This is a genomic window from Legionella lytica, from assembly GCF_023921225.1.
In the GTDB taxonomy this organism is placed as follows: Bacteria; Pseudomonadota; Gammaproteobacteria; order Legionellales; family Legionellaceae; genus Legionella; species Legionella lytica.
The window spans coordinates 2,177,041-2,234,711 of sequence record NZ_CP071527.1; the positions used below are offsets into that span (position 1 = coordinate 2,177,041).

Below are 57,671 nucleotides of genomic sequence, written 5' to 3' on the forward strand. Positions count from 1 at the left end.
CGAGCCAAAAGGTTTAACAATATAGCTGACAACATAAGCCAAAATAGTAAAGTTAATGGCATTAGTTCTTTGATAAGAAGAGAAAAAAATCTCAGATAATATAGGGATAAAAAAAGGAAAAACAGTAAAATCATATACCTCAATTAAGGTTCCTAAAAATGAAGCTACCAACACCTTTTTATTCATTTACATCCCAGTAAAAATTAAGTAGATTATTGTAACACTGGATGTATAGATGTAGCAGCATGGACGTAAGTAAACAACAAAGTAGTTATTTGCACAGCACTTTCCCTGAGCAATTTGAATTGCAGTTTTATAAAAATTTTCATTCCCTAAAAAGATTAGGCTGTGATTACTTCTATTTTTTGGGGTTCAATTCAGGCCAGTCTCACCGCTTCTGTACAGATAGTAACTGGATTGATTTTTATTATGATGAAAAATTCATTTTGGATGATCCCCTTAAGCGAATCGCAGAGGCAAGCTCTTTTATAGCGCTACCGTGGTCACAAATTACTTTCTCCAAAAAATCAGAGAAGAAAGCAATTGAGGGACGTCTATCATTTGGTCTCTATAATGGAATAACTATTACTAGAGAAAGAAACAATAAAAAATACATATTCGCTCTTTCAACAGAAGAAATGAGTCATGACTTAGCGAGATATCTTCTATTAGAGAAAAGCCTGATTTTAGAGGATTTTCTCACAAATTGTATGCAGCTATTCGATCAGTATTTATTTATGATTTCTAAAGACAGTAGTCTTACTCTAAATTAGTCAAGAAAAAAGTTTTCTTACTTCAGGGGGGGTAGTAGATATTACATTATTAGCAATATCTTTTTCCCAGAATTTATGAGAAGCGAGATATTGGGGTTGGTGTATGCAGTATCTATTATTCGTTTTAGTACAAATTGCCCTTCCTCTGTTTGCCATCGATTTCTTAAAACCGTTGTGTTTCAATATCAAAATTAAAGTCTTCAATTTTCACAGTCATTCCCTTTTCTGAAAGCTATTGAAAAATGTAACCTCGCTGTTTTTAAGAATAGTATTAAATTACAAGAAGGATTCAACTGTATTTGTTTTTATTAAACTATAATTAATTTGTACATTTGAGGTGGTTTCTTTAATTTTTGGTTTTTCATATAGAAATTTATAAAAGTAAGGATATTTTTTTATGTGTAAAATTGAATATGACAATAGAATATGCGTATATATCGATGTTCTTGGGTGGCAAGATGCAATAGATAAGCTATCAGCAGATAACATTTTTGAAATACTTAAACCTTTCTTAGAAAATCATTTTTATCATCAACAGCATCAGGGATTTATAAAGGATGTAAGAAAAAGTTCAAATAATAACGTTATCGAAAAGACAGGATTTATAAGGTCGATGATAGGAGGTAGGTGGGCTGAAGTGCCTACAATGTATGAGGAGGTACAACTAACTGTATTTTCAGATACATTAGTCTTCAGTATGCCATTGGATTTTGGAGGTCGTATTTATAATAAAATTCCTTCCATTATTATTGGTTTTTTAGAAAAAGAGTTTCTTATCCGAGGAGGTATTGCATTAGGTTCTTTATATCATAAAGATCACGTTATTTTTGGACCTGCTCTTGTGGAGTCTTATAAATTGGAGCTTAATGAAGCTAAATTTCCTCGAATTCTCATCAGTGATAAAGTAATTACAGAAATTGGAACTGAACCATATCTACCAATTATGAAAGATCAGTTAAACAATTGGGTTATTGATCCCTTTCCCAAGGTAATAGAAGCCGATTATAGTGACGAACAATGGCTCCTCCACCTTAACAATAATTATAAAGTTGGGAAACTAGTTGATATAATTGAACAAGCAATTACAAAATATTTAACAAATTACTCTATTAGAAATAAATGGACTTTTCAAGCAGAACTATGTGCTAAATCTTTAGAGAAATATGCTACTGCTACTGAGGATTTAGTTCATAAACTCAGACAATTCAACAAAATATAAATTATGGATTTTACCTATAGGCATATCTAATCTCTAATATTACCTTTATTATGAATATTAGATTATTTATATAAAAAAATTACCTGAAAGAAATGCTTTTAAGAAGGAACCAACTATGGCTCCTCAAATTGATGATCAATATCAATAACAACTACCAATCTATTGTATCACCATCAAAACGATGTAAAACATCTGCATGACTTTTAGAGATATTTTTTTCAACTTGCTCGAGCATTCCTGAGACACTTGCTTGTACTTCAATTAAGCTATTAGGGCCACCCATATCCGTTTTAACCCATCCTGGGTGAATTAACATCACATGAACCCCTGTTGATTGAACATCAATAGCAAAGCTACGCATTGCACAATTTAAAGCTGCCTTACTCGAGCGATAAGCATAAGAACGACCTTGTTCATTATCGGAGATACTACCCATTCGCGAACTAATAACTAAAATATTTTTTCCTTCACTACTCTGAATATTAGGTAACAAAGCATCACAAATTTTCACCACGCTAATGCAATTGACATTCAGCACATCAATAAAATTTTTACGGTTAACGTTTCCAACAGTTACTCCTTGTTCACCACTAGTACCCGCATTATTAATGAGTAAATCAATTGGACGATTATTAAGGGTTTCTACCATCGAAGTAATATCATTATCATTGGTTACATCTAATTTAATCACCTCATCAGCTAACTTATTAAGACTATCCGCCTTATCTGGATTACGGCAACATCCAATAATATAGTACCCTTTTTCTTTAAGTTGACGGCTAAATTCCAAGCCAATTCCTTTATTAGCACCAGTAATGAGAGCAGTTTTCATATTATTATCCTAATTTTGAGCGGTTAATATAGATTATTCGGGTTTGTTGAATTTCCAGCGGTGCCAAATGATGGGTGTGGCAACAAGGATCTTCTTTGAAAAAATTACTGGTTCTTCAACCTCTGTTTGAGCATTCAAACAAACTAATGCATATCCATTCTTTCTTTTTAGTAATCTTCGAAAAAAAGTACCTTCACTAGTTTCAATAATACAATCTAACCCAGAACATCTTTCTATATCCGGTTGAGCGATATATTGTGAACCACCAACAAAATCCCCCATGGCATAGGTCGGTTCCATCGTGTCATCTGAAACCATAATTACCACAGCGTTAGGATTATTCGCTTTAAAAAAGTCTATTTCTTTTTGAATTGTATTTTCACCCTGCAACAAAGAAGCAATATTTTCATCGCTTGTAGGATAGAGTGTAAAATCAGAATTCACTAAGGCAGGGCTTTTCCCATGGCCATTAAGTAACCACTGAATTGAGCAAATCACACCAGTTTCATGAAGCACTTCTACTAATTTTGATGCAGCCTTTTCCGGTAACGGATTTCTTCCTAACTCCCAAGACTGAAGCGTATGCATACTAATTCCGTATTTACTTTCTAAATCCTTTCTAGTTATGCCGGCCAAACTTCTAGCTGTTTTAAGCCGCCTACCAATATTTATTGGATTGTCTTGAGTGTTGTGTTCCATAGAACCCCAAAATATTTAATACCAACAACACGTAATAATATTTACATTATACGTGCGGAAGGTATAATGTTATTGATATAGGTATTACTTATACCTCTCATAGGTATATAAGTTCTCATTTATGAGCAACAAATACCTTAATTAAACGGAATTTAACAATGGATAGAGTATTACATGGATTTTTTACTTAATCAAAATGAGTTAGCAGCACTGGATGGATTACCTCATCTACAACAGTTAGCTTATTTAAGAGGGATACGACCTTATATGGACGTTAAAACAGGGCTAGTAGGTGTTAAAAGACGTATTAGTCATCAATCAATTTCTGAGCAGCTCTACATTGAGCCTCGTCCCGGAATAAAAAGCCAAAGCTTTTCTCGCGATCAGGTTCGCCGTGCTATTGCAGGTTTAGCACGAGCTGGTGCAATCATTGTCCACTCAGAAGATATGCACTTAATTTTAAAATGTGAATTAGCTACTATAGGTTATTCTGGCCAAAATAAAGCCGCCATAAACCCGCCACAGAAAGCCACCACAAAGCCACCCGCTACATACCAATTAGACCCGGTCTTTTCTGGGGTTGATGTCGAAAAAGGCGACATAGCCAACCCCTCAAAAGCCGCCATACCTCTATATAAAGATAATTATTATATTTATTTATTAGCGCAATTCGAGCAATTTTGGTCTTTGTACCCCGAGAAGAAATCCAAGAGCAATGCTCAAGCTGCCTTTGAGCAGCTAAATCCCAATACTGAGCTATTTCAACAACTCATGCAGGCACTACAGCAGCAGCTTCAACACAGAAACCAGCTTAAAGCACAAGGCACATGGGTGCCGCCTTGGAAATACCCAGCCAATTGGTTAGCCAATCGTTGCTGGGAGGATGAAGTATTTATGGACGCATTACAGGAGAGCACTCATGCACAGCATGAAAAAAGTATTAGGACAAATAACACTGGAGCAGACTTGTTCTGCCCTCCCTGTGATGAAGAAGAACCAAGAGCAGACAATGTCATCTCATTCCAGCGACACCAATAAGGAACAAAAACGGATTGATTTATTGTTCTCAAAATTTGCAGCCTTCTACGGGCATATTTGGCGAAGCCAATTTAAGGATGAGCAGTTTTTAAAGTTTGCTAAGAAAGAATGGCTTGAGGGCTTAACCGGATTTACTGATTCGGTCGTACATGAAGCCATTATTGGTTGTCGGGAGCACTATGAAATGCCCCCATCGTTACCGCAGATGATTGGTTACTGCAAACAAATTAAAAAGCGGAAGGAGTTTATAGTGGTTCCAGTTTATACCCGAGCCCAAGAGGATGTAGTAAACACGAACGTCAAACGCTGTATGGAACTTTTAGCCTAAAAAGGAGAGCAACATGTTGGTATTAACCAGAAAGGCAGGACAGCAGATTTTTATGGATAAAGGTCGCATTCAGATGAAGGTCATCAAAGTAGAAGATGATGTCATTAGCATTGGCATCGAGGCCCCACTACATATTGATATCGCCCGAGAAGAGGTCTTTTCTCAAAATCTGGCACAAGAAAAATTAGCTTCTTTAACTAGAGGTGCTCGATGAACAAACTCCAAAAGATACAAAATAAGTTATCACTCGCGTATTGGGGAATGATTTGCGGACTTCTCCCCGCAACAAGCCATGCCAAGAGCATTGAAAGCATTATCGATAGAACCGTCCGCTATTTGCAAGGCGGACTTGCTCGCTCTGTCGGAATACTGTGCATCATAGTCGCAGGTTACTTATGCTTGTATCGACAAAAGTTTCCCAAGGAATACTTCTCCATGATACTTGTGGGACTAGGTATCATTTTTGGTGGTTCTACCTTGTACAACACCTTTATTGGTTAGGAGGTGTGCATGAATACGCTAAAAAGTAGCCCTCTTTTTAATGCCTTAACAAGACCCGCGATGACACTTGGAGTAACCTTTGAGTACCACATCCTAAACCTAATGATTTCGATGTGTGCCTTTATAGGTCTATCCCCTCTTTACGGTCTTATTTTTATACCCCTGCATGTTTTTGGGTGGCTGGTGTGTCGCTACGACATTCATTTTTTTACGATTTGTGCCAAGTGTTATTTATTACCTCACGCTCCAAATAAAACTCTGTGGAAGGTGCGCGCTTATGAACCGTTTTAAAATAGTAAAACCCGTAACGCTTGAAGCGAAGATTTCAGATAATTTTCCGATAACCCATTTAAACTCACCCAGTATTTTTGAGTCTCAATCCGGTTTAGTTGGTTCGGTATTACGGGTAGACGGCGTTTCTTTTGAAGTGGCAGAGCCAGAACTATTAAATCACCAACTCTTTTTACTGCATCAAGCGCTAGTCGGTTTGGACTCACGTTTTATTGTCTATGTAACCACCCACAGGCATAAAGCATCCCGTGTGCTAACCGGTGAGTTTAAATCCGAGTTTGCCCAAGCACTCAATCAACGTTACCACCAACGTTTTGCCCATAACAAAGCCTATGAAAATAGCTTGTACCTCACTGTAGTATTAAAAGGCGATGACTCAAGTAAAACAGGTTCTTGGGTTGAATGGTTCAAAGGTATTGGTCAGGCGAGTGCAGAGCTTAAGCACATGCAGCGAGAGAAAAATTGCACCACGCTTAAGAATGCGGTTAGCCAATTGCAAGCGAATTTATCCTCATTTAGTACACGTCTTTTGGGTGATAAAGATGAAGAGAAAGGATGTAGCGAATTATTAGAATTTTTAAGCTTGGTGGTGAATGCAGGTCAATCCCTGCCCTATCCACTGTCACAGTGCAACCCACCTATAGCGAATACCATTCCCACTGCATTTAAGAAAGAAACTCAGTATCCAGAAGGTCATTTGGGACAGTATTTAAGCCGTTACCAACTACTATTTGGCGAGTACGTCCAATTCCAAGGAAACACCCTAAATGAATGTACCTTTGGTGCGCTCTTAGCTTTAAAGAAATACCCTACGGATACGGTGAGTATTTTATTGGATAATTTACTGTCGCTGGATTGCGAGTTTATTTCTACCCATACCTTTGCCCCAATTGGACGCGATAGTGCCTTAGATAAAATTACAAAAAAGCGTTCTAAGTTAATTAATGCAGAAGACAAAGCACTCAGTCAAATGAATGCATTAGCTGAATTAGAAGATGGTATTGCCAGTGAAACCGTTTTACTAGGCGCTCATCATCATACCCTAATGCTTCTTGCACCCAATAAAGAACAGTTGGATGAGCTGATATTGGAAGCAACCAAGCGTTACGCCAGCAGTGGCATTGTGGTGGTGAAAGAAACCCTAGGCCAAGAACCTGCGTTTTGGAGCCAAATCCCTTGTAACCCTCATTTTATTGCCCGAGCATCACTCATTACCTCGGAAAATTTTGCAGGGTTTTGCTCACTGCATAACACTCAATCAGGTTATTCCAACGAGAACTTTTTAGGTAGTGCCGTCACCCTACTGGAATCCCCCTCAAAAACACCGGTGTATTTTAATTACCATGCCCGTGGTTCACGCACCAACCCATCTAAAGGCCATGCGGCGGTATTTGGGGGAAACAATGCAGGGAAAACAACACTGGTTAATTTTTTAGATGCCCAAATGGGGCGTTTTGGTGGTCGTAGCTTTTTTCTGGATAGGGATGAATCCTCTAAGATTTACATCTTAGCCTCGGGGAACAGCAGCTACATTAAAATCGCACCATCCAATCCTGTCTCGATGAATCCATTACAACTACCCGATACACCGGAGAATCGCACATTTTTAAAATCATGGTTTGCCACCCTGCTTTTAGAAGAGCATGAGCAGATGATTCCCAGCCACATTGGTGAAACGATCAATGAGTGTATTGACTATGCCTACGAGCAATTAGCTCCCGAATACAGAACCTTAAGCATTGTCAGCCAGTATTTACCTGTTGATTTCCCGCGCTGGTCACACCTTAAGCGTTGGCTTAAACAAGATTCCACCCGCATTGATGGAGAGTATCACTGGTTATTCGATAATGAGTCCGATGCCTTAAATCTTGAGTTTGATAAGGTAGGATTTGATGTCACCTTCCTTATGGACAGCACACCGCAATTAATCGCAACACCCGTGTACTTGTATTTATTACACCGAATGCGCCAATGCCTTGATGGCCGGCTCACCTCATTTGTATTAGCCGAAGCATGGCAGTTACTGGCCTCCCCTTTTTGCCCTCTCAAATTATTTTAGATGGATCCACATTAAATGAAGTTTATAGATCAAACTATATCTCTCCCTTAATATTAGGAAAAAGCGAAATTGAAGTCGATTATCATTACAATCAACTCGATTCTGCATATTTATTTATTTTAGACATCAACAAACCACGAGACCTAATAGACTTTTGGAATTTGCGAGCCATCCATAAAAATGTACTTGCGATACCACTTCAGTACATGGATGATTTATCTTCATTTTGCAGGGAGTTTGTTCACGAAAGTTATCATCCTCTGTCTGGAAAATACAGTGGAAATACGATTGGAACTATTTGTATGTTTTCTCGATCTATTTCCGAATCAGATATGGAAAAGATTCATAAAGAATATCTTTTTGTGAATGAATCAGGCGCAAACTCAATCCAAGCCTGGTATCCACCTATTTGGAGAGATCAGCCTACGTACACATCTAGGAAAACACGGCCAACTTTGAACTCCAAAACTATCGACATAATGATTGAAACTCCAACCCCCAATATTTCTTTCAATCCATTATTACCAGATTTTACTACTCAACCGATTGGTAAATATGATGTAGCTAATGTTATAGAGCTTCGAGACTATACTAATAAAAATCAAATAGCCACTGTGTTCCCATGTAACTACAAAAGCTCATCATTACCTGATTTCTCTATTCATACAAAAAATATTCTATCCACCACTGAAGGATTTATATTTTTTCCACAGTTTCCAGACTTATCAGAATATTGGGATTTAATGGATTGTACTAGTGCTATTAACACTTGGTTTAATCACAACCATATTCAAGCTGTGGTTTCTGATGCAGGAAGAGCAACTCAACAAATAATTCAAGCTTTAGATGGATTCAACGGAGTTGGCTCAATAGCCCATAAAAAAATTATAGAATTACTTAATGAAATTTCAAAAAAGCCAATTACACGAAGTATGCAATATCAGGAATTTAAAAATAAAGTTCATAAAGCCATCCCAAACCCTTCACAGAAGGAAAGTGTCCTTAAGCTATTGATAAATAAAAAAGCTGTAGAGCTCGGTTTAGAGGTTAGATGTTGTAATTGTAAAACCTGGGGGTGGCACAAATTAAATCAAATCGACTATGAGTTGGTCTGTGAACTTTGTTTGCAACAATTTAAATTTCCAATCAATTGCCCATCAGATACTAACTACGCAAGATGGGCTTACAGAGTTATTGGGCCATTTGCATTGCCTGATTTCGCTCGAGGTGGATACGCAGCCTCTCTTTCTATTAGATTCTTTGCTAACCTAGGTTTTAATCGCTCTAAACTAACATGGTCCCCTGGCCAAGAGTTAGTACTCCAGAATAACTGTAAGATAGAGGCTGATTTTGTTCTGTGGTATCAGCGTCAAACTAGTTCAAGTCCCCATTATCCTACTGAAATTATTATTGGTGAAGCTAAAAGCTTTGGTAAAGAGATATTCAAAGAAGACGATGTAGATAAAATGAAGCTATTAGCAGAAACTTTCCCTGGTGCAATTTTAGTTTTCGCAACCATGAAGGAACCTGAAAGCCTTTCAAGTAAAGAAATAGTTAGATTAAAAAAATTGGCTGAATGGGGTCGTTCGTACGATAAAGAACGAAAAAAATCACGAGCTCCAGTAATAATCTTAACTAGTATAGAATTATTCTCAAGTAATTTTATTTTACAAGCATGGACCGAAAAACAAGGCCAGCATGAAAAATTAGCTAAAACATATACGCCTTATATCCGTAACTTAAGAGTTTTAGCTAACGTAACTCAACAACTATATCTTTCTTTGAACTCATTTGAAGAATGGCACGAAGAAAAATGGAAAAGAAAACTAACACATGAGAAATGATTATTAAAATATTAACAAGCGTGTCGCTACCTCGTTAAAAATTCTGAGACATCCGAGTCCCCAGAATTCACTCGCCAACGCGACAGATTAAGGGCCGCGACCGTCCTGTTTCCAGCACGATTGCTCTGAACGAGCAAGGCATATGCCTGCACCAATGACTCTACGGCTGAATAAAGATTTACTCCGCATCCCTTCGGGCTGTCTGCGTAAATCGCAGCCTATCGCGGTCTCCTCGCCTCGGCGGTCCGCCTTCCATGGCGAGCAGTAAAATTACTGTGGCAATATCTGACATTAGTGTAACAAAGCAAGATTGCATTAACCGATAATGATCGCGTTTACAAATCAAATAAGTGATAAAATTAGTCCAATATCAATATGTCTTCTGTCTTGTGCCAAGTCCACCGCATATAATCCCTACGTATTAACTTCCTAGTCTTAACATTAATTGTCGTATCTTTAGGGATCATATCCAAAGCAATTTCTCGCTTTGAACTATAAAGCTGAATATAGTTCTTTTTTAATTCTAACAATAACTTTTTATGTATCTTTAATTTTGCCTTATTGGGCTCGCATAAACTTAATGAATAGATTAGGGCTGCTGAAATTGGAGGATATGACGCGTCAATTAAATTATGTTCAATTTTTTCACAAAGCAATAAGTTAAGTCTAGGGCGTAGTACTTTTAAGAAATAAGATTTTTTTCCTAAAGAAAGTTTATAAATATTAACTATCAATAGACGTATATTTTCAAAATAGTTCTCTTGCCGAGATAACTGCTCCATGACATTAAATATACCTATTGCTATTGCGTCATAAATAGTCTTATCATTTTTGAAATAACTATAGTTTTTTACTGAAATTTGAGGGGCTATGGGCATTTTTATTTTAGAAGTTGCTAACATAGAAATTAACCTATTCATACCAAAACCACAGGCCTTTATAGTGCAATAAGCATCAGATAAAGAGTTATCTTCATCTGAAATATTAATTAAATGATTTATATTAGTAGTAATAACTTCCGTTATTACATCAAGCGCAGAGAAAAAAACATCTGGATTATCATCGTATCCACTTAAATATCGTTCTATGGTGAATTTTATTATTTCAAAATATTTATTTACTCCTTTTGAATTAAAAGAGGACTCTTTATTTAAAAATGGGGCTGATAGAGGACGATATTGGCTTTTTATAAAATTTACATTACCAAAAACTAATTCTTTAAAAACAGCAAATCGCCCTATTCCCCCACCATATTGCTCCTCTCGATTTAATTGGGATTCAGGCTTTGTAATCATTAAAGCAATAAGTTTATTTACTAAGTTGGTGCCGATTGGATATAAATTTTCATCAACTTTTGTTACCTTCTCAAAGATAATAGTTAAAGCTATAGGATTATGGTGAATTATATGGTTACAAAATAGCTCATCTGAGAACAACTCTAATAATTCGTAAGCATAAGATTGTGCTTTTGATGGTCTGCTTGCTGCAAGATCAAATATTTTAGGAATACTTGGAGCAACTTCTACTGTTAAGTTCCCTATCGCCTCTCTCACACCACTTGAAATGATCAAGTTCGATTGCTCAAAAAAGCTTTTTGAATTTCTTCGATTAAATTTTACAGGAGTTATAATTTTTGAAAGAAGAAAAAGACACAATCCTATTAAGGCAAAGCTCCATAACCATAAAGTTAAATCAATGAATAAGTTATAATTAACCTCACTTGTAAGCAAATTATAATGATTTGCGGTACTTTTGAGTATTGCGGCATTGTTAAAGAGAAAATATTTACATGGTAGGTAAAGTATCGCAATTAAACCAAGGAATGCTAATATCCAATAAAATCGCCGCATATTTAGCCAACTCATATTTAATCTAAATTGAATAGTTGGATTAATAAGAGCAAAAAAAGCTAGTAATAACGCGGCTAGTGTTATAAAAATTTCAATCATATTTGACTATTACTCCTAAAAGAGAAAATCTTGTAACGTACCACTTCCGAAACTCTCTGCAACACATCATTGGCGAGCTTTAGGAGGCATAGAATATTTTAATCAATCCAATTGATTTTATTCACTGCTTTGATTTTATGCTCTGGTGCTAAATGTGCATATCTTAACGTCATTTTTATGTCAGAATGGCCTAATAGCTCCCTTACCGTATTCAAATCAATACCAGCCATAACCAGTTTACTAGCAAAGTGATGTCGTAAATCATGCCATCGAAATTCGGTTATTTGTGCCTTTTTTAAAATAGTAGTCCACGACCGTTTAATATTATTAAAAGGCTTATTGTCTTTACTGAGAAATACCAGCCCTTTCTTTAAACCACTTTTTTCATAAAGTTGCTTTATTATTTTGTAAGCTTCGTTATTTAGAGGTATATAGCGCGAGCTACTATTTTTTGTAATCTGACCAGCAATAATAATGGAGCGCTCTTGTAAATTGATCATTTCCCAAGTTAGATGAAACAGTTCACCTTGCCTCAATCCTGTATTAATTGAAATTAAAACCATAGGTGCTAAATAATCACAAAACTTCTCCCCGTCCCGTTCAGGAAGCAGTTCATATCTACGAGTATGTCTCCACTCATTACCTCGTTTCCGATCGTGTATTAATTGCTCCTCTCGCTCTAATAAAGCTTGTCGTAAATTTTTTTCTTCATCAAAAGATAAATAACGCACTTTAGGTGCCCTATCTATTTTAGAAAGCTTTAAGTTTTTTAATGGGTTTTCTTTAATAAATCCCCATTCTACTGCCTTGGTAAATAAGGATTTTAATGTACCTATATCTCGATTTAGTGTGGCATTCGAAATGCCATCATTTAAACGCTTAATACGCCATTGCTCTATAGTAGGAGGTGTTATTTCTTCTAAAGGCTTTGAAAATAGTTTATCGAAACAACGTATAATTGTGGCAAGGGTTTTATTCCCTCTTTTATGATGAGTTAATACCCAAGATTTATATTCATTTTCAAAGAACTCTTCTAAAGTTTTAGGCTTGTTAGTTCCTCTTTTAGCTTTTGGATCAATGCCCTTATTAAAATCATTTAAGATCTCAACAGCTTTTTCCCGAGCCTGGGCTGGGGTAATTACTCCTACAGTACCAATATTTATCTTGCCACCTCTTTTATATTGGCAGACATAGCGCATTGTGCCAGAGGGAAAGACTCTAAGCAGAAAGCCTTTTAAATCGGTGTCATGTACCTCATACTCTTTATCTTCTGGAGCTAGCCTTTTTACCAGGGTATTATTAATTTTGGCTTTCATTATCTAACCCTAATTCAAACATGATTTTTTCTTCTAATTGATCAGCATTTGGTAAAGCATCTTTCAGTTTCTCTGGTACGTCCTTCGTCAATTGATAGCCTGCGACGCCAACGGGCTTATCAATGCCTCTTAAGGAATATTCCACATCGAACTTAGTATGCTCACCACATAAAATAATTCCAATAGATGGATTTTCATGAGGCTCTTTAACAAAGTCATCCAGTAAATTCAGATAGAAATTCATCTTTCCAGCATATTCCGGCTTGAATTTTGAGCGTTTAAGCTCTACTGCAACAAGGGCTTGAAGTTTGCGGTGATAAAAGAGCAAGTCAATAAAATACTCTGAATCTGGTGTCACAATACGATATTGATTACCTATGAAGCTAAAGCCATAACCTAATTCCAAAATAACATCTTTGATCTTTGCTACCATACGGTTTTCAATCTCAGTTTCAATCACAGGCTTGGTAATACCTAACATGTCAAACATATAGACATCTTTCATTGACTGATCAGCTTGCTCCGCCAATTCCTTAGGTAAAGTTGCATTGAAATTATGCTTCTTATCTGCTAGTTGGTGACGTTCATAAGCATTTGAATTAATTTGTGAGCTTAATGTATCTCTTGTCCAAGCTTGTTCTCTCGTCGCGGTGAGATAATATAAACGCTCCTCATTATTTTTAACTTTATTCATTATGAGTAGGTTTTGCCCCCATGGAATTTCTGCGACAAGCTGTCGCAGATTTGGCTCATCCTTGTACTCCAAATAAAAACGCCGCATATCCCATAAATTTCTAGGAGAAAAACCAAATTTTGCTTCTGAGAAGGTTTTTCTTAAATCTAGGGATAGTTTCTCTACAAAAGACTTACCCCAAGAGTGCTCATTTTGATGTTGAACTATATGCTCTCCGAGCCACCAATAAAGAGATATAGCCTCTTTATTAACTGATTTAGTAGCACGAATTCGGGCTTGACGAATTTCAGTAGTTACTCGATTAAGAAAGTTTTGATATTCTGGTAAATCTTGGGTTGATGGTTCATTCATAAACAGCTCTCTATCCATGGGGTATTATTTTATTGATAGGAATAGTATATCCTTTTACTACCAGGGTGCATATAGGGTGCAAATTAATTGCGTTTGATTGTATGATAATGCATTTCCATGTAATGAAAAATCAACAAAACCCTTTATTTACAAAGACATTAAATGCATAATCATACATGGAGATACATCAAGTCTTTTATTAAATCCCCCTCCTAAGGGGCAGGTCGGAGGTTCAAATCCTCTCCGGGACGCCAGCTAAATCAATGAGTTACTTGATACACCCTAGGGTGAATTTTGACTCCAAGTGCGACAATCATTTTTGTACTGCTGTATAAACAGTTCGTTGGGCGTTTTATAACCGATACATTTTCTTGGGCATCGGTTCATTTTCTCAGCTATGATTGTATAACTTAAGTACTTTCCCCGGATGAGGTTCGAGCATATTCAAGTGAGTTAGAAAGTTTAATACTAGTTCGTAGTAGATATTTGATTGCATAATTAAAAAATATACAAACCAATGTCGCCCCTAATAGAATATAACACTGTTGAGTAAAGACTTTACTATAATGAGTTTTAAGCTCTATTATCGACAAATCCCCTAAAGGAACAATTGTTAAATCTGCTAATTTACCTGATAAAAAAGCCCCTATACCAAGAGTTACAAAAAAGATTCCTATCATTGTGCTTACTTTTTTAGTGCTAGCAAGCAGACTTACGGCAGACAAACCTACAGGAGACAATAATATCTCTGCTAATGAAATCAATAGATAAACTGGAATAAAATACAGTGGTGACAATAAAGTATCAGAAGTACTCAAATGACAAATAACTGCAATCAGAAAATAAGCTACCATCATAAAGAACATTGATAGTAAAAATTTATTTGCAGTTTGCCTACCCCTCTGCTCCAAATTCAAATATCGCTTTTTTCTCGTAAGTAAATAACCAAAAATAATCAAACCTATACTTTGTATGCTGATATAATATGGCGGATAAAATTTAATGCCATATAACATAGGATCTACAACACGCAATATAAACAGGGTAAGAGACATAAACATTTGGAAATAGAAAGCCCAAAATAAAACTGAAATAAGGCACAATAATCCGATGACTACAGTCTTTCGTGCTTGCAATTCAGACTCATGTCTTATGGCGTGAAAAAAATAACCAATACACCATATTACAATCCCAACAACCATATAGTTAGCTAAAGCAGGATAATTCAAAATATAAAATACCCCCATCCAGAGCAGCATTATCGTGAAAATTACCTTTATAATTTTGGGGTACTGAAACTCATACGGATGATAATCCGCTATACGATAATGCTTAATACCAAAAGCAAATACAGCAATTGCGATAATCATAGCCATCCCAGCACTTGCAAATGACACAGACCATCCAAACTGCTGACTAAGTTGGCTAGGCAGAATAGTCCCCAAAATGATGCCCCCGGCAAGCCCCATATAAAATATAGTGAACCCGCTCTCCCGCACAGGTGAGCCATCAAGATATTCATTACCTAATAATGAAGAGATATTAGGTTTCAACAAACCTGTGCCTACTGTAATACCTGCTAAATATAAAGTAAGCCCATGATCTGAGGTCATTAGAGCTAAACTTACATAGCTAATTAGCAAGACAGTAGCTCCAACAAGGATCGCTCGTTTTTGACCCAATAAATGATCAGCTATCCATCCACCTATTAGTGGAGAAATATAATTTAATGCGGTAAATGAACTGACTAAAAAATAGATATTCTTATCAGGCCACTTAAAATGAAGTGCAAGAAACAATGCGAGTAGTGTCTGTACAACATAGAAACCATATCGCTCCCACATCTCTGTTACAACAAAAACACGTAATGAGGGGGGATGATTATTTACGTTTTGCACAATAGTCCTTAATTTACGTCACGCCCAATAATGCATAACATTTTAACAAACCATCATCTTTAATACCATAAAGTTTGATAGCGAGGAATAGATCGAATTGCTCCCTTATTAACTTGAGCAAGTTTTGAAAGTGCCTCTATATAATAGGGCTTTAATTCCCCCATGTTGGGCTTCGTTACACTCAGCGCCAACCTACATTTACAATGTGATGCTTGGAAGTATAAGTAAGGGTCTGGAGTGTAAATCATGTCCCTTGTGTATTGCATTCACCTGGCCCAAACAGGCATTGAGCCCAACTTTTAAGGATATTTTTCCTATATCGTTCTACCCAAGCCATAGGTTGCATGATAAAAGAAAAACCAGCGATTAAATTGCAAGCAACTAAATGGAAAATTAAATAATCCAATGGCCATTTAGCTCCTCCACGACAATCATTTTGACGACGAAATTTAAATCATAATGGTTCCCATGAGGACATCATACGTAGTATAAAGAACGGATATAAAATCTCAATTCCTATGCCAGGAGAACTCTCCACCAAAACAATAAGTAACGCCAGAATTACATGAGGCTGGATTTAAAGCTCAAAAAAACGAAAACTTCTTAGCTATTTTGCTCATAAATAATTATCACAATAAATATTATCCCGTATAAACACTGTATTTAACCAATTCAATATTAAGAAGTAGGTTTTTTGCTTTGTGTAATATGTTCTAAATCTTCACACAAGTTTGCTGCCAGCGGTTTAAAAAACTTAATACTTGTTCCATCGGTGTCATATAGCCTTTTTGCCACTAGCCCTAAAGTGCTCTTGAGTTTTAAAGGGATTTTTCCTATATCATTCCACCCAAGCAAAATAGGCTGAATGATATAGGAAAGATAAGGCATTCTAATTCAACAGTTATAAGTTCTACTTTCATCAATCATAGGAGTATCAAGAACTTCGGACAGCGCACTAGTTTCCTCTGGATTAACTGTTGTAGCGCGTTTACGTTCACTCAGTTTACGTAGTAGCTCTCGGTGTTGACGTAGAAACAAAACTTGTGAGCTTAATCTTCGTACATAGCCCTTTGGAGGTTCCTCAGCTGTTTGACTGGGTATATTCTCTTCTTGGGCTACATCACTATCAGTTACTGCACTTTGTTGTACTTCGTTTACTGGATTCTGAATATTTTCAGAGAAACATCCTCTAAGAAGATGAACTAAAGCGATAACAGGAGTAAGGAGTAATGTTAATCCTACCGCAGCACTAAAACGAGTAACCTCTAAGGGCACAGCTATAGACCAGGCTAATACATTAAAAATTGATACCCTGATGTTCGTCTCAAAATAAAAATCAGCGATTAGCTTACGAGCAACTAGAGGGAAAATCAAATAATCCAATGCTCCTTTAGACCCGCCACGACAATCATTTTGGCCATGAAAATATAAGTCATAATGATCACCCATGAGAATATCATAGGTGGCATAAAGAGCCTATTGAAAATCTAAATTACTATTCCAAGCTTTATATATATTTTCAGAAACGAGGGAATCAATCATTTCTTTTCCCTGACAAGGGTCATCGCTGCCACCAAAACGATAAGTAACTCCTGAATTACATGAGGCTGGATTTAGAGCCCTAAAAAACGAAAACTTCTTATGTGTAGTTATTTTTCTCATAATGAGTGCCTATAAAACCTTTATTTGATCTTTCACTGTTAAAGAGTAGGATTTGTGCTTTGTGTTATATGTTCTAAATCTTCACACAAGTTTGTTGATAGCGGTTTAAAAAAGTTAATACTGGTTCCACCTGAGTCATATAACCTTTTTGCCACTAACGCTAAAGTAGTAAATATGCCTACACCGATTAAAATAGCAATTACCGATAACAATTTTAAATTTTGCTCAGATGCTGATTGGTTATTTTTATTGAGAAGAGCCAAGGTAGAATGATTCTTCAGTTGAAATTCAACACTATTTACCGCTTCTTCATCATTTATGGAATCATTATTTAAAATATCGCTTAATTCCTGGACAGCAATCTCTTTAAGATAACTACTCAATCCAGATGTTAATTCATTTAAACGATAATTAAGACAGCTTAAAGCAAATTCTGACTTACAATTCGGCAATGGAGAAATAAAAGAAACTAATCCTCTTAATTGCTGTATTGTTTTATCTATTTTCAAAGAAAGGGGATCATCTTCTTGATAAGCATAATCACTATTCTGATAATTCCCATCTATTTTTAGAGTAACCCAATTAGGGTTATTGTTGCTCATAATAAGATCTACAAGTTGTACCAATAAGCTCAAATTATATAAAACTATAGCCGGATCATGCTGATCAAAAGTTTCCGCTTGATACATAGTAAATTTTAACTGCGGAAAACGCTGGGCCCTCTCTCCTTTTTCTTGCTTAATATATAATTCATCATGGATATACTCAGTAAAAGAATGATTATTAGAAAGTGAAAAAATATTATTCAAAATGGAATAATAATTACATCGAATCCAATCACTAAAACCGGGAGTGGGCTCTTTTTTGCCAATCGCATCTTGAAAAAAAATAACCTCCGGATAAACTGTACTTTCTGCAACTAATGCATTCAACTGCTCTTTTTTATGTCTGACATACCTTACACATGCTTGCTGAAGCATGTTTCTTGCTTGTTTATGGGTTATTGGTGACATCTCACTGACTCCTACAGAATGCTAATAAGCTTATTTTTCAATCAAATTAACAAATTTTGAACACAAGATCAAATAACACTACTCCTATAAACCTACCAACGATTTCAGTTAGCAGCAAAGCAACCAGAAACGGCAATTATGTTGTTTCTGACCGATTTATCGATTGGCTCTGCGGCAATAATTGCGCGAGATTGATGACGTTCAGCGCTTATCATGACCTCTTCTGGAACTACAACAGGCTGTTGTGGTAACGAATCCACATCAAGGAGCGATAAAATGGTTGAGGTGGAGCAATTAATCGAACACTCATTAATCGCAACGGCTCTAGAATCAGTCGTTTTTGAGGGAAGTACGGGAGCAGATGATAAGAGTTTTTCTTTAAAACGATACCAATCGTCTTGAAGCAGATGGGGAATACCTAAGAGCCCATAACAGCAATTTGCGTGTGCTCTAATACTTAATGTTACCAATGAAATCTTGTGCACGGTGAAACAAAAACGCTCCATAGTTAGGATCCATATATCTAATTTTTCCATCATCTTGAACACTTAAATAACATGCATGTCCTCCTATAACACGTTTTAGGCTCAAAAATAGCTCTTTGCCTTTATTTTTTTCAGCAATGTTTAAAATCTGTCGTGCTTGTTGTAGTGGAGCAGGGCAAAAATACTTTCGTGTAAGTCTCGTTCTTTTTATTGATTGTTGATCTTTTTGACGGTTGCTTTGAAATCTCTGATAATTATGAACGTCTTGGTTTAGATCAATTTCCATGTCTGGATTTTTATAGGGTGATAGCTTTGGATTAGCCATTGCATAAGTAAAACCATGACACTCACCGAATGACGTACCCATTTTTACTAATTTACCCTGCTCAAATGGCATAATGAGATATTCTGATGTTTGGAGTTTTTTATAATCATTCTCTGGCGAATCCGCATCAGCTCGAAACTCAGGCCGTAATGCCCCAGGTTTATTTACACCTATCCATCTCTCCATTGCTTTTAAGTCATCAAGTATCAACCTCAGGCAATTTTTAATTTGAGTATACTGATTTTCAGAAAGATAATTTTCGATTAATTTAATATCTGCCGAGAAAGTAGAGTAATTATCGTCTGTGATACGTTTCTTTAGTTGTTCTTTTAAATTGATGAGAAATTCATGATCTGCCACGGATTGTTCTTCTTCATTATTCAATTGATCAATTGATAATCTATTAGATCAATGCAAGCATAAAGGCTCATAAAGTGGGATTGTGTATAATCGAAGTGCTCAAAATTATAACGTATAGTCGGTAATTACTGTATAAAAATATTTCTTATTGCTGCTTGGTATCTCTTTGATAAATTATATTATTGCGATATTTATGGAAAAAACTCTGCGCCATTGAGTCCGGCTAATAATAGCGGCTATTTCAATAAAAAATGAACAAATATTATTCAAAAATACGGGCGACATCAACGTGCTCCCCCCTAGATTATCGACCATCAGCAAAGGAGAATTCACAATTTAAGTCAAAATGGATCCCTTAGAGTTCCATGCAGCCAATCTGATTACCCTCCAACGAATAAAGTAGAAAAATACATTAATACTCTAGCTCAATAGTTATATGTTCTTCTATCATCACTCACAGAGCCTCTAGATGGGAGCCTAAACAGTATACACTCAGGGTACGCCGTGCTTTTTGCTTATCATATTAGTAATATATTTCATAGTAAGTTTTCTAAATTTAAAAGCAAATAAGGCGTGCCCCTCTGAATTCTTTCTGAGCTGCCTATACGGCAGTGAACGCGGTGGGGCGACGGCTACCTCTACGGGTACATTTCTAAGCTGCCTATACGGCAGTGAACGTCCTCTGTGCTGGTGCTTTGGGAAGATAATTTTTCTAAGCTGCCTATACGGCAGTGAACAGCTTGCATGGGCCGAACTTGTTAATTCACTGTTTCTAAGCTGCCTATACGGCAGTGAACGCTCGTCTTGCTACTCCGTTGTTTCCGTTTATTTTCTAAGCTGCCTATACGGCAGTGAACTACGTAAGGTTCTACTCCCGCTGGATATTTCGTTTCTAAGCTGCCTATACGGCAGTGAACTCAGCCTCAAGCAGATAGTGACGACCCCGAATTTTCTAAGCTGCCTATACGGCAGTGAACATAGCCCCGGACTTAGATTGACGTTTGCGCTATTTCTAAGCTGCCTATACGGCAGTGAACAATGAGTGAAGCAAGCTTTTGTGCCTCATCCGTTTCTAAGCTGCCTATACGGCAGTGAACAATATGCGGTCGGTATCATGGACATGCTCAGTTTTCTAAGCTGCCTATACGGCAGTGAACAACATAACACCGCCTGTAACGGCAACTTTATACGTTTCTAAGCTGCCTATACGGCAGTGAACAATATGAATCAGTTATCATGGATGTTTACCAATTTCTAAGCTGCCTATACGGCAGTGAACCAACGCGAGATATACTAAATCAATCGGGTATCTTTCTAAGCTGCCTATACGGCAGTGAACAAACAGCAAAAACCGATACTTAAATATGTTTTTTTCTAAGCTGCCTATACGGCAGTGAACGACGATGGGATGAAACAAGTCGACACCGAACATTTCTAAGCTGCCTATACGGCAGTGAACGATTTCACGAAAGAAGAATTGCAACACATATTTTTCTAAGCTGCCTATACGGCAGTGAACTTGATTTTTATTGGCCTGCTTTGTCTCATATTTTTCTAAGCTGCCTATACGGCAGTGAACTTCAGGACCACAGGCACCACGATAACGGTGTATTTCTAAGCTGCCTATACGGCAGTGAACAGCTTAGCAATCTGCTTCATTCCCCGACAATTTTTCTAAGCTGCCTATACGGCAGTGAACTGATCAATACTCCATTGCAACCGTTCTTTAACTTTCTAAGCTGCCTATACGGCAGTGAACAAGAAGCACCGCCCAAATTGGCGGCAAGCATATTTCTAAGCTGCCTATACGGCAGTGAACAGCAACTGATGATTATAACACCATGGCATTTTTTTCTAAGCTGCCTATACGGCAGTGAACGGTGATACTATTGAGATCACATCAGTGCAAGATTTTCTAAGCTGCCTATACGGCAGTGAACACTGCCAGAGCTAATCAAAGAAGAACGTGTCATTTCTAAGCTGCCTATACGGCAGTGAACAGTGAATCAGTTACTCGTTCATTAATTAAGTTTTTCTAAGCTGCCTATACGGCAGTGAACATTTATCAACCCCTTGGTTCCTCATCACTGATTTTCTAAGCTGCCTATACGGCAGTGAACTAGGCATTGTGCAAGATGATGGCTATATCTTCTTTTCTAAGCTGCCTATACGGCAGTGAACGCAATATAGGTACTTTTATGGCGGCTGCTGTATTTCTAAGCTGCCTATACGGCAGTGAACAACTAGTCTGAGCCACAGGATTAATCATAATATTTCTAAGCTGCCTATACGGCAGTGAACAGCAAAGTTAACAACAAAAAACTTTAGCAATCAAGAGGTTAGTATAAAATATCAAGATTTCACCATTGAAATCTGGTACAATCCCAACCTATTGATTTAATTATATTTTTAATGAGCGGTTAAAATAAAGGTTAAAAATCAGGTAAAGATGACTCCGCACTTAAACCATAACAACTGAATGATTTGCTTAGGAGCTCTTCAGATGGCTCTTTGCAAATAAAAAGCTTATATTCGTTTCCAGAGCTTAAGCTTGAAATTTTTACATAGGGTGCATTTATCATTTTCTCTTTGTGATTTTTTAATACTTGCATTGCGTCTTCAAAGTCAATTGCTTCGCGTTTTGCCTTACGTCTAGCAAGTCGTTCCGTATTAGACTTTGATTGTTTTCTTTTGAAGCGCACATAATTGGTTATATTCCTTGGGACCTCACGAATCCCGGTTATGTGAGTATAATCTGATAAATTATTTAACCATTTTTCTGCATGAAATTTCTCGAGTATCCGCTTCTCCATAGCAAATACTCTTAATTTGGAGCCTAACTGGCAGTTTTCAATATCATATTCTGGGAAAGCAAGCCCAATAGATGACAATCCATTAGGCATTTTGGTTTCCACCAACCCTAGATGAATTTTTTGATAGACCTTACCCCATAGGAAATCTATATCAATATCAGCCATGGGCAACAAAGTGATATCCTGATAGACATTCATGATTAATCCTTACCACTTTCGCCAAAAACCCCACCACGGACTAATACCGCCATCACATAGTGCTCTTCCTCTTTTGAGGCTAACGGCTCACCACGAGCAAATCGGTCAAACAAGGTAAAAAAATCAGATTTATTTTTGGGGTTACGATACGCAATTCCGAGATTGGTTACAGCACCATACGGTTCAATAGCAATCGGCCCCGTCATCACCTGGTCATACTCTGGATACCAAGTATCGATGCTTCTTAATGCGTTACCGATCTTTTGTGAGTGCATTCCTGCAATGCCGTTAATATTATAAAGAATCTTGCTTTTTTTGCTCTTACTGTTTCCTTTATCCAAAATTAACTCTTCACTAGGATAGACTTCTTGAGCTCTGCCAACTTTCGCATAGGCAGTAATATCCAATAGTAAAAAGGGTATTTTACCCGATAAAGCATGAGCTACTTTTTCAGCTAAAGAATCAATCAACTCATCATTACAATTAAAATTTTTCACCGAATAATTCGTAGAGTCAAAAGTATAAGAATCCTCCATTTCTTTATTTTTGATCTTAACGTTAACTTCTATATTTTCAGCGCCTACCCGGTTTCGCCATAAAAATCGGGCATTAGCTATGTTAATAACATAACGTTTTGCCAACTCTTTAAAACCTTCTTTTTCGATATAATTCCTGGCTGCCGCAACATAACTATCATTAAAGGCAGCATTGTTACAAGCAGAAGGCCGTTCAACCTGGCTTAAGATTTTCAGCGTAAAGTGCAATTTAAGCGTATCTTGATCAAGGCCCAAAGCACAACAATCTACCGTTTGTAAATTGGGGCTTTCAACTTTCGCATCCAGTTTCCCAGGATCATTTTGCAATGGTTTCGACAACCGATTAGAAATTGTTCCACGAACAGACTTTTCCAGAAGTTGCAAAGGTGTCTTCTCAAGATGGCGTTTATCCCAGGTTGTACCATAAAAATAACCATCTGAAGGAACAAGCTTTTTTTCAAATGCGAGTACGGTCGCAATATTTTCATTTTTAGCCATAATATGTATTTCCTTATTGCAAAGTTAGTTTTTTATTTGTTGTGTTGGCACAGATATAAATTATTTACGCGATCAGAGTAGAAGTACCAAAGCATGTCATCAAGGTTTTTTAAGCGATATACCATTTTAAATTCTCCAAGAGTTACCACACTCTCAGCAAACTGATGAGGTACATCAGGGTTACGTTGGTTTTTTGCTTGCCCAAGAGGAGATATGCCATGAAAACCAGTAGCAATAGGAACAATCCATCCAGATATTTTTTTCTCGCTAGTCCAAGTTACTTTGCCCTGGTCACTTTGTTCACTTCGATGCATGACCTTTAAATAGTCTAACATTGCATCAATAGCATCTTGCCCATTGTTCATCGCCTCAATCATCAAATCACGCCGCTCAATAAGGACAAAGCCAGGCATTAACTTGCGCACAAGCTTACGATAATCTTTCTCTTCACTAATTTTAAATATTTCGGGTTGTTGAAATTTAATAATATCTCCACCAGCAAATTTCATATCTCCAGACAATAAAGAGCATAAAAGGTTGGTAAATGTAGCCTCATCATCTTTATCAAGGCCAGAATATTCGATCACTATAGAGCTAGTTAAATGACAACGTGCTTCCTCAATAAATGCGGGGCGCTCACCATTTTTATCTAATGGATTTCCAGTTCCAATAATGGAGAATACGTAGTCACCTTGCCCTTTGAATGTCTGTAAATCGAATTCATGAGATACTACAGAGACACCTTTGAACACAATATCGGGAAATCCATGTTGATTTAATTTTCGTTGAAGAGCATGTACAGCCCCCAACCAAGACGTCATTGCGGGAAATCCTATTGTAAAGGGACTAGATAATGCATTAGCATTTTGTATGTGTACGTAAGGAAGTAACACGATGCGTTTCATAGAAAGCCCTCTTCATTTTTTTCCACTATAGACTTTATATGTCTGAGATAAACATCATCCAGAATAACTGCCTCTTTTCCAACCAATGCCTTGTAGGTTAATATAAACCAACGCGCAAAATCTTCCCCTACAGAGTCAAGCCAACGTTCATCTAGATAACGCTCCTCATTACGAGCCTCATCAAGCCATATTTTTTGGTGAGCTGGCAAATTTGTGCCTTCCGACCATCCTGGCTCAACAAGGCGAAGCCCCCACATGCGCTCAATAATATGATCAATAATTTCTTGTACTTTCCGCTCGATACCCTCACGAATTTTTTTATTGTTCTCTTCGGCAAGATATAAATAATGTATTTTTACAAAATAGTGCTTCAAATTTTTCTTAAAAAGTGTGTCCTCAAAAAAATTATTTTTAGGTAAGCGAATATGATGTCTGGATAAATTTGGAGGAGCGCTGGAGAGTAAATAAGATTTCCCACCGTAAGTGCTGTTCAATACACTAATGTTTTGTGGTTTGGTTCCACCATATCCAATCATTGATAAATCATATAGCTCATCAAAACCGTTCTCGTCATAAAGATTTTTGCGTTTCCTTTCGCGAGCGTCTTTTATTTCATCAGAAAAACGAATTCCCTGAATGCGGTTTCTTAATTCATAAACCAAGCCCGATGGAGTCAAAATTGATAGTAAATGATATCCATCTGCAACGGGAAAATACACTTGTTTCACACACTCACTAGTGCTCATCGTAGAGGTATTTTTCTTTATCGACAGAAACCCTTCGCGTAACTCATCAAAGGTCATAGTAGAAATTTTCATTTCATTTTTAATAACGACTGTACCAAGCTCTAAATGTGTCAGAATTGTTTCACCATCATCCAGCACTAACGACAAGAATTTAAACACATCCAACGCCGCTGCATTACCTAAAACGTCCAATTGTGCATTAGCATTTCCGCTCCGTAAAAAACCATCCTCGGAACGCTTAGCCTCCGCAATAATCGGACTGATTTTTGCTGAGGGATGACTGAATTTTCCAGGATGGCTCACTATAGATAATTGCCCCGCTCTTTTGGATGCCACAGGTAGCCAATTTTCAGGTGAAAAAATATTATTGGCTTCTTGCTCAATATTCATTATTTCCTCAGGAGGCATCTCAGAACTGTTTTTTTTCTTAAGCCAAAGAGCCTTCCTTTCGGATAAAAAGGTCTTGATAACATCGCTCAAAATTTCTCTCCCTTTTATTTTGAGGTGGAATAAAAATATAATACCTTTTAAAATAGCAGTCAAAAATCTAATGAATTTTAGTGCATTAGAATTTCAAATTTTAATTTACAAAACATTCAACCCAAGCACCATTTGCTGACATGCAGACAGCTTAGAAAAATTAATTTTATTGTCTGCTCAAAAGAACAACCAATAACTTCTAATCAACGAAGTTGAGATAAACCAAGTTGGTTCGAATATTGGAAATTCGGCATTTTATCCCCATATACGGGCAATGAAATAGCACCGTACTTATGGGCAACTTGTAATTCTGTGATATTCATTTTATTAGCAATAACTCCTATCAAACATTGATAATCGCAGTCAAGCCAGAATTTATTTAATGCCTGTTGTGTTAGCGTATTCCTTATAGTAATGCCACAAACAGTTGTTCGATCCTCGAACATAGGCGGGTCTCCTCCAATTTTTTGCGTAAACTTATATTTTGTTCCCTCAATCTCTAAAAATAGCAATTCATCTAAACTACTCTTGCGAAATCGATTATATTCTTGCGGGTAAGCCGTTAGCCACCAACATTGGGTTAACCATCCCTGCATTTGCTCAGGACCAACGAGTTCTCGTAAATCGCAAATTTTCCAACCTGTTAATAATTTAGATGTAACATAATGCTCCATATCTGCAAAACTTTCTCTTTGAGAAAGATGCAAATTCCGTTGTATGCGGGGCAACGCGTTAATACCCTCTGTTAGTAAGTCACGTCCAATTAACTGGCTGACATCATGTGTAGAAAATAAACAGTCATAGAGCTCATATCCTGGCCTGCAATAAACGGCTTTATCATCTGTATTAATTAAAGCTTTTAAATTGTATTGCATCAAAGCAATATTAGGGGTGTGGGGTATTTTATTGCGATGACGCAGCACTCGTCCTGCCAATTGAATAATGGAGCGAAAAGAAGATGGCTCGACTACGGCCCAATCAAAATCATGGTCACGTCCCACTTCTTCTACCGGTGTAGCAACCAAAATAAAAATCATATGGGGTGATTTACTCTTTGATAAATGACGACGGATTATCTCATCTTGAGAAAACTTTGGGGCCTCCCCTTCTTTTTCATTGCGCTTGAGCACCTTATCCAGGTGTTTTTCCTGCTCACTACGTAGTAACAATACTTGCTGACTATGATATGGCATTACACGAAAATCAATGTCATCAGGCCAGTCAATACTCGCTAAATACTCAGTCAAAGCGACACAAGGCTCAATATTTGCCATACGCACCAGACCAAATGACACCCTTTTTTTAGTGATGGGTTCAATCTCTGCGTGATGTAAATGCTTTGCAATAATTTCTTGCTGAATAAGGTTAAAATATGCATGTTGTATTGTTATCTTGTCTTCATTCGATCTCACCCCATTTTTTAGTTCTTTAATATGCTGGCAAGATACTATATTCACTTTGCGCTTGATTGGCTGCGCTTTTAATTTTTTAACTCGCTTGTCGACAAAAGATTGATGGTATTGCTCATAACTCTCTAACGCCTTTAGAGTATCAAGCTCAGATAACGTATCAACCTGAGTGCCGAACTCATCGATCCATGCACAAGCAATATTAAAACTAGCATCTCGTGTTTTGGCAAATAACAACCAACCTTCGCGGTAGGCGTTCAAATATCCTAGAGCAAGATCTGGGGGAATAGTTGCCGAAGAAATCATGACTTTACGCCCTAACATACCCGCTAAATGAATAAGGCGGCCAATGGCAATAAGATCAGCTCCATTAAAGTCGTCAATTTCATCAATAACTAAATCTGATGACATTAAACGTAGGCTTGGTAATATGTAACGACCTCCTCGCATACATTCTGTTGCAGGCATTAGATGATCAATCGTACAAGCTAGAACAGGTGAATATAGGAATTGACGATTACGCTCATCTTTCAGAACAGTATTTAACCGAATTTCAGGTATTGCACATTCGTAATCAATAACATCATCATCAAGGAGTGACTCGAGCGACTCCGAACCAACTGACTCATAAATATCTTCCTGCTCTTGATGTTCACGCCTATTTTGCTTATGTAACTCCATCACTGCTTTAGAGCCAATCATTACGGCAAGCTCACTATTATCCAAACCAATGCGTTCCCGATATTCATCACCAGTTTGCAGCGTAAGGCTTCTAAGGCCAAGCGCTAAAATAAAACGCAAACTGTCACTATCTGGTGAAAGCGCACGCATGACTTTTGCGTTGGCATAAGTTTTGCCACAACCCGTACTTGCCATATTTACAGCAAAAAAACCATGTGGTTTATCTTGATGTGCAATAGGAACCGTTTGTTTCCATTCTTTTATTTTTTCAACAGCCTTATCTTGCCATCCAAAGGCAAGAGGACTTTTTTTCTTAAGGGAGCGAATATCATACGCGTAGGGCAACTCCTTCTCAAATGCAGGCAAAAGGTGTGCTACATCAAGTGCCGCATGAGCGACTCCAACCAAATGCTCATCCAGTTTTTGCTTAGGCTCCCCTTTTTGATGCTCGTCAAGATCATTTCTATATGTATTGGCAATCAAATTCATATCTGATTTCCAAATCTTACTCGCATCTTGTGACGAATAATTATGATCACCAAGCATTAATGATAATCGTGCGTGATGTAAAATTAATCGCCAGCTGCCATCCTCCATAGCCTGATTTAATAAAGGGAAGCTCACCTGCATTTTGGATGCCCACTTTTTGATTTGCTTAAGCCATGGCTGTGACTGGCTGGATAAGCCATGATTAAAGGTCAAACAATCTTTTAGTTTTTCTTTAAAGAATTTTTCATCCTTTTTATTTTCATAACCCCACATTTGCGATATTTGATTCAAGACTTTATCAAGTGTATTTGCAGGTTCTCCTTTCCATACATCGTTAAAATTAATTGGCACTTTATGATGAGACACGATCAACCATGCCAACAAGCCAGCGAGCGGCGGTAAATCGTTCAACGGTTTTTCTAAAAAATCTTGTGTTAAAACCATTTCTCCCAGCTCACCATTACCCAAACGCTCTAACCATTCGGCATCTGTGTCAGATTTTACAAATGCACGAAACAATAAAACTGATACCCACTCATGCCGTAAAGGATCCCCTATTTTACTTCCAGCTTTCAATTTATCCTGGAAATAATTAGATGCTTTTCCAAAGTCATGAAATAAAGAGGCCAATGCCGCCAAACATTTTATTAAAGGAAGGTAATGCCAATCATTTTCCCATTGTGAATTTAAAATTTCTTTTCGTGTGTAATGTACTGGAACAATACCTTGCGCATTAAATTTATTACGATTTCCGATAATCCATATTAAGTCGCTGCGACTTCGGCTCCTCAACCAATGACAAGAAACAGCAGTATTTTTTGACGCTGTTTTTCTTAATAATTTTTTTACTGCATTTAAGCCTTCATTGGTGATAATAGTTTGCCACGTATTATCTCCGATACGATTGGCAAATGAGTCCAGTACCCGGCGTGTTTTATTTAACGCTTTTTTTTCGCATTGCGATATAAATGTAACCATCATAATGAAGCACCTTCAAAACTAATCGTTTTTACAAAGTTAAACATAAATTCCATTGCATTGTATTTAATAAAATTTTGTAAACATTGTTGGCGAAACTCTTGTTCAGTTGCTTCATCTTTAGCGCAGATAAAAGCCCATGGTAAAATCAGTGCATCTTTAATCAAATCAGCCACGTCAAAAACCAAAGCTCCTCGACGTGTTTTACCATGCATCACTGCAAAACCATGGGGAATACCTAAGACCCAAAGCGTTGTTGCTGCGAGTCCGTATGTTAAATAATTGCCATGGTTTAAAAAGGCGTTGGCATCATCCTCGCTATTATATTCTCGGGTAAATCCAACTTGATTCGTACGACTGGCAGCTGCTTTATAGAGTGCTTTAGTTAGTTTCGCCTCAATAAGTAATAACTCATTGACTGTTTGAGCATTTTCGATGCTAGTGCGGAAGTTGGCGAGTGCCATCTGAATATCCATATCATCCAAATAAAATCCGCTCGCCTTTAAATCAGAATCCTTTTCCCATACTTGTTCAATAAAAGTAATGCGAGCCTGTTGAAATCGTTTTGCTGCATGTAAACGTTTTATTTCATCAAACCAAAACGACATCCAGCCTTGTACATATTCCGTTGGGCGATATTCACTTTGCGGGCAAAACCATTCCACCTCATTCGCCATAATTAGTGGAGTACCTCCGCTACCGCTAAATCCAATTAAAACACCTGCTGAGGCCAGAAGTCTTACCGCAGACTGAGTAATTGACGTACCTGTACCTAATAAAATGACTGTAGTGTTGGCGATTGGAATATTCCAATAATGTTTTTCACTTACAGACTCCGTAAGATACACAACACGCCCGTCCTTAGCCATCACACGGCATTTCTCAATATAATAAATATTCGCTCGTTTAGAGTGTAAAATCGCTTTAAGATCTGTAAGGAATTCCATTTTTTTATCCAAATTTAATATTTTCTTTTATTGTATGGAAATAAGGTGACCACAATAAAAATTGTAAATTAAAACTAAATATCTTTACATCTTAATTTTTTGTCCATGATTTTCTCGAATTAGCGCGACCAACTCTGAGATATCCTTACTTAAATTTTGGGTGCATTGTATTCGAAATAAGGATGATGACCGACTGATTAGTCTTTGGTAAAATAGCCCAGCCTACAGGTGATTAGCACGTAATTAGTTAATTATTTAGATATTAACAACCATATCAAATCCGCCATAAATCATGCGCTTGCCATCAAAAGGCATAGGATTAGTGTCTGCTTGGAAACGAGGATCTTCCATGGCTTTTTTCATCCCTACATCACGGACTTGTTTGGAAGGCCAAAGAATCCATGAAAAAACAACTATTTCATCCTCGTTACATTTGACCGCCATAGGAAAAGAAGTGACTTTTCCTTCAGGAACGTCATCGCCCCAACACTCCACCAATTGCAAGGCTCCATGTTCTTTAAATATTAAGCCAGCTTTAGTTGCATGCTCAATATATTTGTCTTTATTGGCCTTAGGTACTGCGACCACAAACCCATCGACATAATTCATAAAAACCTCCATGTAGTTTATAAAATACAGCAGCCTTAATATAGCCCCGTTACTATCTTTTTCCAAATTATAGAATCATATTGAGTACAGAGAAAGATTCCTCCATAAAACGATTTATAGCCAAATTTTTTAGTATTAATCCCTATCACCTTTATGATTTTAACAGCGGTACTAATTTTGCATTCTAGTCTATTGGTCAAGAACACCCCTTAACAGTCTCAGGGATGTCCTTGCACCATTTCCAACCAATTTCCCGCATAATATATAGATTCTAGGGACCTTCATATGGCTCAGATTCTCTGTTGCTGCGATCAAATGTTGATAACAAGGCTTTGAGACGTACTGATAAACCTGATGAAGGTGGTGTTGGAATGTTCTTCCCTGATGGGCCTGAAGGATGGTTGATCTCACCATCAATGCGACTTAATAAATAGGGAAAGAAAGGATTAGATGGCAGCCGTCTTAGAAAATCCTGATCAACAATTAAGACTCCTCGTTCACCGCGTATGTCCAGAGCTCCCAGGTTGTAGCCGTATTCGTCTTTGGTTTTAGGGTCTGGTTGTGCTCCATAAAGTGGATCGTCCATGGGAATGGGAACTGAGAGATGTGAAAGGGAGAAAATTCCTGGGGGGTAAGGCATATTTAGCGAACGAACTCCAGCCTTTAACTGGCCGAGCATGGGAAACGATGCTGCCTTACTCAATAAGACATTAACATTTATGATTGAGCAAGAACTACCTGATGATATTAAAGCACTGAACATGGCGTATGCTTCAGGAGAATGGGAAACCATTGAAAAACTTGCTCATCGAATGAAAGGCGGCTTGGTTTATTGTGGTGCTTTTAAATTAGTCCTTGCTTGCCAATACCTCGAACGATACCATAAAGCTCAGCAAGTCAAATTCCTTGAACCACTTTATAAGCAATTATGTGAGGTCATTGATGAAACTAAAGCTGCAATTAATCAATGGCTTTCATCCTAAACTGCCCCTATAGCCTTGATAAAATCAAGGTTTCCTACTCCCCTTGATTGCACTGCACCAAGATTGCTTACTAACTAATTTCGTCATACCAATAACTCATGTTATAGTGATACCTAGGATCTTATTCGAATACGGACATGCTCAATTTTTTACTTCACCCAATTACTAGCTTCAGGAAATGGTATTTAATTTCTCAAACAACAACTTATATCTGGAATAAAGAATATGCTTACTCCATTCTTAATCAACATCCAGATAAATTACCGTTGATTGAAAAACTATACGCAATCAGTCGACTTTATGATCCCATCTGGGAACGCTTAGCGAATGATCCTAAAGCGTGGGCTGGGGTCAATGCCCTATTTGAGCATGATATGCTTACTAGAGAATTGGTGGATTGGCTATTACAGAAAAAAAAATTTCCTCTCAATAACGTCATTGTAGGATATGAGGCCATTCGTCCATACACACTCTCTCCAGAAGACTTTTTTCTAACTTACAACAAATACAATCACATTGTTCCCTTATTAAGTAACCATGCACCGCTATTGAAATGTTTGCTAAAAGCAGGATTAATAACAAGGAACGGGTTAAATTATTGGTTATCCTCTCCAGAAGAACTTCCCCACGAGCTGTTGTATGCTCATAACAACGTCGCTCTAGTGGAGCTTTTACATAAGTATGGTTTGATTAGACCCGGAGAATTAGTTCCTCAGGGTGAATGGAAAAGATTAGGCTCTTTCCCGCCCTCGCATTTCGAGATACTTCTAAAACTAGAATCTTCAGGATTGCTAAATGAAGACAACATGCAACGAATTCACTCTTGGTATCAAGATTTAACTCTTTTAAATAATTCCTATCAAGACGAAACTGAATTTAAACTTTGGGCCTCTCTATTGTTAGGCGCCTCAACCGATCGCACTCTCTTTATCAAAGCTGGAACGGCGCGTTTTAGCAAAAATCTTGGCACCTTAGCAAAAGAGGAATCTTTAAGTAACTTCTGGGAGCGCTGCCTAGACATAGAAAAACAAGAGTCACCAAGTACAAATGCTTATAATACGCTCGCTAATTTAACTAAATTAGCCTCGGTGGAACATCGATTCTTTCCTCCATCAGCTCCAGAAAAACCAAGTTCAGAGCAAAATAACTACCTCCTCGATATAGTTCCTCCTACTCGTAATTCCGTGTGTATCATGTAGTCTGTATTCGCGTAGGGTAATACAGGCTACGTAGTGAGACTCACTCAAGGCTAAGCTCACTATGTAAAGGACTACATTTTTTCCCTGTAAAATAAATAAAAACCAAACATAAAACAGCACAAATACTTATAGGAATACCTGGGTTTAAGTGATTTTCAGAAGTAATAATTAAAGAAGGTATCAATCCGCCAAATAAAGTCAGACTCATATTATAAGAGACGGCTAGCGCCCTGCCACGTTGACTTAATCTAAATTGAGTCACCATAAAAGCTGGCAGAGCCCCATTGAGGACCGCTTGAATAAGCGCGAAAAAAATTAACGCCACAATGCAAAAAGTACTATCAAGCCAAGGCAATACAGCAAAAACAATGTAAGAAAACGATAAATAAAGTAAGGAAGCAATCTTTATTTGTCTTATTACACCAAATTTATCCGCTAAAATCCCTGCAAATGGTAAAGCAATCAAATAGGTTAAAATGGCAATAAATGTGATTAAAATCGACTGCTTATGCGAATATAAATTTAATGACGTAGACAAAAACGTGGGCATAAAAATGAAGGTAATATAAAAAGCAGAAGCAGATAAATTAGTGACGATAAAGGCCCCTAATAATTCCTTCTTATAATTTTTAATCAGGGTGCTGAAACTCGATATTACCTGCGTTTCCTTAGGTATAAAATTATCAATCTTGTTTCGAATAAACAGCAAAACAACACAACTCAATGCACCAATTAAAAATGGAATACGCCAAGCGTATTGAATAACTTGCTCATGAGGTGTCAAATAAAGAAGAATAAAAATACTAAGGTTAGCTAATAATAGCCCTACACTACCGCCAACAAATGCGAAACTTCCAGAAAAAGCCGGTGACTTCTTCCCCTGCTCTACAGCCATAATAATAGCCGAAGAATACTCTCCGGAAATGGATAATCCTTGGATGATTCTACAAATGATAAGACCAGCACCATAATACATACCCATGATATGAGCAGGCAGCAAACCAATTGCTGAGGTAGCTAGAGTCATGAATAAGGTTGAAACCAGTAATACCTTTTTCCGTCCCAAATGATCAATTAAATACCCGAAGCCAAACGCCCCCAAAGGTTTAACAATATAACTGACAACATACGCCAAAATAGTAAAATTAATGGCTGTACTTTTTTCCTGAGAAGGAAAGAATACTTCCGACAATACCGGAATAAGTAAAGGAAACACTGTAAAGTCATAGACTTCAATCAATGTTCCTAAAAAAGCAGAAAATAATGTAACTTTTTTCATGTACATCCAAGCAAAGTTTGATAGAGCATTATAACACTGGATGCAAAGAAGTAGCAGCAAACGTAGGCTGTCAAGCCCAGCATAGATTCGCAAAAAACAGCAGCCTATTCTATAAATCCTCTCTTCGAAATACATATCCTTGTCGTCCAAATTGTTTGGCACAATAAGCTGCACGCATTGCTAATCTTAATTCATGGATAGTATTATCAGAACATAGGTCTTTATGGTAAATTTTTATGGCGAATTGGGGAGCAACTTCAGATGATTCTAAGCTGCCTTGCTTAACTTTTCCAACCTAAAAAATTTTAAATCCCTTTTAACGGGCAACATGATACGCTCAACTCATTCCCGAGACATAAGGTATCGATTTCGATTGATACGCAATTTAATTTTTTAATTAAAATTTCGCAAGAAATGGATAGAATAAATAATGTGCAAAACCTATCATTAATTAAAAAGGCATCCAGATAAAAATGGCTTAACACATACAAAGAACGAGCCAAGGAGTTGAAACATGATAGAGCATAAACAAAGCAACTATGAGCGAGTAGAAACAGCCATAAATTACATTAATGACCATTTTAAAGCCCAGCCATCACTAGATGAAATTGCCAAAGCAATTCATGTTAGCCCCTATCATTTTCAACGCATCTTTAGTGAGTGGGCAGGCGTTAGCCCCAAAAAATTTATGCAATACATTAGTCTTAATTATGCTAAAAGCTTATTAAAAAATCGTATGCCACTACTCGACGTTACTTATGAAACGGGCTTGTCCAGTTGCAGTCGTTTACATGATTTATTTGTGAATATTGAAGGCATGACTCCTAGAGAGTTTAAAAATGGCGGAGCCGATTTAGCGATTAATTATTGTTTTGCTGAAAGTCCGTTTGGAAAGGTTATTATAGCCTCTACTTCCAAAGGAGTATGTGCCATGTCTTTTGAAGAAGATGAAAATCACGCCTTACTCGATTTAAAAAAACGCTTTCCCAATGCAAAATATCATCAAATCATGGATAAATTTCAACAAGAGGCGCTCCTTATATTTCAAAAAGATTGGAGCAATCTTAATAAGATTAAACTGCATTTGGCTGGAACCCCATTTCAATTAAAAGTTTGGGAAAGCCTTTTAAAAATCCCTCTAGGGTCTTTGGTTACTTATGGTGATATTGCTCAAGATATAGGAAACCCAAAGTCATCACGAGCAGTAGGCTCAGCGATTGGCAGCAACCCGGTAGCTTTTCTCATCCCCTGCCACCGTGTAATTCAAAGCAGTGGCAAGATAAGTGGATATCTTTGGGGAGAAACCAAGAAAAAAGCAATTATAGGATGGGAAGCAGCTAAAATTGAGTTGTAGATGTTTAAGGTGAATTAAGTGGATCTTATCGAACAAATAAATGGGGAATTACATAATTTACTCCCTTATGAAGGTACTGTGCATTATTATGGTTCTATTATGACCCAGCAAATGGCTGATGAATTTTACCATGCCTTAATGCAAACCATCCAATGGAAAAATGATGAAGCCATTATTTATGGAAAAAAAATCATTACTAAACGCAAAGTAGCATGGTATGCCGATGAGCCCTTTTCCTATACTTATTCCAAAATAACTAAAACAGCAGAGCCATGGCTTCCTATTCTCAACGAGCTAAAAATGATGGTGGAAAAAGAAAGCGGAGAAACCTATAACTCATGCTTACTTAATTTATATCATGATGGCAACGAAGGTATGGCTTGGCATAGTGATGCAGAAAAAGATTTAAAGAAACATGGGGCTATAGGCTCACTTAGTTTTGGTGCGGAACGTAAGTTTTCATTTAAACATAAAAAAACACATGAAATTGTTTCAAAAATCCTCCAACATGGTAGTTTATTAGTAATGAAGGATTCAACTCAAAGTAACTGGCTTCACCGTTTACCACCAACAAAAATAGCGTGCATGCCAAGAATTAATTTAACATTTCGAACTATTGTACGTACTATAATAAATTCAACAGTGATATAAGCAAATTAAAGGATTAAATATCATGATAGATCTTTATTACTGGCCTACACCAAATGGACATAAAATTACCATTTTTCTAGAAGAAGCTGATTTACCATACAACCTAATTCCCATAAATATTTCTAAGGGAGAGCAATTCGCTGAAGACTTTTTAAAAATATCACCGAATAATCGAATGCCTGCATTGGTTGATCATGATTCAAAAGATTCTGAAAAACCTATATCTATATTTGAATCAGGCGCCATCTTACTTTATTTGGCTGAAAAAACAGGGCAGTTTTTACCAACTACCGTACACAAACGCTATGAAGTACTACAATGGCTATTTTGGCAAGTTGCAGGTTTAGGTCCAATGGCAGGACAAAATCATCACTTCTCTATATACGTCAAAGATGTACCTTACGCTGCTGAGCGTTATGTCAGAGAAACAGCCAGATTATATGGTGTTTTAAATAAGCATTTAGCAAACCAAGAGTTTATAGGAAATGAGTACTCAATTGCGGATATGGCTTGCTATCCATGGATTGTTCCTCATGAAAAGCAACAGCAAGATTTAAATGACTTTCCTTCGTTAAAAAGATGGTTCATCCAAATCCAAGAGCGTCCTGCGGTTCAACGTGCATACGACCTAGAAAAAGACATTAATGTTGACCAGGTCTTATCTGAGGAAGCAAAACAAATTTTATTTAATCAGGGCAAAAAAACATAAAACATCAGAAGTCTATAAAGCTTTAAGCCTTTTTCTTAGAGGATGATTCAAAAGCAAAAATAGTGAACAGACTTATTTAGGACTTGTTCGTGGAATTCAGTGATTTCACTCATTTCTCAGCAGGCCTAGCTCAGGCGACTTATCCGCCTGAGCTAGGAAATGAGTCTAGAGCCCCTAACTCAGTTAATTAAATTTGGCTTGCAATGCATCATCCTCTTCGATTGCTGATTGAATTCGTCCTACATTTAATTTTCTTAATTGACTAAAAAAGTTAACATCTTCAGCATTGCTTAGCTTTACTGGTATCCTTTGCCACAGAACCATTTTTTCTTTTTCAGTAATCGAATCTCTAATTTTTCGCCCTAAGCTTAAATCGAATTCCTGATCGTTTTGCTCGTTGAATTGAATACTCGATACTTGAATATCTTCTAAATCCAGTTCCCTGGCCTCTAAAAACTCTTTAAACGTTCCAGGTTGCAAGACTGGTGGGTTCGTTAGAAATTGATTTAGCTGTTCTTTGTTATGAAATTTTGCAGTAGCAAATATAATGACTCTCACACTAACGCGATCGATATCGAGCGCTGCTCTAAATCCATTAAGATCATGGATGTCAGTCCGTTGGGTAGCCCCATTGTTATCTACCCAATAAAGTTGATTTTTTCGACAGAGGAAAATAAAGGTATTCTTGTCACGCGTATCAGGCAGCACGCTATCATGCATATGAATTAAATAGTCTGGATTATCTAATTTATATGACAGTACTCCTTCTCGCAGCAGATTTCCTTCCTTACTAAGCACCGTGTGAGCTAAATAAGTAACCGGGCTAAAAATTAGAGTACCTAATCCAGCAAACAAAATACGAGGAAGATTCCAAATCCCATAGAGCACTACACACGCGATTGGATTAATATTTTTTCCTATCGCAAAAATAAGCTTATTTACAGCATAGTGTAATCCGAGTGTTAGAAAATCAAAGATCCCGAGTTGATCTTCTCTATTGTGTGTACGTCCACCATAAAAAATCTGGAAAGAATCTTTTAACTTTCCTCCAAATGTAGTTCTATGTGAATGCGCATGAGGGTATTTCTTGGTTTCCATTAATAAGCTAAACGGATTGAATATTGGCATATCTATCTCAATTGGGATTATAGTTATCCTAATTTTACATCAACAAATTCGTGATCAATACCGTACTTTTTACGGTATTGATTACTAAAAGAGTTTGTTGCAATTGAAAAATAACTTTAGCCGATATTTCACAGAGTGTAGGCTAAAGATTAAAATGAATAATAAAACTGATGATGGTACGTAGATATATGGCAAAAATGCATGACAACGAGCAAGAAATTACTTTAGAGCTTGTTAGGTCCCTTCTAAAAAAGCAATGTCCTCAATGGGCTGAACTCGAACTTCAGCCGATTCATTCAAGTGGTACGGATAATGCCCTATTTCGTTTAGGTGACCAATATGTAGTTCGCATTCCGCGAATTGAGTGGTCGCCAGGTAGTGTCGTTGATGGGATTAATAAAGAATGGCTTTGGCTTCCACAACTGGCCCGGCATTTAAAAATTCCTATATCTGAACCAGTATTCAAAGGTGAGCCTAATGAAACCTACCCTTGGTCGTGGAGCATCACCAAGTGGAATGAGGGATATAATCCAGCGTTTGAAAAAGAAAATGAATACGAACACCTCGCTGTTGATCTAGCTTCATTCTTAAATGAATTACATCACACAGAACTCCCTAAAACCGGCCCCTTATCACGTCGCGGTATGCCCTTAAAAGAATTGTATAAGGAAACAACCCAAGCGCTAGAGGCTTTAGCAGATGATATAGATACGAAACCATTAGCTTCTTTGTGGGAACAATTAGCCAATACCCCAACCTGGAATAAACCTCTCGTTTGGATGCATGGTGATCTCTTGCCTGGAAATATCTTAATTCAAAACCATAGACTAAGTGCAGTGATTGATTTTGCCGATGTTGGTCTTGGAGATCCAGCTTGTGATTTAATAGTTGCCTGGAGTTTACTCAATGAGCATTCAAGAGCGATTTTCCGTAAACATCTGATGAACATTGATGAGAATACTTGGAGAAGAGGACAAGGATGGGCGCTATCAATTGCATTGATCATTATTCCCTATTATAAAAATACCAACCCAGTTTTAACGTCTGTTGCGAGAAGAATGATTGAACAGCTCATGTTATCTCAAGAATAATTTATTAACGTAGCTCCTACGGGATCGAGGCACAAATCAGCCTTCGATCCCGTATTACTCTGCGCTAATACGGGCTACTTTGAGGCAATAGCTCCAGCTCCTGTTCTACTTTAGTTCGAGATACAATCGCTGCATCGTGGAAATGTCTACAATACAACTTCTTATGTTCCTCTTCATTAAATAAAGCAATTAAGGCATATCCCGGTTCTTTTGCTAAAGTAAGATCATTTTTAATATCCTCTTTTATTTCGTGGATAATTTTTAAAAATAAATGCTCACTGGCCGTGGAGGTTAATCCACCTTTACAAAAAGTAAGTGCGAGAGCGGCAACCACATCATGATTACGAAAATAGCCATCGATTTCCTCTTTCCTAGAAGTTGCCCCAAAAAAATAACTACTCCAATAGGGACGTCTTGATGCATCCTCATCTAATGCACTATCTTTTAGCATAGAAAATCGCTTGCCCTGCAATGAAACAGTATCTACCCAGGAAAACAAGGTATCAAACACTGAGGCAATACTCTGCTCGCTGGATAAGTCAATCGCATTTTCCTCTTTTTGTTGAATAACAAGCTGACCTATATTAGGTAATGGTAAAAGAGCTTTTTGTATAAACTCATTAAAGGTAGTTTTAAAGTTACGGGCATTATAATGGAACATCAGCAAATCTAACTCTTTAATAAAGAGAGGAGAGTCATCCATCTGAGCCATACCTAACTCACGGAACGCTTTTGCAAATAATAATGAAATAAACTCAAATGAACTAAGTTGTAAGGCATGGAATAAAACATCACTAATAATATTTTCGTCTTGCCACGCTCTGTTCGAGTCACTTAACCAACGATTTAGCGCCTCCTCATCTCCCTGAATTAAAATATTTATTAGTGCATGTCGCTTCTTTTCAGCCTTATTGCCTTCATCAATATAAGGATCAAGATCCTCAACATCAGCCTCCTCATAAATATCAACGTCATCATTGAAATCATCAAAATCCTCATCATCACTCGTAGAGCCCTCTGGTGATATTCTTGGCATAATCCCTCCCATAAGTGGCGTGGATTCTACTATATGCGTAATAAATGTAAGATTCAAGGATTAAAAAAAGAGGAATTCGCTTCGCTGCATCCAGGCTACTTTTAAATGTAGTCTGGATGCTTCACCAGGAGATCCTAAGCGTCGCGAATTCTTCTGGTCTATTCTAATGGTGCTGCCGCAGGGATATCAAATTAACTTGTCTAGCTTAAGTTGCCGGCACCAACATTGTAGTCTGCCCTCGCTTCGTCTTGATACTCCTCCACTAACTCAGTAACTACAGAAGGTCGTGCCTGATCCGTACTACGAAGACCCGACTGCGGCGTATCCTGAACGGTTGGTCTTCCAAGTAAACTAATAGCTCTAGCCGAATCTGGGGCCGTTAATGTATCAGATATACCTAATGAAGCGGTGAATTTTCCTTCAATTGAGCCTGTCTCCTGATTAACTTGCAAAACATAAGGAGGTGTAAACAATGATACTTCATTTTGCTCATTTCTTGCTTTATAAACACTGCGGGTTTCCGCATAGGCAAAAATTGACTTAATGCCAAAAAGATCAGTAAAAAAAGCCTGGAAGTTTTTTCCATGCCCAAAGAACCAACAATCGCGACCATCTGCCTTTTCAATAAGCCGCTTAATCTCGGCAACTTTATCTCCGGCATAATCCAGATCTTGTTTTACATCAAGACGATTATCGATTACCTGAGATTCAACAGAACCATGCTTCTTTATATTGCCTAGAGCCTGCATTCTTTTTTCATACAGAATGTCAAAGTCTTTTTGGCTACTAAATAACATAGAAAAGAACCACAAAATTACTTTGAGAGGAGTGAGCCAAAAAGAAGTAGCCTCATATATTTTCTTCATATCAGCTGTTGAACGAACATCACAACCAGAAGGATGACTACTATTTTCTGTTAACGCAGGCTCAATAGATATTTCCGCGTCATCAATGTTTTCAGGAATTAATAATCCAGCTGTTTGCATCGCCCTATTCATGGGCGAGATGGCGATGAATGGCTGATTGTGCTCAGGGTAAAATAATAAATTGCCAGTAACTTGATTCGTTTGGCTCATGCTAGCTTCTGCTGATGCCGCAATAGGTGCGTTGGGGCTCATCCCCAAACGTTTTTGTGCCCAGATAGCACTTTTTCCATGTCGGCTAAATAATACATGCCCCATGATTTCCAGTTTTTGCGCATTAAGATATACCTGATCAGCCTCTTTGAGCTGCTTTAATAAGTCCCCTTTTTCTTCTTCCTTAACAAGACCTAATTTGTTTATGATCGCTTCAACATGCTGAAAGTACAGCTGTTTTATTTGACCCGGGGTATTTTCTGCTTCAGCCGAAGTACTACGTTCCTCAATTAATTGAATAAACTTTTTTTCTTGCACAGTGACATTCCTACTTAAGATCTAAATATATTTATATTGTGCATTGTACCGAAAAATAGACAAAAAAAATAACATCACGCAGCGATGCACCTCTAAATGAAATGGATTCAGCATAATAAATAGCCTCGCTTGTTCCGTACGAGATATCCGTTTACACTGTACTTCGCATATTAAGAAGACTTCTGGGCCGCATGCCTCAGAAATTTGTACGAAGGATACGTGCATGGGGTTTATCATAAGGATGTTTCTTTGCCTAAGTCTAGGAGTAGTGCTCCTGGGCTGCACTGTATCATTACCGCAAAAACGTCAACATGAACACCTCAAAACCCCACCGAAGATCGAGCCTGAAATTAAACGGCGCCTAAAGGATAAAGCTACTTTTGCAATGGGAAATTGGCCACAACGACAATGGTGGCTAAATTATGGTTCATCTGAATTAAACACATTAATTGCTGAAGCCCTGGCAAGCAATCCATCAATTCAGGAAGTGCAAACCCGAATTACCGTAGCACAACAAGAAGCCAATGTGACACGCTCTACTTTATTTCCACTGGTATTTTTTGATGCCGCAGACACACAACAGCATTTAAGCAAACATGGATTATATCGAGCCTTTAATCCCAAACTTCCTCTCAATACCTCTTTATTGGATTTGTCACTCTCATTTATATATGAGTTTGACTTTTGGGGGCAAAACCGTAATCTGCTAAACGAGGCACTGGGCAAGGCTAAGGCGCAAGCAGCTGAGGCCGAAGAAGTAAATCTCATTATTACCACAGCCCTGAGCCAAGCCTATTTCGCCTATAAAACCAATTTACTAAGAAAACATTTATATGAACAATTAGTCCAGATACGGCAAAATCTTCTGACTTTGCAAAAACTCATGGTACGCAAGGGGCTGTCCTCAGAGTTACCTGCACTTTCTGCTGCAGAAAATTTATTAGAAGCGAAGAAATGGCTGGCAAGTATTAATGAAGAATTGAGTAACAATACCCATTTGCTTAATATACTAGCAGGACGAAGCCCTGCTCATCCTATATCGATGAAACGGACACTCCCCAAACTTCCTGAAAAGTTGGAAATTCCGCGCAGTATTTCCTTTGATCTGCTTGCCCGTAGACCTGATTTAATGGCACAAATTTGGCGCGCAAAAGCCTGGGCTTATAAAGCAGGAGCCGCGATGTCGGCTTACTACCCCAATGTAAATCTAAAAGGTTTTATTGGATTACAAAGTGTGAGCTGGACCCAATTTTTTGAAATCGCCAATAGGACTGGGGGCCTCACCTCTGCAATTCATTTACCCATTTTTACTGCTGGGGCAATTCGCGCCAATATTAAAGCCACTCAAGCAGAATTTGATGCAGCAATTTATGCTTATAATAATTTGCTTTTACGCAGTACTCAGGAAGTTCTCGACACATTAGCTTTTGCCCAAACGGTTCATCAGCATAGAACAGAACAAGCGGAAATAATTCATCAGGCGCAGCAGCGTTACCGTCTGATACGCTTACGTCAACAAAAGGGTTTAGACAGCCAGTTTGATGTGTATTATTTGCATGAGGAAGTAATTCAAAAACAACTGGTGGATATCACCCTGTTGTATAACCAATATCTCGCCTCAATTAAATTAACAAAAGCCTTGGGTGGTGGTTATTATCAACCCCAGGTGCCACTGGTACAGCGACATGAAGAAAAAAGCTAAACAACAGCATACTGCTCTCATTATTGCACTTTGCGTCATTTTTTTATGCTTCTTTTTATATTGGCTTTTTATCTGGCGTTTTGAAGTATATACATCGGATGCCTATGTGCAGGGGAACTTAGTAACAATTAAACCCTTACGGCCTGGTTTTGTAACCGGTATTTATACTGATGACACTTATTATGTGAAAAAAGGACAGCTCCTGGTTACCCTAAATGAGACAGACTCCATTATTGCTCTGGAAAAAGCAAAACAAAAATTAGCGCAAACCGTACGGGATGTCTGTCAGGCATTTCATAATGTTTTTGTTTTTGCCTCTGACATTAAAATGAGAAAAGCAGAACACATGAAGGCGAAACAAAACTTTACACATCGCCGTGATGTAATCCAAATGAAAGGTGTTTCCTTAGAGGATTATCAAAACGCTGCCGATGATTTACGTGCCAGTGCCGCCTCATTGGAAAGCACTAAAAACAATTACCAAAAAACGCTTGCTTTTATCCAAGGCACCTCCATTACTGAACATCCTTTAGTGCAAGCTGCAGTTCAGGAAGTACGTGATGCTTGGGTACAACTTTATCGTTGTAAAATTTACGCCCCCGTGGATGGTATTATCGCCCAACGTAGCGTACAGGTTGGCATGTGGCGCTCCCCCAGTGATGGGCTCATGTCAGTTATCCCTCTGGATCAAATATGGATTAATGCTAACTATAAAGAAACTCAGTTGAGCAATATTCGCCTTGGACAGCCGGTAAGGATTGTTTCTGACCTCTATGGCAATTCCGTAGTCTTTCATGGAAAAGTCGCGGGTCTACCTGGGGCTGCCGGAAATGCTTTTGCCTTGTTACCGCCAGAAAATCTCTCAGGAAACTGGATTAAAATCGTGCAACGACTCCCGGTTCGAGTGTCTCTTGATCCCGATGATCTGAAAAAACATCCCTTACGTGTGGGACTATCCTTAGAAGTCACTACAGATATCTCAAACCAAAATGGCGGATTCAATAATACGGCGACTACCGAATCACCGCGCTATTCAACGGATATTTTTCAACAGGAAGAGGCTGGCGTTGATGAATTACTTACCCAGATTATTGCCACCAATATCGATCCAAATCTGCAAAAATATGCGCAAAGAGTCTTTGCTTATAATGAATTAGCCCATAAAACGAGTGCCCAATGATCCTTTATGCACTTGTATTTTCGCTTGCTGCCGTAGTTTTTAACCTGACCTTGCCACTGATGGCAGGACTTTTTATTGTTGATAATCTTGGTGGCAGTACCTACATCAGTTCTTATGCGATCAGTTTCTTTTGCATTGGTAATATGCTGGGCGTACCTTTTGGTAAACCAAACAGTACGCGCTTGAACCCTATTCAGCTCTATATCCTATGCTTAGCGCTGATGATCTTTTTTTCCTGGCAATGCGCATTTGCAACGAATTATGTTTCTTTTATTTTATTTCGCTTTCTCGAAGGTATTGCTTCAGGCCCATTATACCTCTTGATTACTTACACACTTATTCCCGATCTAGCCCCCGATCGTGATAAAGGTTTTATCACGTCGCTACTGCTACTTTGTTTTTCTTTAGGTCCTGTTCTTGCGGCCAGTTGGGGCGGATGGATTGCCTTTTATCATCAATGGAGGCTACTATTTTTATCCCATATCATCTATTGTTTCTTTTTAATTATTTTTGTAGGTTATCGTTATCGAAACCACTACCCCGCGGTGAAAAGAGCTCGATTTGATTATCCCGGTTATTTTTTCTATGCCATCGTAGTAACCTGCTTTGGCACTGTAATCGCTGCGGGACAAGAATTGGATTGGTTTCGTTCCCCCCTTGTTTGCACTCTAGCTATTATAGGCAGTGTGAGTACCTTATTTTTTGTTCTTCGTTGTCTCAATCATCGTTATCCACTCATTGATTTGAGGTTACTTAAAAATGCTTACTTTTGTTTAGCGATGCTGCATGTGAGTTTGCTCTTTGCTATCTATTTTGGCATGATTATTTTGCTTTCCTTATGGTTACACCTCTACGTTAATTACAGCCCATTCTGGGTGCTTCTCTCAATTGGTGTCACGCTTTTGGGAGTGTGGCTGCCCATTTTTATTCATTATAAAGCCTATGATCCGCGTTTTCCGCTAATTATCGCCCTGGTTTTTTTAATTGCATCCAGTTTATATACTACTCAATTTAATGTACAAATTGATTTTGACCGCATTGCCATTTCGCGAATTTTAACTGGCTTTGGCCTTAGCCTATTTCTCGCACCATTATTTCGCCTATCAGTACAGGTTTACCCCAAGGAAAAACAGCATGAATGCCTCAACTTATTTCATATCATCCGGCTTTGCGGTAGCGGTATCGGCATTGCGCTTTTTGTAACCCTATGGCACCGTCGTCAAATATTTTATTATGAGCGTTTAGGCAGTCGCTTAACGGAATTTTCCACCGTAACCAATGACTTTTTGAATAAAGCGCATCAGGTACCACTCCCCGGAAAATATGCCTTTGCCCAGCTCAGTTCATATCTTAATCGCCAGGCAACCGCACTTGCTTTAGATGATTGTTTTTATTTAATGAGTTGGATGTTAATTGCTTTACTCATTATTTTATCATCCACCTTTTTCTTTAAAGATCCGGTATTGTTTGATAAGAAAAATGCGCCCTATTAGGATTATTTCAACTGTTTATTCATTAAAAAAGAAAGAAGTTCCTTATCTTCCTCATCTTCCACACTATCCAATTCATCATCATTAGACATTAGATGTTCACGCCAATTAGCAGGTACATTCCACGGCTGAGGCGAAGTTAATTTACCAATTACTTTTCCTTCCTTATAAATCAAATACTCCTGCTCTAAAGACAGAACCGATTGCGAATGCTCTTTAGGTAAAATGATTTCGTGCCAATTGATTTCTTCCTTTTTCATGCCGTATTACCTATTAATCTCGTGTTAATTTAACGTGGAATTTTAATGATTTTGATGGAAAATTAAATAGCATGAATACACTTTTAAATTGAAGCCTATCCGCCCTTATTCTTAGAGTCCAGATAAGTTTCACAACATTCACTAGTAAGAGGTCGTGAATAAACGTAACCTTGAAAACCGTCTATTCCTTGGGTATGAAGCGTATTGAGCTGTTGTTCATTTTCAACTCCTTCTGCAATCACCTTCATATTTAATTTATGAGCCATAGTAGTAATCGCGTGGATGATTGTTTGATCTAAGGAGTCTTCAGCACAATTATTAACAAATACTTTATCAATTTTTATTTTGTTAACCGGCAAAAGTTTTAAATAAGATAAAGCTGAGTAACCGGTACCGAAATCATCAAGAACTAAATTTACGCCTAATTGCTGTAGCTTTTTAATTTCTGTAGATAAGTTTTCATTGTGATTAAGCACAATGGTTTCAGTAATCTCAAGCTCTAAAAAGGTAGGATCTAACTGCGTTTCTGCCAAAACATCAGCAACCACAGAACTAACCGAATGATTAAGAAATTGCGCTGCAGATAAGTTAATCGCAATAAAGCCTGAAAAAATCTTTTTTTCCTGCCAAATTTTAGCTTGTTGGCAAGCCGTTTTAAGAACCCATTCGCTTACAGGTCCAATTAATGGACTCTTTTCCAAAGTCGTAATAAAATCTTTGGCCTCTAAAACTCCTTTTTCAGGATGCTTCCATCTTATTAATGCTTCAAGGCCAATTATTGCTCCAGTGTCCACTGCATAAAAAGGTTGATACATCAAAAAGAATTCCTGATTCTCATAAGCGCGTTGTAATTCTTTATCTAAGCCGTGTGTCCGTTGATAATCCTCCAGTAATTGGGAGGAATAGTAATAAAACTGGTTTCGACCTTTTTCTTTCGCCTGATATAAGGCTGTATCTGCAAGTTTAAGCAAGGTTTGTATGTCATGTGCATCGTTAGGAAAAATACTTATTCCTAAACTAGTTGTCGTTTGTAAAATATGATCGCCAACATGAAAAGGTTTAGACAGCTCATGAAATATCCATTCAACTATCGAACTTAGGTATTCTTTGGAAGTAAAATGGGTGAGCATTACTACGAATTCATCGCCCCCTATCCGAGCAGCAATATCACCTTTCTTTAAAACAGAATTTAATATCTTTGCTGTATGAATCAACAACTTATCGCCATAATCATGGCCTAAATTATCATTAACCCTTTTAAAATAATCTAAATCTAGAAATAATATGGCGATTTTCTTTCCAGAAATGTCAGACTTTCTCGAGGTTTGTTGAAATAGCTCATACAACATATTGCGGTTAGCAAGCCCTGTGAGTGGATCGTGTGATACCTGATAATAAAGCTTCGCATTTTCCAGTGAGGTCATAGCCTGGGAACAGAGTAACTGCAAACTATCTATATGACTTTCGGTAAAGGTATCATTACTGTCTTTATGTTCTAAATACAAAATATGACACAGTTGCCCTTGATAAAAAATCGGCATTGCAAGAATAGATTTGGGCTTTTCTTGTTGTACGTAAATATCATTAAACGTAAGATCCGATTGATTTGTGTCATTGATAATAATTGCTTTTTTTGTCAACTGCACATAATTCAAAACCGAAAGAGGATATTGTAATCCGGCATCGGTTGCTTTGAGATTATTCAAGTAAATATTTTGTTCCTCAGAGTTACCTTCTGCCTCGATAATCCATTGGCCATTGAGGCGAGTTAAAATAATACTGTTTTGTGCCCCAGAATTTTCCAAGACAACAGTAATGAATTTTTGCAATAGCGCATCTAATCGAATCTCACTGGAAAGCGCCTGAGTAAATTTTAAAATAGCTAACATGTCCAAAGGCTGAGTGCCACCTTGAGAAAGCATAGGTTTAGCTAACGCTGCTTCATTAGTAATATAGGTTGGATAACTCTCCTCCAGCCATTGAGCTTTAACAATAGCTCCCCACTTCTTAAACAATTGATACGCATTTTGCAAATAAAGTTGTGCCACACGGGCAACTTTTTGGGCAATGCAATAACACCCTGCAAGCTCACTTGCAATTGCAGCAATTAGAATCGACTTGTTAGCCAATGCCCTATTAATCGCCTCATCATAAAAAGGAAGTGCATCCTGATTATCGAGACGAGCTAATTCTGCCTCAATTAGTAAGGCATGCGCTTTAAAATTATCAGGACACCAAACAGCATACCGATCAACCAATTGTTTCAATTGCTTTATTTTTTTTAAAAATGGTTGATGCTGTTTTTGGGGTAATTGATGAAGATATTGGCATAACGCCAGTGCATAATAAAATTTACCATCAAAATGAGTTATTAATCCTTTGTCATAATCGGAATAGCTCTCATGGCGTTGCCCCATTTGCATGGCTTGCTCGATGTTCCCTAATATAAAATGCAATCGCGTTATAGAGCAGTAAAAAAAGCCCAGTTCCGTTTTGTTCTCTCCCTGAATCATGCGCCCCTCAAAAGCAGCCAGTTGCTCCGGCTCTATAGCTTCCAGATTTTTTAAGCATTGAATGGAATAATTCCAAAATCGAGTCACATTAACAAAATCAGAAATATTAGTCCGTGACATAAATGACAAAGTAGCCTCAACATATCTTTTTACTTCGTCCAGTGTTTGTCCTAAGGTAAAGGAATGAAATACCAATGAGATACTACTGTAATTGCTGTAGCCCAAATCACCCGCTTCACAGCCCAACCTAAAAGCATTCATTATGGTTTTATTACATTCGCTTAGGGGTAATTGATAGGGCTCAATAAATCCACCTAAAATAAATTGATTCCTACCCTCAAAATTTGACGCCCCATATTTTTGTTTCAACTTATTATAAAGTCTGACAAAAGACAGGGCCTCTTCGTGTAAATGCAAAGAATGCATTAGCACAAACGCGTAGGCAGGAATACACATAGAGGTGCTTTCGGTATAACCATACTTTAAACTCAATCGTACATTAATGCAGGTGAGCAAAATAAACATTTTTTGCTCGATAATGAACGCACTATTTAGTAATTGCGTGATTAAATTAATGATTGCCTTTTGTTTTAAATCGTTCATTAAAGGTAAATCAATAAATTCAGGCTGTGTCCTTTTCAATTGACGTTTAATTTTATAAATGGCTATTAATAAATGATATTTCTTGGGATTTTTAGGAATTTGGATACCGAAGCTTTTTAAAGCATTTAATCCTAAATTGAGTGCTTCCCTATGTTTACCAATGGTGGCCAACATTTCAATTGTAAGGCGATTGATTTCTAAAATCTTAAGCGGATTTCTTTCCTGCTCGAGCAATTGATTAAAATAATCATTGGCATTTACAAAATCACCAATCAAATATTTACACGCTGCCAACTCTTTATAAAGTTGGAACGCTAGCTCTTCTTCATTTTGCCAATAATTATCGGGTAATAAAGAAATACCCGCGGAAAAATATTCATTGGCAGCATAATAGGCTGATGCCAATTTAGCTTTATGACCGGCCCACAAATTGTACTTGGCCAATTGCACACGTTCAATCGGGTCTTTAATTAAAGTAATACCTTGATTAAAGTGTTTCATCACTTCAAACAAACGTTCATCTTGTTCTGTCAGTACTTTTTCTTTGAGTAATAACCTGCCAATTTTCAGATGAAGATAGGGCAGTTTATCTTGTTCCACCAATTCAGAGCTTGCTTGCTGAACACGATCATGGACAAAGCGATAATTCAGAGTACTTACTTGCTCGCGGTTCACAACCCCCTCTAAACTCACCAAATTCTCTGTTAGATAGGCTTCTTCTATTGGATAAATTAAATTAGCTTTAATTGCCTGATACAAACCATCTGCGGTTTGACTCATCGACTGTTCACTAATTGTAACCAAAGTATCAAAATCAAATTTATGGCCTAAACAAGCGGCCAACATTAAAATTTCTTGCGTTGCTTGTGGCAGCCAGTGGATCTTCGTCATCAGCAACTCTACCACATTATCAGTAGCACTCTGTTGCAAAATTTTAGATAAATCCCATTCCCAGCAGCCCAATTCATAGGAAAAGCGTAATAACTTGTTTTGATAAAGGATCTTAATGAATTCATTAATAAAAAAAGGATTGCCCTGGGTTTTCTCAAAAACACATTGCCCTAGTTCTTGAATCTTATCCATAGGGCTTAATAAGGTATCGTGTAATAATTGCTGAATATTTATTAACTCTAAAGGCTCCAGCGTAATTTGCGTTAACTTCACATTATTACTACTGATGTTATTCAATGTTTTTTGTAAAGGATGTCCTTCGTTAATTTCATTATTCCGATAGGTGCCTAGCAGCAATAAATAATTGGTTTCCTGATCTTGTAATATAGTTTCGATAAAATTAAGTGATGAATTATCTGCCCATTGCAAATCATCAAGAAAGATAACCAAGGGATGATTTTGTTGTGCAAAGACACGAATTAAATTTTGGAATGCCAGGTTAAATCGTATTTGCGTATCCTTAAGATTTAATTTAGGAACAGATGGTTGTGCCCCTATAATTAATTCTATTTCAGGGATCACATCGATAATTACTTGCCCTACTTTGCCTAAAGAATCCAATAGCTTGGCTTTAAGATCGTTTAAATTATCCTCACTTTCTGCAAGAACTTGCTTCACCAATTTTTGAAATGCAGAGACAATACCGCTATAAGGAATATTTCGTTGTATCTGATCAAATTTCCCTTGGATATAATAAACACGATGCTGCACCATCGCTTTGTGCACTTCATTAACTAAAGAGGTTTTCCCAATCCCTGAATATCCAGAAATTAATACTATTTCCTTGTTACCTTCACTTACACGATTAAACGCTTGTAATAATTGCTGCACCTGAGCATTACGGCCATATAAATTACGGGAAATGCTTAAATAATCACGCGTATCATTTAAACCTAGAGAAAAACGTTTAATGCAGCGTTTACGCTCCCATTGCTCTTGGCATTCTTGAAGATCTGATTTTAAACCAATGATGCTTGAATACCGTGACTCAGGCATTTTATTCAGGAGCTTATCAATAATCGCATTGAGCATTTCCGGAACATCAGACCTTTTTTCAAGGGCTGGCGGCGCTTTTTTTGCAATATGACAATGGACTAACTCCAAAGGATCGTTACTTTGAAATGGGAGCTGATTCGTTAACATCTGATAAAGCGTTATTCCTAACGAATAAAAATCAGTACGATAATCAATAGGACGATTAATGCGTCCTGTTTGCTCCGGGGAAATATACGCCAAATCTTCTTCAAGATTACTAAATGTCATGTAATCAAAAGTTTCTTCTGATATTTGAGTACAGACACTTAAATCAATTAATTTGAGTGTTAATTTATCTGGATCTATGATGATATTCGATGGATTTATTTCTTTATGGATAATTTTTAATTGATGCAACTCACCTATTATATCCACTAACTGTAAAGCCAATTTACAAAAAGCACCGATTTCTAAGCGGTTATCTTCAAGGTAAGAATGTAGAAGCAAGCCTTCTACGTTCTCTAAAATTAAAATAGGTACAGGAACATCTTGTAAAAAATCATACGCTTTGATGATTGTAGGTGCATCAATTTGTTGTAACAAATTAAATTCATGCTGTAAAACGGCCAGATTTTCAGCGGTAACATGATGATTATTTGGCGTTTTTAACAACACACGGAATCTATCTTTACTTCTAATTGCATAGTAAGTATCGATATTATGATTATTACGCATTTTCTTTTGTAATGCATAACCTGATATGGCAACCATTTCGACTCATTTATTGATAGTCATTCTGTTATGATTAACTGAGCACTGATCGCTCAAATTAACATCCCGATACGCGTCTATCAAATTTCTCTGGACAAAAAATAGTATGTTTTCCTGAAGTTACAACTAAAGAAGATTTAATTTATAGACCGTCTTTTTTCCTAATCAACCAGCCACAAGCTTACTCTTTATTTATGGCCCTTACCTGACACATATGGCTAAGGTGTACTCAATGCTCAAGACTACATTCTATATGTATAGTGTAGTGCAGGAAGGTGGTATGTCAAAAATATTTTCTTTTTGATTTAATGGAAATAATGTTTTCTGAGTTAGTGATGGCCTACAACCGAGCACGGTTTGAAAGAGAAACTCGCACTTCCTCTATATTTTGGTTTAGAAAATCCTGTGCATTGATCACCTCATCTTCGACGAGTAGGTTATCTTTAGTGTCAAAAGTCATAGTCAATTTTCCAGAAGGAAATAATTTTTCAGGGATTTCTGCCATTTCAGCCGCTTGTTTTAGCAAATCTTGCGGGCAATATTCTAGTTTTAAAACAAGATCCGTGTCCGCATTAATGAGTAATGCATCAAGGCTGCTCATAAATCTCCTAGCCCATGTAGGATTTTGTTGGTTCAAACTCATAAGCGTATTTTCTTTCTTCACATATTCTATAGTAGCCATAAAAGGAGCAACTATTTTTTTACTAGTCACTAAGGCTTTGGGGCTCAAGTGGCCAATCAAAATTTGAGTCCAATATAATGCTGCTGCATTACGTTGTTCATCAGAAATTTTCATAAGTACTCCCGATACGAGATGGCGAATTTTAAACGCCTATCATAAGCGTAAAGCAGCTATAGCATCATATATTGAGTTATATTTGAGCAAATTAGGCCATGAAAAAATTAATTGACTGATTAAAAATCAATTTTAATCCTGGAGTATAACCGTATTAGCGCAGCGTAATACCGGATCAATAAATCAGACTTCGCCCCATAAATAAGGACTACCTGGAATATCGTCCTAAATATACAGCTCCTTAATTTTTTGCATCACCTAATAAAAGTGCCATAAAAATATGATTTTCATATTTTCCTTCGATGCACACTGCATTTTTATGAATGCCTTCCTTCTCAAATCCAAATTTTTCATACATGGCAATAGCGGACTTATTTTGTTCACGCACTGTAAGCTCAATACGAGTTAATCCTTTTTGTTCCGCCTGTTGAATGGCGGCATGCATTAATTTCTTGCCAATTCCCTGTCCTCGATAAGCAGCTAATACACCAATGCCTAAAGAGCCTACATGAGCAAAAACAGGTCGATCCAGTGAACTAATATCACACCATCCAATGACACGTCCATCACATACCGCAATAAAATGAGGCCAATTATCCTCAATATTGTGAAAAACAAAATCGCGCGTAGTATTTATTGGTGGGCCTTCCAAGAATGCGAGATACTTACGTTCACGTGCAACACTATCAACAGCTGACCAAAATTCGTCGATGCGCTCTGCTGTTATTGGAATTATTTCAACATTCATTCAGACTCGTCCTTATCTTCTATGCCCAACCAATTCGTTCTTTAATAATGTAGCAATTGCCTTGAAATGAAATCAAGACGATTGCTACAACTCCTTAAAAATTTCATTAACTTCTGATTACTTATTTTTTCTCTTTTGGGCAGACGGGTTCATTGGTATTTTAATTTCATTAGGATAATCAAAAGCAGAACCGCTTGCTACATCAACAGAACCGCCAATAACTAAAAGGATGGCGGCAAACAACTACTTCTTTGGGATGAAATGTATTAACGGGTGTGGGCGCGCTACTACCCATGCTGGCTTCTACATCAAAAGCCTGCCCTTTATCTAGCTGAACTTAATTATGATGTTTATGTTATACTTGGTTTTTTTTACTCCTGGCTAAGGAACAACATGCATACACTCCCCCCCTGCCCCAAATGTAACTCAGAATATACTTATGAAGATGGTTCCTTATTGATTTGTCCCGAATGCACCTATGAATGGAGTAAGCATGAGCATGATGCGGATGAAAGCCAGAATGAAGAACGAATCATCAAAGATGCCAATGGCCAAGTATTAAACGATGGGGATACCGTCACAGTAATTAAAGACTTGAAAGTTAAAGGCTCATCTTTAGTAGTAAAAGTAGGCACCAAAGTAAAAAATATTAGACTGGTTGATGGTGATCATGACATTGATTGTAAAATTGATGGCATCGGCGCCATGAAATTAAAATCAGAGTTTGTGAAAAAAGGATAACTCTCCACTGGAGCAATGATGAACGGATCTCATCACAAAAAAACAAAATCTCATCATTTCAGTCACCTCAATACGCGTTGGCCCACCTGGCTTGCGCTTATTGTGGTTTGCTTACTTTACGAAGCCCTTCCCAAAGTATTTTATTGGGGACCACGAGGCTTGCTTATTGGCCTAGTAACCGTAATGCTGATCCCACTAATAATTAGCCAATGGCGCGGCAACTCTAAAATTAATCGCATTCTTGCGTTGTCCATTAATATTCTCATCACACTGTATACTATTATTTCCGTATGTCGTTTACTCCTCGCCACCTTCCAAGGGGAAATTGGCCCAAACCATTTACTCGTCTCATCCATAATTTTATGGACAACCAATATCCTGGTTTTTGCATTATGGTACTGGAGTTTAGACGCAGGAGGACCAGTACAAAGAGAACTCGAAGAAAGTGCCGGCTCAACTGCCTTTTTATTTCCACAAACACAACTCGCCTTAACTGAAACGGCAGGTGTGCCTGAATATATAAAAAACTGGAAACCTCATTTTGTGGATTATTTATTCTTAGCCTTTAATACCACCACAGCCTTCTCCCCAACCGATACTCCAGTATTAACTCGCTGGGCAAAGGGCATGTGTATGTTACAAGCAGTAATTTCCTTAGCAATTATCGTAATGCTCGCAGCCCGAGCGATTAATATATTGAACTCCGGTTCAGGTTATGTTGTTTCATAAAAAACTGCTTACTTGCAGCAGTACCTATCACTATTGAGCTCGCTCAATAGTGGCTCCAACGCGTCCATAGCTTGCTACTGCCAGGGAGGTAATTAAACGCCAATATCCCCACCCAGGAATTGATCAAAATAACATCTCATCGCGCAATAAAAACCCCAGTCTGTGAAACGACTAGTAATGAAACTCTTTTATTTTTTGATCGAATGGAGTTACAAGTAGCAAAAAAGAGCTCCTCTTCTTTTCGCAACTCATCTCAAAAGCCTCCACTATTCCCAACTAATTGAACATGTGATCACCCACGTGGGGATCTTGTTTTAAATATTCTTTTCCGACATGAATCAAGTCTAGATCTATTGGATGGCCATCGAAAACTTAATTAATTCTCTTGTTCTCTTCGCATGGGCCCCCTGTTTTTCGCTCCGAGGTTATCGAATCCATGTTTTGCTTATCCAAACTGGCATTAAATTAGCGTCCATAACATGAGCATCTTTTAGAAGTATTTTTGTTTGCTAAAGCTGATTAGAAAAGTCGGTTGCGGGCAATCAGATTTTCTACGTATCATGGATGCCTGATTTTTTAGCCCATAATATAAAGATAAATAAATGCAAAGAGCAAATCATGACTCAAACTCCTAAAATATTTGATTACATCATCGTAGGCGGAGGCTCCGCAGGCTGCGTTTTAGCAAATAGGCTTTCTGAAAACTCCAATACCCAAGTATGCCTACTCGAGGCAGGCCCAGCCGATACTAGTCCATTTATTCGTATGCCTATGGGAATTATCATGGCCATACGCAGTAAAAAATTAAATTGGCATTTATGGACCACACCCCAAGCCCATTGCAACAATAGAAGCATGTACTGGCCTAGAGGACGAACACTTGGAGGCAGCTCCTCTATTAATGCCATGTGTTATGTGCGAGGACATGCCAATGATTATGATCAATGGGCGCAATTAGGTAATGAAGGATGGAGCTATCAAGAAGTACTTCCCTATTTTGAAAAGTTTGAGCGTGAAGAAAAAATTCATGTCGATAAACCCAGATATTTAAACCCCTTGATGCGTGTTTTTGTGCAAGCAGGAGAACAAGCGGGTTATCCAATTTTAGAAAACTATAATACAGAGCTGCGAGAAGGCGTTGGATATTTTGATGTAGCCCAAAAAAACGGGCAGCGTTGGAGCAATGCTCGCGGTTATTTAGATCCTATTAAAAAAAGAAGCAATTTAACCATTATAACGCATGCTCAGGCGGTTAAAATTCTTTGTGACAATAAATGTGCTAAAGGAGTACGTATTATCAGGCGAGGAACCACTCAAGATATCCGGGCAAGCAAAGAAGTAATTCTATCAGCTGGCAGTATTGGCTCCCCTCATCTTTTATTATTGTCAGGAATAGGGCCTAAAGCAGAGATAGAAAAACATGGCATCGCGTTAGTTCATGATTTACCCGGTGTAGGAGAAAACCTACAAGATCATTTAGATATTCATATCACCTGCCTGGATAAAACACGTACCTCATTTAGTTTTCTTCCCAGTTCTCTGTGGCGGCACCTTAAATCATTAGTACTTTATCTATTTAAACACCGAGGCGAATTAACTAGCAATTACACGCAAGCCGTAGGTTTTACCAGAACCACCCCCACCTCAATAGCTCCGGATTTACAATGGCATTTTGCAACCTCCATGTACACCAATAGCGCCCGTCAGCTAAAGGATTTGTTTTGCCATTATGGTTATTTATTAATGACCTGTTATTTGCATCCTAAAAGCCGCGGCACCATTAAATTACGCAGTGCCAATCCTATGGATATGCCTTTAATTGACCCCAATTACTTATCTGAAAAAGAAGATTTAGATGCCATGGTTATTGGCTTTCAAAAAGCCCGAGAAATTTTAGCGCAGCAAGCTTTTAGCCCTTATTTTGCAAAAGAGTTTGAACCTGGAGAAACAGCAAAAACAGAAGAACAAATTCGTGAGTACATTAAGCAAAAATCCGAAACCATTTATCATCCCGTAGGCACCTGTAAAATGGGGATCGACTCAATGGCGGTGGTTGATCCCAAACAATTAAAAGTCTATGGAATAGACAACTTAAGAGTGATTGATGCCTCCATTATGCCAACGTTGGTTAGCGGCAATACCAATTCACCAACCACCATGATTGCTGAAAAAGGAGCCGCAATAATTTTAGAATCATCAACTTAAAAATTTTTTGCCTTTTGCTGCTTAAATTTATCTCTATTTGTATTTGCCAATTAATTTAATTCGCTTTAAATTAAAATGAGCATTGTATAAGGAGATATCATGAAGCTAAAAGTTGACCCATCCAAAAGCCCAACATTTAACTACTTTGTTATTAAGATAAATAACAATAATGGAGACACTAGCGCGAATAAACTACACGCTTATAAAACAGCGATGGATTATGTCAGAGCACAATACCCAAAGGCACTAGCAGGGAA

At 37.6% G+C, this 57,671-nt stretch carries 51 protein-coding genes and 1 CRISPR repeat array (2 of these 52 only partly in view); of the genes, 22 read left to right on the forward strand and 29 right to left on the reverse strand.

From position 1 onward, the window contains the following. On the reverse strand, positions 1-186 hold the 5' portion of the coding sequence (locus tag J2N86_RS09575) for an MFS transporter (RefSeq protein ID WP_252579167.1). It extends 1,047 nt beyond the left edge of the window; 186 of the gene's 1,233 nt are visible here — the first part of the coding sequence; the start codon lies at positions 184-186; its stop codon lies off the left edge, out of view. 59 nt (positions 187-245) lie between these two features. On the opposite strand from J2N86_RS09575, the gene J2N86_RS09580 reads away from it, so the two are divergent. Then, a complete protein-coding gene (locus J2N86_RS09580; RefSeq protein ID WP_252579168.1) occupies positions 246-773 on the forward strand; it encodes an autoinducer binding domain-containing protein in 528 nt (175 codons plus the stop codon). Positions 774-1,170: 397 nt separating this feature from the next. Next, entirely contained in the window at positions 1,171-1,992 is an 822-nt protein-coding gene (locus J2N86_RS09585) for a hypothetical protein (protein WP_252579169.1), read from the forward strand. A gap of 151 nt (positions 1,993-2,143) precedes the next feature. Here the strand turns inward: J2N86_RS09585 and J2N86_RS09590 are convergent, their stop codons facing one another. Both J2N86_RS09590 and J2N86_RS09595 read right to left on the reverse strand, forming a co-directional pair. After that, entirely contained in the window at positions 2,144-2,824 is a 681-nt protein-coding gene (locus J2N86_RS09590) for an SDR family oxidoreductase (RefSeq protein WP_252579170.1), read from the reverse strand. A 33-nt stretch (positions 2,825-2,857) separates the two neighbouring features. After that, complete coding sequence (locus J2N86_RS09595) at positions 2,858-3,523, reverse strand: XRE family transcriptional regulator (RefSeq protein WP_252579171.1); 666 nt, start codon at positions 3,521-3,523, stop codon at positions 2,858-2,860. 174 nt (positions 3,524-3,697) lie between these two features. On the opposite strand from J2N86_RS09595, the gene J2N86_RS09600 reads away from it, so the two are divergent. From J2N86_RS09600 to J2N86_RS09630, 7 genes are read left to right on the forward strand one after another with little or no spacing between them, the layout of a single operon-like run. Further along, complete coding sequence (locus J2N86_RS09600) at positions 3,698-4,561, forward strand: hypothetical protein (RefSeq protein ID WP_252579172.1); 864 nt, start codon at positions 3,698-3,700, stop codon at positions 4,559-4,561. Continuing rightward, positions 4,533-4,889 (forward strand): Vir protein, encoded by a 357-nt coding sequence (locus J2N86_RS09605; RefSeq protein ID WP_252579173.1) that lies wholly within the window; start codon positions 4,533-4,535, stop codon positions 4,887-4,889. Before J2N86_RS09600 ends, J2N86_RS09605 begins: the two co-directional genes overlap by 29 nt. Positions 4,890-4,902: 13 nt before the next feature. Next, entirely contained in the window at positions 4,903-5,103 is a 201-nt protein-coding gene (locus tag J2N86_RS09610) for a carbon storage regulator (RefSeq protein ID WP_252579174.1), read from the forward strand. After that, positions 5,100-5,390, forward strand: coding sequence for a TrbC/VirB2 family protein (locus J2N86_RS09615; RefSeq protein ID WP_252579175.1), 291 nt, complete (start codon positions 5,100-5,102; stop codon positions 5,388-5,390). The genes J2N86_RS09610 and J2N86_RS09615 overlap by 4 nt, the downstream gene beginning before the upstream one ends. Before the next feature lie 9 nt (positions 5,391-5,399). Continuing rightward, complete coding sequence (locus J2N86_RS09620; RefSeq protein WP_252579176.1) at positions 5,400-5,681, forward strand: type IV secretion system protein VirB3; 282 nt, start codon at positions 5,400-5,402, stop codon at positions 5,679-5,681. After that, positions 5,668-7,740 carry a VirB4 family type IV secretion/conjugal transfer ATPase gene (locus J2N86_RS09625; RefSeq protein WP_252579177.1) on the forward strand — a complete coding sequence of 691 codons (2,073 nt, stop codon included), beginning with the start codon at positions 5,668-5,670 and terminating at the stop codon, positions 7,738-7,740. The genes J2N86_RS09620 and J2N86_RS09625 overlap by 14 nt, the downstream gene beginning before the upstream one ends. Continuing rightward, positions 7,695-9,584: a hypothetical protein gene (locus tag J2N86_RS09630; RefSeq protein WP_252579178.1), complete on the forward strand. Its 1,890-nt coding sequence runs from the start codon at positions 7,695-7,697 to the stop codon at positions 9,582-9,584. The genes J2N86_RS09625 and J2N86_RS09630 overlap by 46 nt, the downstream gene beginning before the upstream one ends. A 359-nt stretch (positions 9,585-9,943) precedes the next feature. Here J2N86_RS09630 and J2N86_RS09635 read toward each other — a convergent pair whose 3' ends face one another. The 18 genes from J2N86_RS09635 to J2N86_RS09720 form a co-directional block, all read right to left on the reverse strand. Next, on the reverse strand, positions 9,944-11,533 hold the full coding sequence (locus tag J2N86_RS09635) for a hypothetical protein (RefSeq protein ID WP_252579179.1): 1,590 nt from the start codon (positions 11,531-11,533) through the stop codon (positions 9,944-9,946). Positions 11,534-11,631: 98 nt separating this feature from the next. After that, positions 11,632-12,849 carry a site-specific integrase gene (locus J2N86_RS09640; protein ID WP_252579180.1) on the reverse strand — a complete coding sequence of 406 codons (1,218 nt, stop codon included), beginning with the start codon at positions 12,847-12,849 and terminating at the stop codon, positions 11,632-11,634. Further along, positions 12,833-13,894: a PDDEXK nuclease domain-containing protein gene (locus tag J2N86_RS09645; RefSeq protein WP_252579181.1), complete on the reverse strand. Its 1,062-nt coding sequence runs from the start codon at positions 13,892-13,894 to the stop codon at positions 12,833-12,835. The genes J2N86_RS09640 and J2N86_RS09645 overlap by 17 nt, the downstream gene beginning before the upstream one ends. A gap of 410 nt (positions 13,895-14,304) precedes the next feature. Beyond that, positions 14,305-15,792 (reverse strand): peptide MFS transporter, encoded by a 1,488-nt coding sequence (locus tag J2N86_RS09650; protein WP_289781830.1) that lies wholly within the window; start codon positions 15,790-15,792, stop codon positions 14,305-14,307. A gap of 678 nt (positions 15,793-16,470) precedes the next feature. Then, positions 16,471-16,680 (reverse strand): hypothetical protein, encoded by a 210-nt coding sequence (locus J2N86_RS09655; RefSeq protein ID WP_252579182.1) that lies wholly within the window; start codon positions 16,678-16,680, stop codon positions 16,471-16,473. 6 nt (positions 16,681-16,686) lie between these two features. Then, the gene (locus J2N86_RS09660) at positions 16,687-17,241 is read right to left on the reverse strand and encodes a hypothetical protein (RefSeq protein WP_252579183.1); all 555 of its coding nucleotides are present in this window, start codon (positions 17,239-17,241) and stop codon (positions 16,687-16,689) included. A gap of 27 nt (positions 17,242-17,268) precedes the next feature. Then, positions 17,269-17,454 (reverse strand): hypothetical protein, encoded by a 186-nt coding sequence (locus tag J2N86_RS09665; RefSeq protein ID WP_252579184.1) that lies wholly within the window; start codon positions 17,452-17,454, stop codon positions 17,269-17,271. Positions 17,455-17,492: 38 nt separating this feature from the next. Next, positions 17,493-18,467, reverse strand: coding sequence for a hypothetical protein (locus J2N86_RS09670; RefSeq protein ID WP_252579185.1), 975 nt, complete (start codon positions 18,465-18,467; stop codon positions 17,493-17,495). A gap of 104 nt (positions 18,468-18,571) precedes the next feature. Next, complete coding sequence (locus tag J2N86_RS09675; protein WP_252579186.1) at positions 18,572-18,952, reverse strand: hypothetical protein; 381 nt, start codon at positions 18,950-18,952, stop codon at positions 18,572-18,574. Next, positions 18,918-19,661 carry a hypothetical protein gene (locus J2N86_RS09680; protein WP_252579187.1) on the reverse strand — a complete coding sequence of 248 codons (744 nt, stop codon included), beginning with the start codon at positions 19,659-19,661 and terminating at the stop codon, positions 18,918-18,920. Before J2N86_RS09680 ends, J2N86_RS09675 begins: the two co-directional genes overlap by 35 nt. A 565-nt stretch (positions 19,662-20,226) precedes the next feature. Next, a CRISPR array of direct repeats spans positions 20,227-21,938; the repeat unit is 28 nt; unit sequence TTTCTAAGCTGCCTATACGGCAGTGAAC. 131 nt (positions 21,939-22,069) lie between these two features. Then, positions 22,070-22,648, reverse strand: a complete 579-nt coding sequence (gene cas6f / locus J2N86_RS09685) for a type I-F CRISPR-associated endoribonuclease Cas6/Csy4 (protein ID WP_252579188.1) — start codon at positions 22,646-22,648, stop codon at positions 22,070-22,072. 2 nt (positions 22,649-22,650) lie between these two features. After that, positions 22,651-23,682, reverse strand: coding sequence for a type I-F CRISPR-associated protein Csy3 (gene csy3 / locus J2N86_RS09690; protein WP_252579189.1), 1,032 nt, complete (start codon positions 23,680-23,682; stop codon positions 22,651-22,653). A 32-nt stretch (positions 23,683-23,714) separates the two neighbouring features. After that, positions 23,715-24,587 (reverse strand): type I-F CRISPR-associated protein Csy2, encoded by an 873-nt coding sequence (csy2, locus tag J2N86_RS09695; RefSeq protein ID WP_252579190.1) that lies wholly within the window; start codon positions 24,585-24,587, stop codon positions 23,715-23,717. After that, the gene (gene csy1, locus J2N86_RS09700; protein WP_252579191.1) at positions 24,584-25,813 is read right to left on the reverse strand and encodes a type I-F CRISPR-associated protein Csy1; all 1,230 of its coding nucleotides are present in this window, start codon (positions 25,811-25,813) and stop codon (positions 24,584-24,586) included. The genes csy2 and csy1 overlap by 4 nt, the downstream gene beginning before the upstream one ends. Positions 25,814-26,016: 203 nt before the next feature. Continuing rightward, positions 26,017-29,373: a type I-F CRISPR-associated helicase Cas3f gene (cas3f, locus tag J2N86_RS09705; RefSeq protein WP_252579192.1), complete on the reverse strand. Its 3,357-nt coding sequence runs from the start codon at positions 29,371-29,373 to the stop codon at positions 26,017-26,019. Then, positions 29,370-30,317, reverse strand: coding sequence for a type I-F CRISPR-associated endonuclease Cas1f (cas1f, locus tag J2N86_RS09710; protein WP_252579193.1), 948 nt, complete (start codon positions 30,315-30,317; stop codon positions 29,370-29,372). Before cas1f ends, cas3f begins: the two co-directional genes overlap by 4 nt. 255 nt (positions 30,318-30,572) lie before the next feature. Beyond that, a complete protein-coding gene (locus J2N86_RS09715; protein WP_252579194.1) occupies positions 30,573-30,926 on the reverse strand; it encodes a DUF1428 domain-containing protein in 354 nt (117 codons plus the stop codon). Positions 30,927-31,197: 271 nt separating this feature from the next. Further along, the gene (locus J2N86_RS09720) at positions 31,198-31,605 is read right to left on the reverse strand and encodes a hypothetical protein (protein WP_252579195.1); all 408 of its coding nucleotides are present in this window, start codon (positions 31,603-31,605) and stop codon (positions 31,198-31,200) included. On the opposite strand from J2N86_RS09720, the gene J2N86_RS09725 reads away from it, so the two are divergent. Further along, on the forward strand, positions 31,604-31,909 hold the full coding sequence (locus J2N86_RS09725) for an Hpt domain-containing protein (RefSeq protein WP_252579196.1): 306 nt from the start codon (positions 31,604-31,606) through the stop codon (positions 31,907-31,909). The genes J2N86_RS09720 and J2N86_RS09725 overlap by 2 nt on opposite strands. A gap of 137 nt (positions 31,910-32,046) precedes the next feature. Further along, positions 32,047-33,108: a hypothetical protein gene (locus tag J2N86_RS09730; RefSeq protein WP_252579197.1), complete on the forward strand. Its 1,062-nt coding sequence runs from the start codon at positions 32,047-32,049 to the stop codon at positions 33,106-33,108. Between the two features lie 40 nt (positions 33,109-33,148). Here the strand turns inward: J2N86_RS09730 and J2N86_RS09735 are convergent, their stop codons facing one another. Continuing rightward, positions 33,149-34,387 carry an MFS transporter gene (locus tag J2N86_RS09735; RefSeq protein WP_252579198.1) on the reverse strand — a complete coding sequence of 413 codons (1,239 nt, stop codon included), beginning with the start codon at positions 34,385-34,387 and terminating at the stop codon, positions 33,149-33,151. A 514-nt stretch (positions 34,388-34,901) separates the two neighbouring features. On the opposite strand from J2N86_RS09735, the gene J2N86_RS09740 reads away from it, so the two are divergent. The 3 genes from J2N86_RS09740 to J2N86_RS09750 are packed head-to-tail and all read left to right on the forward strand — an operon-like array spanning position 34,902 to position 37,101. Further along, positions 34,902-35,741, forward strand: a complete 840-nt coding sequence (locus J2N86_RS09740; RefSeq protein ID WP_252579199.1) for a bifunctional helix-turn-helix domain-containing protein/methylated-DNA--[protein]-cysteine S-methyltransferase — start codon at positions 34,902-34,904, stop codon at positions 35,739-35,741. A gap of 18 nt (positions 35,742-35,759) precedes the next feature. Continuing rightward, complete coding sequence (locus J2N86_RS09745; protein ID WP_252579200.1) at positions 35,760-36,392, forward strand: alpha-ketoglutarate-dependent dioxygenase AlkB family protein; 633 nt, start codon at positions 35,760-35,762, stop codon at positions 36,390-36,392. Positions 36,393-36,414: 22 nt separating this feature from the next. Continuing rightward, positions 36,415-37,101, forward strand: a complete 687-nt coding sequence (locus tag J2N86_RS09750; protein ID WP_252579201.1) for a glutathione S-transferase N-terminal domain-containing protein — start codon at positions 36,415-36,417, stop codon at positions 37,099-37,101. Between the two features lie 183 nt (positions 37,102-37,284). Here the strand turns inward: J2N86_RS09750 and J2N86_RS09755 are convergent, their stop codons facing one another. Then, positions 37,285-38,229 carry a hypothetical protein gene (locus J2N86_RS09755; RefSeq protein WP_252579202.1) on the reverse strand — a complete coding sequence of 315 codons (945 nt, stop codon included), beginning with the start codon at positions 38,227-38,229 and terminating at the stop codon, positions 37,285-37,287. 188 nt (positions 38,230-38,417) lie between these two features. Between J2N86_RS09755 and J2N86_RS09760 the strand changes: the two genes are divergently transcribed. After that, positions 38,418-39,320 (forward strand): aminoglycoside phosphotransferase family protein, encoded by a 903-nt coding sequence (locus tag J2N86_RS09760; protein WP_252579203.1) that lies wholly within the window; start codon positions 38,418-38,420, stop codon positions 39,318-39,320. A 64-nt stretch (positions 39,321-39,384) separates the two neighbouring features. Here J2N86_RS09760 and J2N86_RS09765 read toward each other — a convergent pair whose 3' ends face one another. Further along, positions 39,385-40,356 (reverse strand): hypothetical protein, encoded by a 972-nt coding sequence (locus J2N86_RS09765; RefSeq protein WP_252579204.1) that lies wholly within the window; start codon positions 40,354-40,356, stop codon positions 39,385-39,387. Between the two features lie 200 nt (positions 40,357-40,556). Continuing rightward, positions 40,557-41,750: a histidine phosphatase family protein gene (locus tag J2N86_RS09770; RefSeq protein WP_252579205.1), complete on the reverse strand. Its 1,194-nt coding sequence runs from the start codon at positions 41,748-41,750 to the stop codon at positions 40,557-40,559. A 223-nt stretch (positions 41,751-41,973) separates the two neighbouring features. On the opposite strand from J2N86_RS09770, the gene J2N86_RS09775 reads away from it, so the two are divergent. From J2N86_RS09775 to J2N86_RS09785, 3 genes are read left to right on the forward strand one after another with little or no spacing between them, the layout of a single operon-like run. After that, complete coding sequence (locus tag J2N86_RS09775) at positions 41,974-43,452, forward strand: efflux transporter outer membrane subunit (protein WP_252579206.1); 1,479 nt, start codon at positions 41,974-41,976, stop codon at positions 43,450-43,452. Continuing rightward, entirely contained in the window at positions 43,436-44,632 is a 1,197-nt protein-coding gene (locus J2N86_RS09780; protein WP_252579207.1) for an HlyD family secretion protein, read from the forward strand. Before J2N86_RS09775 ends, J2N86_RS09780 begins: the two co-directional genes overlap by 17 nt. Further along, a complete protein-coding gene (locus J2N86_RS09785) occupies positions 44,629-46,125 on the forward strand; it encodes an MFS transporter (RefSeq protein WP_252579208.1) in 1,497 nt (498 codons plus the stop codon). The genes J2N86_RS09780 and J2N86_RS09785 overlap by 4 nt, the downstream gene beginning before the upstream one ends. 2 nt (positions 46,126-46,127) lie before the next feature. Here the strand turns inward: J2N86_RS09785 and J2N86_RS09790 are convergent, their stop codons facing one another. The 4 genes from J2N86_RS09790 to J2N86_RS09805 form a co-directional block, all read right to left on the reverse strand. Then, positions 46,128-46,382: a hypothetical protein gene (locus J2N86_RS09790; protein WP_252579209.1), complete on the reverse strand. Its 255-nt coding sequence runs from the start codon at positions 46,380-46,382 to the stop codon at positions 46,128-46,130. Positions 46,383-46,477: 95 nt separating this feature from the next. Continuing rightward, complete coding sequence (locus tag J2N86_RS09795; protein ID WP_252579210.1) at positions 46,478-52,195, reverse strand: EAL domain-containing protein; 5,718 nt, start codon at positions 52,193-52,195, stop codon at positions 46,478-46,480. 340 nt (positions 52,196-52,535) lie between these two features. After that, positions 52,536-52,991: a hypothetical protein gene (locus J2N86_RS09800; protein WP_252579211.1), complete on the reverse strand. Its 456-nt coding sequence runs from the start codon at positions 52,989-52,991 to the stop codon at positions 52,536-52,538. A 241-nt stretch (positions 52,992-53,232) separates the two neighbouring features. Then, complete coding sequence (locus J2N86_RS09805; protein ID WP_252579212.1) at positions 53,233-53,739, reverse strand: GNAT family N-acetyltransferase; 507 nt, start codon at positions 53,737-53,739, stop codon at positions 53,233-53,235. A gap of 393 nt (positions 53,740-54,132) precedes the next feature. Between J2N86_RS09805 and J2N86_RS09810 the strand changes: the two genes are divergently transcribed. The 4 genes from J2N86_RS09810 to J2N86_RS09825 form a co-directional block, all read left to right on the forward strand. After that, entirely contained in the window at positions 54,133-54,480 is a 348-nt protein-coding gene (locus J2N86_RS09810; RefSeq protein ID WP_252579213.1) for a zinc ribbon domain-containing protein YjdM, read from the forward strand. A gap of 15 nt (positions 54,481-54,495) precedes the next feature. Next, a complete protein-coding gene (locus J2N86_RS09815) occupies positions 54,496-55,209 on the forward strand; it encodes a hypothetical protein (protein WP_252579214.1) in 714 nt (237 codons plus the stop codon). 618 nt (positions 55,210-55,827) lie between these two features. Continuing rightward, positions 55,828-57,414 carry a GMC family oxidoreductase gene (locus J2N86_RS09820; RefSeq protein WP_252579215.1) on the forward strand — a complete coding sequence of 529 codons (1,587 nt, stop codon included), beginning with the start codon at positions 55,828-55,830 and terminating at the stop codon, positions 57,412-57,414. A gap of 99 nt (positions 57,415-57,513) precedes the next feature. Next, positions 57,514-57,671 carry the start of a hypothetical protein gene (locus J2N86_RS09825; RefSeq protein ID WP_252579216.1) on the forward strand. It continues 202 nt past the right edge of the window, so only the first 158 of its 360 coding nucleotides appear in the window; it begins with the start codon at positions 57,514-57,516; its stop codon lies beyond the right edge, outside the window.

Bases quoted from the DNA above. Each gene is read 5' to 3' on its own strand.
- J2N86_RS09715 (WP_252579194.1), bottom strand. From the start codon at position 30,926: ATGAATTATGTCGATGGGTTTGTGGTCGCAGTACCTAAGGCCAATAAA.
- J2N86_RS09720 (WP_252579195.1), bottom strand. From the start codon at position 31,605: ATGCTCGGCCAGTTAAAGGCTGGAGTTCGTTCGCTAAATATGCCTTAC.
- cas1f (WP_252579193.1), bottom strand. From the start codon at position 30,317: ATGGAATTCCTTACAGATCTTAAAGCGATTTTACACTCTAAACGAGCG.
- J2N86_RS09805 (WP_252579212.1), bottom strand. From the start codon at position 53,739: ATGAATGTTGAAATAATTCCAATAACAGCAGAGCGCATCGACGAATTT.
- J2N86_RS09655 (WP_252579182.1), bottom strand. From the start codon at position 16,680: ATGCCTTATCTTTCCTATATCATTCAGCCTATTTTGCTTGGGTGGAAT.
- J2N86_RS09645 (WP_252579181.1), bottom strand. From the start codon at position 13,894: ATGAATGAACCATCAACCCAAGATTTACCAGAATATCAAAACTTTCTT.
- J2N86_RS09800 (WP_252579211.1), bottom strand. From the start codon at position 52,991: ATGAAAATTTCTGATGAACAACGTAATGCAGCAGCATTATATTGGACT.
- csy2 (WP_252579190.1), bottom strand. From the start codon at position 24,587: ATGAAACGCATCGTGTTACTTCCTTACGTACACATACAAAATGCTAAT.
- J2N86_RS09640 (WP_252579180.1), bottom strand. From the start codon at position 12,849: ATGAAAGCCAAAATTAATAATACCCTGGTAAAAAGGCTAGCTCCAGAA.
- J2N86_RS09785 (WP_252579208.1), top strand. From the start codon at position 44,629: ATGATCCTTTATGCACTTGTATTTTCGCTTGCTGCCGTAGTTTTTAAC.
- J2N86_RS09795 (WP_252579210.1), bottom strand. From the start codon at position 52,195: ATGGTTGCCATATCAGGTTATGCATTACAAAAGAAAATGCGTAATAAT.
- J2N86_RS09620 (WP_252579176.1), top strand. From the start codon at position 5,400: ATGAATACGCTAAAAAGTAGCCCTCTTTTTAATGCCTTAACAAGACCC.
- J2N86_RS09790 (WP_252579209.1), bottom strand. From the start codon at position 46,382: ATGAAAAAGGAAGAAATCAATTGGCACGAAATCATTTTACCTAAAGAG.
- J2N86_RS09665 (WP_252579184.1), bottom strand. From the start codon at position 17,454: ATGAGAAAAATAACTACACATAAGAAGTTTTCGTTTTTTAGGGCTCTA.
- J2N86_RS09615 (WP_252579175.1), top strand. From the start codon at position 5,100: ATGAACAAACTCCAAAAGATACAAAATAAGTTATCACTCGCGTATTGG.
- cas6f (WP_252579188.1), bottom strand. From the start codon at position 22,648: ATGAATGTCTATCAGGATATCACTTTGTTGCCCATGGCTGATATTGAT.
- J2N86_RS09605 (WP_252579173.1), top strand. From the start codon at position 4,533: ATGTCATCTCATTCCAGCGACACCAATAAGGAACAAAAACGGATTGAT.
- csy3 (WP_252579189.1), bottom strand. From the start codon at position 23,682: ATGGCTAAAAATGAAAATATTGCGACCGTACTCGCATTTGAAAAAAAG.
- J2N86_RS09670 (WP_252579185.1), bottom strand. From the start codon at position 18,467: ATGTCACCAATAACCCATAAACAAGCAAGAAACATGCTTCAGCAAGCA.
- J2N86_RS09735 (WP_252579198.1), bottom strand. From the start codon at position 34,387: ATGAAAAAAGTTACATTATTTTCTGCTTTTTTAGGAACATTGATTGAA.
- J2N86_RS09580 (WP_252579168.1), top strand. From the start codon at position 246: ATGGACGTAAGTAAACAACAAAGTAGTTATTTGCACAGCACTTTCCCT.
- J2N86_RS09815 (WP_252579214.1), top strand. From the start codon at position 54,496: ATGATGAACGGATCTCATCACAAAAAAACAAAATCTCATCATTTCAGT.
- J2N86_RS09765 (WP_252579204.1), bottom strand. From the start codon at position 40,356: ATGCCAAGAATATCACCAGAGGGCTCTACGAGTGATGATGAGGATTTT.
- J2N86_RS09760 (WP_252579203.1), top strand. From the start codon at position 38,418: ATGGCAAAAATGCATGACAACGAGCAAGAAATTACTTTAGAGCTTGTT.
- J2N86_RS09740 (WP_252579199.1), top strand. From the start codon at position 34,902: ATGATAGAGCATAAACAAAGCAACTATGAGCGAGTAGAAACAGCCATA.
- J2N86_RS09635 (WP_252579179.1), bottom strand. From the start codon at position 11,533: ATGATTGAAATTTTTATAACACTAGCCGCGTTATTACTAGCTTTTTTT.
- J2N86_RS09660 (WP_252579183.1), bottom strand. From the start codon at position 17,241: ATGGGTGATCATTATGACTTATATTTTCATGGCCAAAATGATTGTCGT.
- J2N86_RS09610 (WP_252579174.1), top strand. From the start codon at position 4,903: ATGTTGGTATTAACCAGAAAGGCAGGACAGCAGATTTTTATGGATAAA.
- J2N86_RS09750 (WP_252579201.1), top strand. From the start codon at position 36,415: ATGATAGATCTTTATTACTGGCCTACACCAAATGGACATAAAATTACC.
- J2N86_RS09600 (WP_252579172.1), top strand. From the start codon at position 3,698: ATGGATTTTTTACTTAATCAAAATGAGTTAGCAGCACTGGATGGATTA.
- J2N86_RS09780 (WP_252579207.1), top strand. From the start codon at position 43,436: ATGAAGAAAAAAGCTAAACAACAGCATACTGCTCTCATTATTGCACTT.
- cas3f (WP_252579192.1), bottom strand. From the start codon at position 29,373: ATGATGGTTACATTTATATCGCAATGCGAAAAAAAAGCGTTAAATAAA.
- J2N86_RS09725 (WP_252579196.1), top strand. From the start codon at position 31,604: ATGGGAAACGATGCTGCCTTACTCAATAAGACATTAACATTTATGATT.
- J2N86_RS09625 (WP_252579177.1), top strand. From the start codon at position 5,668: ATGAACCGTTTTAAAATAGTAAAACCCGTAACGCTTGAAGCGAAGATT.
- J2N86_RS09630 (WP_252579178.1), top strand. From the start codon at position 7,695: ATGGCAGTTACTGGCCTCCCCTTTTTGCCCTCTCAAATTATTTTAGAT.
- J2N86_RS09595 (WP_252579171.1), bottom strand. From the start codon at position 3,523: ATGGAACACAACACTCAAGACAATCCAATAAATATTGGTAGGCGGCTT.
- J2N86_RS09730 (WP_252579197.1), top strand. From the start codon at position 32,047: ATGCTCAATTTTTTACTTCACCCAATTACTAGCTTCAGGAAATGGTAT.
- J2N86_RS09590 (WP_252579170.1), bottom strand. From the start codon at position 2,824: ATGAAAACTGCTCTCATTACTGGTGCTAATAAAGGAATTGGCTTGGAA.
- J2N86_RS09810 (WP_252579213.1), top strand. From the start codon at position 54,133: ATGCATACACTCCCCCCCTGCCCCAAATGTAACTCAGAATATACTTAT.
- J2N86_RS09585 (WP_252579169.1), top strand. From the start codon at position 1,171: ATGTGTAAAATTGAATATGACAATAGAATATGCGTATATATCGATGTT.
- J2N86_RS09820 (WP_252579215.1), top strand. From the start codon at position 55,828: ATGACTCAAACTCCTAAAATATTTGATTACATCATCGTAGGCGGAGGC.
- J2N86_RS09755 (WP_252579202.1), bottom strand. From the start codon at position 38,229: ATGCCAATATTCAATCCGTTTAGCTTATTAATGGAAACCAAGAAATAC.
- J2N86_RS09775 (WP_252579206.1), top strand. From the start codon at position 41,974: ATGGGGTTTATCATAAGGATGTTTCTTTGCCTAAGTCTAGGAGTAGTG.